The following is a 56,760-nucleotide window of genomic DNA, read 5'->3' as shown; positions in this document are numbered from 1 at the left end:
ACTGGTGGTCGGCGCGGACAGTGATGCGGCCGGCACCGAGGCGTTCGGCGTGCTGCTGCAGTACCCGGACACCTTCGGCAGCATCAACGATTACCAGGCGATCGCCGATGCCGTGCACGCACGCGGCGGCCTGGTCGCGGTGGCCACCGACCTGCTCGCGCTGACCCTGATCGCCGCCCCCGGCGAATGGGGCGCGGACATCGTGGTCGGCAACTCGCAGCGCTTCGGCGTGCCGTTCGGCTTCGGCGGCCCGCACGCCGCCTTCATGGCCTGCCGCGACGCGTACAAACGCTCGATGCCGGGCCGCCTGATCGGCGTGTCGATCGACACCGAAGGCAAGGCTGCCTACCGCCTCACCCTGCAGACGCGCGAGCAGCACATCCGCCGCGAGAAGGCCACCTCCAACATCTGCACCGCGCAGGTGCTGCTGGCGGTGATGGCGAGCATGTACGCGGTCTACCACGGCCCCAGCGGGCTCACCCGCATCGCGCGCCGCACGCATCGCCTGGCCGCGATCCTGACCGTCGCACTGCGTCGGGCCGGCGTGAAGGTGGGCGGCGATTTCTTCGACACGCTGCACGTCACCGGTATCGATGCCGCCACGGTCCATGCCAAGGCCCACGCGGCCGGCATCAACCTGCGCGAACTGGGCGCCGACAGCGTCGGCATCAGCCTGGACGAGAGCACCACCCGTGCCGACGTGGTCGCGCTGGCCGCGCTGTTCGGTGCCAAGGTCAGTGATGTCGACGCGCTCGACGCCGCCACCGCCGATGCCCTGCCCGCGGCCCTGCTGCGCCAGAGCGCCTTCCTCACCCATCCGGTGTTCAACACGCACCACAGCGAGCACGAACTGCTGCGCTACATGCGCGCGCTGGCCGACAAGGACCTGGCGATGGATCGCACGATGATCCCGCTGGGCTCGTGCACCATGAAACTCAATGCCACCGCCGAGATGATCCCGGTCACCTGGCCGGAATTCGCCAACATCCATCCGCTGGCGCCGGCCACGCAGGCGCAGGGCTACAAGGAACTGATCGACGGCCTGGAAGCGATGCTGGTCGAGTGCACCGGCTATGACGCGGTGAGCCTGCAGCCGAACTCCGGCGCGCAGGGCGAGTACGCCGGCCTGCTGGCGATCCGCGCCTACCACCGCTCGCGCGGCGACGCGCATCGCGACATCTGCCTGATCCCCGAATCCGCCCACGGCACCAACCCGGCCTCCGCCCACCTGTGCGGCATGAGCGTGGTGGTGACCAAGTGCGACAGCAACGGCAACGTCGACGTGGAGGACATCCGCCGCGCCGCGGAGAAGTATTCCGACCGCCTCGCCGCGCTGATGATCACCTACCCGTCCACGCACGGCGTGTTCGAGGAGGACATCGTGGCGATCTGCGAGATCGTGCACGCGCACGGCGGCCAGGTGTACACCGACGGCGCCAACATGAACGCACTGGTCGGCGTGGCCAAGCCCGGCAAGTGGGGCTCGGACGTGTCGCACCTGAACCTGCACAAGACCTTCTGCATCCCGCACGGCGGCGGTGGCCCCGGCGTGGGTCCGTGCGCGGTGAAGTCGCACCTTGCCCCGTTCCTGCCGAAGAAGTTCGGCGAGGGCCGCGCCGCGGGCATGGTCAGCGCGGCCAGCTTCGGCAGCGCCAGCATCCTGCCGATCAGCTGGATGTACATCGCCATGATGGGCCAGCAGGGCCTGCGCAAGGCCACCCAGGTCGCCCTGCTCAACGCCAACTACATCGCCAAGCGGCTGGCGGCGCACTACCCCACGCTGTACACCGGCCGCAACGGGCTGGTGGCGCACGAGTGCATCCTCGACCTGCGCCCGCTCAAGGACGCCACCGGCATCGGCGCCGAGGACGTAGCCAAACGGCTGATCGACTTCGGCTTCCACGCACCCACGCTGAGCTTCCCGGTGTCCGGCACCTTGATGGTGGAACCGACCGAAAGCGAGTCGCAAGTCGAGCTGGACCGCTTCATCGACGCGATGATCCAGATCCACGACGAGATCCGTGCGATCGAGGAAGGCAAGCTGGACCGCGAGGACAACCCACTGAAGAACGCCCCGCATACCGCCACCATGGTCAGCGCCAGCGAGTGGACCCACGCCTACCCGCGCGAACTGGCCGCCTTCCCGCTGGCCAGCCTGAAGCTGCAGAAGTACTGGCCGCCGGTGGCCCGCGTCGACAACGTCTACGGCGACAAGCACATCCAGTGCGCGTGCATCCCGGTGGATGCGTACAAGGAAGAAGCCGAGGCATAGCCAATCCGCGCTTCGGCGCGGCACGAAAAGGCCCCGCCTGCGGGGCCTTTTCGTTTTCCGCGGCGCGCAGGCGTCAGTCGCCCGCCGACATGCTCATCTCGAACGAGGTGTAGAACGGCGCCCGCGGCGGGACGAACAGCGAGAGCGTGCCCAGCTGCTTTTCGAAACAGACGGCGAAATCAGAGTTGCCCTCGCGCCATGTCGCGACGATCTTGCCGGCCGCGTCCAACTCCACCACGACCACGAACGGGGGCATGCCCGCCGGCCCCATGGCCCGTTCACACAGCGGGACGATCCGGTCGATGGCCGCCCCCTGCGATGCGAGAAGCACACCCGACTGGGCCTTCGACACGGATGCCTCGTCACGATCGGCCAACGCCTTGGCACCGGCGTAGGACTGGGCCGCTGCAAAAACCGGCAGCACCGAAACGGCGAGCGCCGCGAAAAAGATGATCCTGCGCATGTCGATCTCCATGGGCACGCCTTCGCGAGATGTCGGAACGCCCGGGGTTATCCTGCCACGATGCGGTTGCGGCCCTGCTGCTTGGCCTGGTACAGCCGCTTGTCCACCATGTCGATGAATGCCCGCAACTCGTCGTCGTGGCCCGGGATCGCGCTGCCCACGCCGACGCTGATCGTCAGTATGGGGCCGATCGGGGACCACTCGTGCGGGATCTGCTCGGCCAGGATCAGCTCGCGGCAGCGCTCGGCCAGCTTGCGCGCGGCGGCCTGGTCGGTTTCCGGCAGCACCAGCACGAACTCCTCGCCGCCGAAGCGGGCCGGCAGGTCGCGCGCGCGCGTGGCCGCCGACCCCAGCACCCGCGCCACGTGCTTCAGGCAGGCGTCGCCCTCCAGGTGGCCGTAGCGGTCGTTGTACTGCTTGAAATAGTCGATGTCGATCATCAGCAGCGACAGCGGCTGCCGGTTGCGCCGCGCGTTGCTCCACTCGAGCTCGATGACGGCGTCGAAACGCCGCCGGTTGGCCACACCGGTCAGGCCGTCGCGGAAGGAAAGCTCCTCCATCTCCTTCTGCAGGCTGACCAGTTGCTGCTCGGTGCGCTTGCGCTCGCTGATGTCGAACATGAAGCCGATCAGCGAATCGACCGTGCCGTCGGGCCGGCGCACCACGTGCACCACGTCGCGGATCCACACGTAGTGGCCGTCGCGGGTCAGTGCGCGGTAGTCGGCCTCGTGGTCCACCCCCGCCTGCGACTGCGCCACGCAGAAGTCCACCACCCAGTCGCGGTCCTCCGGATGCATGCGGCTGGCCCAGTCGCCCACGCTCTCCCAGCTCGACGGCGCCCAGCCCAGCAGCGCCTCGATCTGCGGCCCGATGTAGGCGAACTGCTTGCTGTCCCAGTCGATCTTCCACGGGATCGCCCGGGTCGATTCCAGCAGCGTCTTGTAGACGGCGCTGTCGGACTCCAGCCTGTTTTCGATAGCCACCATCTCGCCGCCCCCGGAAACTTGCGGCCTGCGCAACGCCTGGCCCGCGCCAAATATATATCAGGCCATCGGCGTGTCAGACGGGCGGCGCGGGCGGCGCCACCGGATACCGTGCGGCGACCTACTCTTCCGGCTCGGGCTGCATCTTCGCCAGCACTTCCTCTAGATCGGCGATCGTCTTTTCCAGCGCCTCGTGCAACTGCCCCTGGCGGTCCATCAGGTCGGCGAGCTTGTCCGCCTGCTTGAGTTTGGACAATTCGCCGTCGAACAGCAGCCACGCCGCGGTCAGCGCTTCCACGTTGTTCTTCGAGTAATGTCGCATCTCCTTGAGCTGCGCCACCGTGTCGACGACGTGGTCGGCCGGCTTCTTGGCATTTTCATCGGACATGGATGGTTCCTCCTGGCGAGACGGGGCGGCCATTCGATGGTTTTCGGCGACGCCGGCCAGCGCAGGGCGCAGCCCGACGTACCCGGCCGTTCGTCCCGACGGTAGCGGCGCGGCTGCGAAGTACGGGTCAACGTCCCGCTCATGACCCGTTGTCCGCCACGACGGCGGGAATGACGCGCGACGGCTGGCCGCCCTGCATGCGCGCCATGTCGCCACCGGGCCGCCACCACCGCACGGCCACCGCGGCCAGCGCGGCGCCCGGCACGAACCGGCGACATGAGACACGGCGGCGCGCGGCGTCCATGCGGCGCCGCCCGCAGGCATCGCCAGCGACATGACCGGCATGGCCGCAAGTCATGCCGAACCGACGCGCTGCCTGCGCTTCATGCGGCGTTTCCGCCGTTCCATGCCTTTCGCTTCCGCCTTTGTCGCACGGCCCGCAAAAGGCGCAGGACTGGCGGCTATGCTCGCTTCCCAACGCTCCACCATCGGGGACATCGACGTGATCAAGGGCTTCTTCTTCGTGGCGCGCCTGGTCGTCGCCTGGCTGCTGGCGCTGACCTTCGTTTTCACCCTGATGGCCAACAGCGGCCCGTTCCGCAGCATGCAACCGCTGCCGGAAATCATCGTCGCCGTGGTGCTGGCACTGGTGGTCACCGGTGCGTTCTCCCACCTGCGGCGCGTGCGCCTGATCGCCGGGCAGGTGAACCTGGACACGCTGGGCAACCGCCAGCGCCGCCAGATCGAGCTGCCGTTCGAGGCCGGCGAGGCGTTCGACATGCTGGACGCGGCGATCCGCGAACTGCCCCACACCGAGGAAATCGAGAGCGCCCGCGACAGCCTGCAGGTGCGCGCCAAGGTGCGCCGTCCCAGTCCCTACGGCCGCGCCGTGCTCGGCTGGCTCAACCCCTTCAGCTGGCTGGGCAGCCGGCGCAACCAGATCTTCGCCACGGTAACGTCCAGCGACGGCACCGGCAGCGTCACCCTGGTATGCGAACCGGAAAGCGGCGCATGGACCGACTGGTTCCGCGTGGACGACGGCACCAACCTGGTCAACGCCGAGGCGATCTCCCGCGCCCTCGCCCGCCGCGTGGCCGAACGTCGCCGCCGCGAACAGCATGCCGCCACCCAGGCCGCCACCGACAAGGAACTGGCGCAGGCCAGGCTCAACCTGCTGCACGCGCAGGTGGAGCCGCACTTCCTCTACAACACGCTGGCCAGCGCGCAGTACCTCACGCGCAGCGAGCCGGCGCAGGCCGACCGCATGCTCGGTCACCTCATCCAGTACCTGCGCCACTCGCTGCCCAGTGCGGAGGAAACGCTGTCCACGCTCGGCGAAGAGCTGGAGCGCGCCCGCACCTACCTCGAGATCCTGAAGATCCGCATGGGCGCACGACTGGAACTGAAGATCGAAGTGCCCGATACGCTGCGCGCCGTCACGCTACCGCCGATGATGCTGCAGACCCTGGTGGAGAACGCGATCAAGCACGGACTGGAACCCAAGCCCGGCGGCGGCACGGTGTGGATCCTCGCCCGCCGCGACGGCGACAGCGTGGCGGTCACGGTGGCCGACGACGGCCAGGGCTTCGGCGCGGCCGGCGGTGGCACCGGCATCGGCCTGAAGAACGTGCGCGAACGCCTGCAGCTCGTGTACGGCCCGCGCGCCTCGCTGGCCGTGGTGGCCAACGTGCCGGAAGGTGTGGCCGCCACGCTCACCGTGCCAGCGCAACAGATGGCACTGATCGCCGCGGAACCGCGCCCATGAGCCGGGCCGTGATCGCCGAGGACGAGCCGCTGCTGCGCGATGCACTGCGCCGCCTGCTCAGCGAGGTGTGGCCGGAGCTGGACGTGGTCGCCGACTGCGAGAACGGCGCCGACGCGCTCGACGCGATCGCCGCGCAGCAACCGGACGTGGCCTTCCTCGATATCCGCATGCCCGGTCTGAGCGGCCTGGAAGTGGCCGCGGCGGCGGCCGAAGCCAGCCCCGCCACGCAGGTGGTATTCACCACCGCCTACGATCAGTACGCCATCGACGCCTTCGAGCGCGGCGCGATCGACTACCTGCTCAAGCCCATCGCCGTCGAGCGCCTGGCCGCCACCGTCGAACGGCTGAAGCGCCGCGCCAACGCGGGCCAGACCGCGCGCGGCGACCTCGCCCTGCTGCTGCGCGAGCTGGCGCAAGGCGGCGCGCAGACCGGTGCCGCGCCGCCGCTAACCTGGATCACCGCAGGTACCGGCCGCGAGACGCGGCTCATCATGGTGGACGACGTCGCCTACTTCCGCGCCGACCACAAGTACACCGTGGCGATGACCGCCGACGGCGAAGCATTGCTGCGCAAGCCGATCCGCGAACTGCTGGAGCAGCTCGACCCGGCCGTGTTCAAGCAGATCCACCGCTCCACCATAGTCAACCTGAAAGCGATTGCCTCCATCGTCCGCGACGACAGCGGCAAGGGCACCGTGCGTCTCAGACAACGCCCCGAAACCCTCACCGTGAGCCAGCCCTTCATGGCGCTGTTCCGCAACATGTAAGCCCGCGTGCGGCTCGTCATGCACGAGCTGCGCGACCCCAAACCGACCACCCCGGAAAACCCATCATGCTGAAGCTGACGATTGCCGGCCTGGCCGGCCTGTGCCTTGCCGCCTGCGCCTCGCAACCCATCGACCGCGACGCGCAGCACCTGCATGCCGAGCGCAACTGCAGGGTCCGTGCCGCCGTTTCCCCGGCGTATGCGCTGGACAGCACCGGCATCGGCCTTCGCAACGTCGCGTTCGGCCGCTGCATGCGCGAGGCCGATTCCGTCAGAGGGCGTTGAGCCGCGACGCGTCGCCGCCACGGCAGCACGGGTGCGCCGCGATGCCCGCGCCTTAGCGCCAGCCTGCCGCGCGTGCCGCGCGCTCCTGCTGCGCGTCGAAGACATTGCCGCGCAAGCGGGCATCGACCGCGGCCTGCACCGCGGGCGGCAGGCTGCTCGCCGCCTGGCGCAACTCGCCGCCTTCGGCCGGAACCGACGGACCCAGCACGGGCAGCGCCCAGCCTGCCGTGGTGCGGCAGGCCAAGCCGGCGCGTGCCGGCGGCGTGCGGACGGTGAAGGTGCGGCAGACCTGTCCGTCGGCAGCGCGGAAACTCAGGCCGATCGCGACCGGGGCATGCGCATCCGGCTCGCTCGCCAGCGCCTGGTCGAGCGCCTGGCCGAGGACGCCGGCAGCATAGGGCTCCCCGTTCCGCATGCGTACCAGTTCATTGCCGGCGTGCCACCACCACAGGCCGACGGCAAGCAGGGTGATCGACGCCGCCAGCGCGGCACCCGGCATCAACCAGCGGCGAGGCGCACGGCGGCGGGTGGCATCCGCGCCACGGCCGCCCGCCAGCAGCGTGAGCGGAGCCGTCGGCGTGGCCTGCGGCTGCAGCCGGGCGGACAGGCGCGCGGGCACCGGTTCGTCCAGCACCAGATCGAACGCGGCATGCAGCTGCGCATTCAGCGCCTGCATCTGCCTGACGCGGCGGGCCAGCACATCGTCCTGCGCCAGCGCGGCCTTGACGCGCGCGACGCCGGCCGCGTCGAGTTCGCCGTCCACGTAAGCCTGCAAGGTGTCGTCGTCGATCGGGTTCATGCGTCTTTCCCAAGATGGGCCTGCAAGGCGGCGCGGGCGCGGGCCAGGCGGCTGGTGACGGTGCCCACCGGCACCTCCAGCAACTCCGCGGCCTCGCCGTAGGACATGCCCTCGACCAGCACCAGGGCCACCACTTCGCGATGGTCCGGCGGCAACGCCGTCAGCGCCATCGCCAGTTCCAGCTGCTGCGCGGGCTGTGCGCTGGCGCGGTCGGCGGCCATCTCGCCGGCCTCCTCGGGTGCGAACAGATGCTGCGCCCTGCCACGTGCGCGCAACTCGTCGCGCCAGGCATTGCGCGCGATCGCGAACACCCACTTGTCCAGCGCGGCATCCGGCCGCCACTGCGCGGCCCGGGCCAGCGCACGTTCCAGCACGATCTGCACCAGGTCGTCGGCGTCGGCGACCTGCCCGGCCAGCGCCCGCGCCAGGCGGCGCAGGCGCGGCAACAGCGGGATCAGTCCTTCGCGCACGGCGTCGCTCGAATTCACGCATCACCTTCCATTACGTCCGGAGGGGAGGATTCCTTCCCTCGCGCGCATCGGCGCGGTTCGAGGGCGTAAAGCGGGCCCATGCTAGCATCCGCCCCCGTTGCTCCCGAGGCCGTTGGCCATGCCCTTGCGCCGTCCATTCGCCACGCTCGTTCCGTTGCTGGCCATCGCGCTTGCCATGGTGAGCGCGACGCCGGCACAGGCACAGGTGCTCGGTCCGGTGCAGGGTCTGCCGAACGTACAGGTCCCTGGCGTGGGCCTGCCCGGCATGGTTCCCGCCTCGCCCCTGCGCAGCGTGGACGATCTGTTGCGCGGGCCACTGGCCCTCACGCGAAAACTGCAGATCGACGCGCTGCGACGCAGCGAGCCGCGGCGCGTCGACGTCGATCCCCACGGCGCACCGATCCTGCGCGGCGAATTTCTCGCGATGGGCCTGTCGACCGCGCAACGCGACGCTGTGCAGGCGAGCGGTTTCGTGGTGGATCGCGAGACGCCGGCGGACGCGACGCTGGGCCTGGACTTCGTGGTGCTGCACGACACCCACAACCGCAGTACGGCCAGAGCCAGGCGCGCCTTGCAGCGGGCCGCACCGGACGCGACCTTCACCTACCAGCACCTCTACCTGCCCGCGGGCCATGGCGACGTGGCTCGCGCGACCAACTCGGCGCCCCCGTCGTCCAGCGCACCGACGCGACGCGTGGGCCTGGTCGATGGCGGCGTCGACCCGCGCGATCCCGCGCTGGCACACGCACGCATCGAACCGCATGGCTGCCAGACGGCCACCGCATCGCGACACGGCACCGCGGTCGCCGCGCGCCTCGTCGCCGGCGACCCGGACACGCTGTACGCCGCCGACCTGTGGTGCGGCGACGCGGTCGGCGGCGCCACCTCGAACCTCGTCGACGCGCTGGCATGGATGGCGCGCGAGCACGTGGCGGTGATCAACATCAGCCTGGTCGGCCCCGACAACCCGGTGCTCGCGCGCGCGGTGCAGGCGATGATCGCGCGCGGCCACGTGCTGGTCAGCGCGGTCGGCAACGACGGTCCCGCGGCACCGCCGCTGTTTCCCGCGTCCTACCCCGGCGTGATCGGCGTCGGCGGTGTCGACGCGCACGACCGCGCGCTGCCCGAATCCGGCAGCGGCGACCAGGTGGATTTCTGCGCATCCGGCGTGCTCGGCAGCGGCCGCAACGCGCTGCGCGGCACCTCGTTCGCGGCGCCGATCGTGGCGCGAAAAGCCGCCCAGCTGCTGGACGCCCCCCACGCGGGCGCCGCGGCGCAGGTGCAGCAGCAACTGATCGGCGAGGCCCGCCCGCTGGGCGCCCCGGGCCACGACCCGCGCTACGGCTACGGCCTGTTGTCGCCCTGAACCTGAACAAAACCCGACCGCAACCCGCCGCGATGGAAGGATCGTCCTGGCACCGGCGTACAGGACCCCGGAAGCCGCGGATCGGCCGCAGGCAGGAGGTCCCACCATGCGCAACACGACCCTCAACCACAAAACCCTCAACACCGCCCTGTTCGCCGGCGCGCTTGCCTTGGCCGCGATGGTCCCGGCGCATGCCCAGGTGCTGGGCGGCGGCTCGCTCGGCGGCGGCATCGCCGGCGGCCTGAGCGGCCCGATCAACTCCACGATGGGCCAGGTGGGCGGCCGCATCGACGGCTCCGCGAGCGGCATGGGTGGCCTCCATGGCCCCGACATCAACACGCGCGCTGCCGAACGGCGCGCCGAGCGCCTGCGCCAGCGCGCCGCGGCGACCGCCGCTGCGGCGACGAACACCGCCGGCCAGACCGCCCGCCAGGTGAACGGCCCGGCGGCCGCCGACGCCGCCGCCGGCCTCACCGGTGCGGCCGGTGCCAACGCCGGCACCGCCGGCAACCAGGCTGCGCTGGGTGGCGCTGGCGACCTGGGCTCGTCCGCGACCGGCGCCGTCGACGCTTCGGGCACGCGCGACGCCGCGACCGGTGCCGCAGGCCAGGCCACCAGCCGGACGCGTTCAGCCGTCTCGACGGCCAAACGCGGAACCCAAGGCGCACTGAACCGCGTGCAGGACGCGGCCAGCAACGCCTCCGCGAATGCCGAGGGTGTGGCCGAAGGCTCGGCCGCTGCCGGCCTGAGTTCCGCCCACCAGGCCACCGCTACCGGCGACCGGTCGACGCAGACCGCCGGCTCGCTCGGCACGAACGCGGCCAGCCGCGCGTCGCAGGCAAGCTCGGCCGGCGCGAACACCGCACGCCAGCCGTCGGGTAACGCCGCGACCCCGCAACCGCGCCTGCTGTCGCCGACGTCCAACGCCGTGCGCGGCGCCGGGGACAAGACGATCGACGTGTCGGGCGCGGGCGCAGCCAATGGCAACGCAAACGCCGACGCCGGCTCGACCTCCGGCACCCGCGGCGCGGCCAACGCCAGCGGCCGGGCCGGCGGCCAGGCCAGCGCGCGTGGTTCGGCCCGCGATGGCATCTCCACCTCGGCGCAGGCCGATGGCGATGCCGGCGCCGGCGCGAATGCACAACAGCACTGAGCCAGCAGCACCGCAGAAACCAGGAGCCCCCGCAAGCGGGGGCTCCTTCGTTGACCCGGCAAATCCATCAGCTACGGCGCCATCGTCCCGCCTTGCGACTTGGCCCGCAGCGCCTCATACAACTGCGCCGGCCCCAGCAGAATGTCTTTCAGTCCATCACGTACGCGTTCGGAGCCAAGTGCCTGGGTGCTCATGCTGGAGTGTGCTTCCAGCGCATCCATGATGGCGTGCATCAGCGCGTGCTTGAGGTCGGGCGAGTTGGCGAATTGCTCCTTGCTGTTGCTGCCTGCCTGCTGCACGAGGGTAGGCGAGCTTGCGTTCGATCCAGTCGCGGCGTTTGGCCTCGGCGTCGGTGTGGCTGGCCTTGCCTTCGGCGGTGCCGTCGGTGCAGTCCTTGACGATGTTGGCGACGGCGTCGCCGAACTGCGCGCGGATGGTTGCTTCATGCTCGGCGCCGCCATCCTCGATGGTGTCGTGCAGCAGGCCGGCGATGACCTGGTCTTCGTTGCCGCCGAACTCGATCACCAGGCTGGCCACGCCGAGCAGGTGGTAGAGGTACGGGATGTTCGAACCCTTGCGGCATTGCGTGGCGTGGGCGATGCGGGCGTAGTCGACGGCGCGGCTGAAGCGGTCGGTGAGTGCGGTCATGGCGTTCCCCCTGATTGGTTCCATCGCGCGATGGTGGCCGCGGCGGGTCGCAGGGGGCGAGATCGGGGCTGGACGTGCCGAAGGTCAGGAACCTTACCTGCTGCCCTCCTGCAGGCAGCGGGAAGCATTCACTCGCCGACGTAGCTGCGCGGCACGCGCTTCAGGCCGCACAGCAGCTGGTAGGCGCTGCCTTCGCTGTGCGCAGCCAGTTCGCCGACCGGCACCTGCCCGCCCCACAGCTCGACGCGGCTGCCGAGGCCGGCGGCGGGGTGGTCGGTGAGGTCGACGGTGAGCATGTCCATCGACACGCGGCCGACCAGCTCGCCGGGCCGGCCGTCGATGCCGACCGGGGTGCCGTTGGGGGCGAACTGCGGGTAGCCGTCGGCGTAGCCCATCGCGACGACGCCGATGCGGCTGGGGCGCGAGGTGACGAAACGCGCGCCGTAGCCGATCGGTTCGCCTGCCGCCAGCTCGCGCACGCCGATCACCTTCGAGGTCACCGTCATCACCGGTTGCAGGCGGTCGGCGACCGGATGCGGGGCGGCGAACGGCGTGGCGCCGTACAGCATCAGGCCCGGCCGCGCCCATTCGCCCTGCGTGCTGGGCCAGCCGAGCAGCGCGGGGGAATTACTGAGGCTGGCGGGCAAGTGCAGCTCATCGCACACCTGGTGGAACAGCGCGCGTTGCTCGTCGGTGCGCTCGCAGTCCAGTTCGTCGGCGCGTGCGAAGTGGGTCATCGCCACCACCTCGCGCACCTGCGGCATGGCCTGCAGGCGCTGCAGGCTGGCGCGGTAGTCCGTCGCGCCCAGGCCGAGCCGGTGCATGCCCGAATCGAGCTTCAGCCAGAGCGTGAATGGTTTGCTCGGGCGTGCGCGTTCGATCGCGTCGATCTGCCACTCGGCCTGCACCACGCACCACAGGTCGTGGGCGTCGATCAGCGCCAGTTCGTCGGCTTCGAAGAACCCTTCCAGCAGCAGGATCGGGGCGCGAATGCCGGCCTCGCGCAGTTCCAGTGCCTCCTCGATGCAGGCCACCCCGAAACCGTCGGCTTCGCCTTCCAGTGTCTGCGCGCAGCGCACGGCACCATGGCCGTAGGCATCGGCCTTGACCACCGCCAGCGCCTTGCGCCCGCCCAGCTCGCGTGCGAGGCGGTAGTTGTGGCGCAGGGCGGCCAGGTCGATCAGGGCACGTGCCGGGCGCATCAGGCAGGGACTCCCGCGGTCGGGCGCGTACTGTAGCGCGAGATGTCCAGGCCTTCGCGGCTGATCTGCGGCTTGCGCCCCGCGATCAGGTCGGCCAGGTAGCGACCGGAACCGCAGGCCATGGTCCAGCCCAGGGTGCCGTGGCCGGTGTTGAGATAGAGGTTGTCCAGCCGGGTGGCGCCGACCACCGGCGTGCCGTCCGGGGTGGCCGGGCGCAGGCCGGTCCAGAACGTGGACTGGCTCAGGTCGCCACCGTGCGGGTACAGGTCGCCGACCACTTTTTCCAGGGTGGCGCGGCGGCGCGGCGACAGCGACAGGTCGAAGCCGGACACCTCGGCCATGCCGCCGACGCGGATGCGCTGGTCGAAGCGGGTCACCGCCACCTTGTAGGTTTCGTCGAGGATGGTCGAGGTGGGTGCCATCGCCGGGTCGGTGATCGGCAGGGTCAGCGAGTAACCCTTCAGCGGGTACACCGGCAGGCGGATGCCCAGCGGCGCCAGCAGTTGCGGGGTATAGCTGCCCAGCGCCAGCACGTAGCGGTCGGCGCGTTCGAGCTTGCCGTCGATACGCACGCCGGTGAGGCGACTGCCATCGTGTTCGAGTTTTTCCACGGTAGCGCCGAAGCGAAACTCGACGCCGGCCTCCTGTGCCCGCGCGGCAAGCCGGCGGGTGAACAGCTCGCAGTCGCCGGTCTGGTCGTTCGGCAGGCGCAGCGCGCCGCTGAGCTGATCGACCACCCCGGCCAGCGCCGGCTCCACCCGCACGATGCCGGCACGGTCGAGCAATTCGTACGGCACGCCGTACTGCTTGAGCACGGCGATGTCCTTGGCCGCGTCGTCCAACTGCGCCTGGGTGCGGAACAACTGCACCGTACCGAGCTGGCGGCCTTCGTAATCCAGCCCGGTTTCGGCGCGCAATTCGTCCATGCAGTCGCGGCTGTACTCGGACAGGCGCACCATGCGCGCCTTGTTGATCGCGTAGCGGCTGGCGGTGCAGTTGCGCAGCATCTGCAGCAGCCACAGGTATTGCTGCGGGTCGAGGCCGGGGCGGATCGCCAGTGGTGCGTGGCGCATGAACAGCCACTTCAAGGCCTTCAGCGGCACGCCCGGGGCGGCCCACGGCGAGGCGTAACCGGGCGAGATCTGGCCGGCATTGGCGAAGCTGGTCTCGCGGGCCGGCGCGCTTTCGCGATCGACCACGGTCACCTCGAAACCGGCGCGCGCCAAGTACCACGCACTGCACGTGCCGATCACGCCGCTGCCCAGAATCAGTACCCGCATCGCGCTCCCCCTTCCGCCGGTTGGCCTGCGGCAAGCCGCAGGAATGATCCCGACGAGTATAGGAACGATCGGCCAATCTTATTTTCTGTCTTTTGCGATGTTGATGGGTAAAATCACTGCCAGATTGGCAATCATTGGTGAACCCATGGCGGTGAAGCGGCGGGAATTCGACAAAATCGACCGGAAGATCCTCCGCGTGCTGCAGGACGAGGGGCGGATCTCGTTCACCGAGCTGGGCGAGCGGGTCGGCCTGTCCACCACGCCGTGCACCGAGCGCGTGCGCCGGCTGGAACGCGACGGCGTGATCACTGGCTATCACGCGCGGCTCGACCCGCACCTGGTCGGCGCCGGCCTGCTGGTATTCGTGGAGATCAGCCTGGCCTACAAGTCGGGCAACATCTTCGAGGAATTCCGCAACGCCGCGCTGCGCCTGCCCAACGTGCTGGAGTGCCACCTCGTCTCCGGCGCGTTCGATTACCTGATCAAGGCGCGCATCTCGGGCATGGCCTCGTACCGCAAGCTGCTCGGCAACACCTTGCTGACCCTGCCGAACGTGCGCGACTCGAAAAGCTACATCGTGATGGAAGAGGTCAAGGAAACGCTCAACCTGCCGGTGGGCGAGCGTGCGGAACCCACGAGATAGAAGGCGGAACCACCCGCGTAGGTTGGGGTGAGCGCCAGCGAACCCCAACGCCCACATCGCCAAGGACGACCCGATGCGTTATCGAAGAGCCCGCGCCACTGGCGGAACCTATTTCTTTACCGTCAATCTGGCCGACCGCTCCAGCCGCCTGCTGATCGAGCGTATCGACACGCTTCGTCAAGCAGTACTAACGGTAAAGCAGCGGCATCCGTTCGAGATCGTCGCGTGGGTGGTCTTGCCCGAGCACATGCATGCCGTATGGACATTGCCGCCGGGCGACGCCGACTTTTCTACCCGCTGGCTACTGATCAAGGCCGGTTTTTCCCGCACGATTGAACATGGCGAAACCATTCGTGGCTCCCGGCTGCGCAAGGGTGAACGCGGCATCTGGCAACGCCGCTTCTGGGAGCACCAGATCCGCAATGAGAGTGACCTTGCACGGCATGTCGATTATGTGCACATCAACCCGGTGAAGCACGGTCACGTCGCCAAGGCGAGGGATTGGCCGTATTCGTCCATCCACCGATATATCCGTGAGGGAACAGTCACGGCGGATTGGGGATGTGATCCGGATCGTGTTGGGATTGATGGCGAGCGTGGCGGGTGATGTTGGGGTTCGCTGGCGCTCACCCCAACCTACGCGAGTGCCGTAAATCCGTAGGTTGGGGTGAGCGCCAGCGAACCCCAACACCCGACCAAACGAAACAGGCTCCGACATGCGGGGCCTGTTTCACGAGACGACGATGCGGCAACGTTTACGCGAACGGGTCGTCCAGCACGATGGTGTCGTCGCGGTCGGCACCGGTGGCGACCAGGGCCAGGCGGCAGCCGGAGAGTTCCTCGACCGCACGCAGGTAGGCACGGGCGGCGGGCGGCAGCTGGTTCCAGTCGCGGATGCCGGCGGTGGATTCCTGCCAGCCGGGGAATTCCAGGTAGACCGGCTTGCACTCGTCCCAGCCGTCCGCATCGAGCGGGGCCAGTTCGCGGCGCTTGCCGCGGTATTCGTAGGCGATGCACACCTTGACCGTGTCCAGGCCATCGAGCACGTCGAGCTTGGTGATGGCCAGGCCGTTGATGCCGTTGATCTGGGTGGCGCGCTTGAGCGCGACCAGGTCGATCCAGCCGCAGCGGCGCGGGCGGCCGGTGCTGGCACCGAACTCGTTGCCCTTCTTGCGCAGCAGCTCGCCCATCTCGTCGTTGAGCTCGGTCGGGAACGGGCCGCTGCCGACGCGGGTGGCGTAGGCCTTGCAGATGCCCAGCACGTAGTCGATGTCGCCCACGCCGACGCCGGTACCGGCGAGTGCGCCGCCGATGGTGGTGTTGGACGAGGTGACGTACGGATAGGTGCCGTGGTCGATGTCGAGCAGAGCGCCCTGCGCGCCTTCGTACAGGATGTTGCCGCCGTCCTTGCGCACGTCGTGCAGGATGGTGGCGACGTCGTCGACCAGCGGGCGGATGTACTCGCCCCAGGCCAGCGCGTCCTTCAGCACAGCGTCGTAGTCGACCGGCTCGGCCTTCAGCCACTGGGTGAGAATGAAGTTGTGGTACTCGACGGCGGTCTTCAGCAGCGCCGGCAACTCGTGCGGGTACATCAGGTCGGCCACGCGCACGCTGCGGCGGGCGACCTTGTCCTCGTAGGCCGGGCCGATGCCGCGGCCGGTGGTGCCGATCGCCTTGCCGCCGGCGGCGATCTCGCGCGCCTTATCCACCGCGATGTGGTACGGCATGATCAGCGGCGTGGCCGGGCTGATCTTGACGCGCGAACGCACCTCGACGCCGTTCGCTTCGAGCTCGGCGATTTCGGTCATCAGCGCGGCCGGCGACAGCACCACGCCATTGCCGATCAGGCACAGCGCGTCGTCGCGCAGGATGCCCGAGGGAATCAGGTGCAGCACGGTCTTCTTGCCCTTGATCACCAGCGTGTGGCCGGCGTTGTGGCCGCCCTGGAAGCGCGCCACCGCGCTGACCCGCTCGGTCAGCAGGTCGACGATCTTGCCCTTGCCCTCGTCGCCCCACTGCGCACCCAGAATGACTACTGACTTGCCCATAATCTTCTCGCTCAGGTTGGTGGCGTCCCGTCGACGGGACCACGCGTATCAATGAAAAATTTGCAACAGCACCAGGCCGGTCACCATCGCACCGGCGCCGAACAGCCGCAAGGTGCGCGGCGGCAGTTTCAGCGCCTCGCGCACCATCGCCTGCCAGCCTTGCGGTGCCGCGAACAGCAGCAGGCCCTCGATCACCAGCATCAGGCACAACGCGGCAGCCAGCTGGTGCATCGGGGTCGACTCAGCGTTTCTGCGCGGGCTGTTCGAAGTAGCGCAGGAACTCGTCGTCGGGCTTCATGATCAGCACGCCCTTGCCATCCTCGAACGAGCTGCGGTACGCGGCCAGGCTGCGGTAGAAGGTGAAGAATTCCGGATCCTGGTTGTACGCCTGCGCGTAGATGGCAGCCGCTTCCGCGTCGCCCTCGCCCTTCACCTTGGCCGCGTCGCGCTGGGCATCGGCGCGCAGCACCTGGCCCTGGCGATCGGCGTCGGCCTGGATCGTCTCGGCCGATTCCTGGCCGGTGAAGCGCAGTTCGTTGGCCAGTTGCAGGCGCTCGGCGCGCATGCGCTTGTACACCGACTCGCTGACCTCGTTCGGCAGGTCGATGCGCTTGATGCGCACGTCGACCACGGCGATGCCGAGGTTCTTGCGCGCCGAGGCGTCGGTCTGCGCACGCACGCGTTCGGTGATGTCCTTGCGTCCGCCGGAGATCAGGTCGGGCAAGGTGCGCGCATTGAACTCGAAGCGCAGCGCGTCCTTCACGATCGGGGTCAGCCGCTGTGCCGCCTGCAGCTGGTCGCCGCCGGTGGCGCGGTAGTACGCGGCGTTGTCGGCGACGCGCCACTTCACGTAGAAGTCGACGTTGACGCTCTTCTTCTCGGAGGTGAAGTAGCGCTCCGGCGGCGCGTCCAGCGACAGGATGCGCTTGTCGAAGTGCATCACCTGCTGGATCACCGGCAGCTTGAAGTGCAGCCCCGGCTGGTAGTCGGTACGCACGATGCGGCCGAACTGCAGCAGCAGCGCGCTATGCCCTTCGCTGACCACGAACATGCTGTTGAGGCCGAGCAGGACGACGACGAGCGCGACGATGGCGGAACCGATCCTCATCATGGCTGCGTCCCCTTGCCGGCTGCATTGCCGGTCGGTGGCGACACCACCGTACCGACGGCGCCCGCTTCAGGCTGCGCCGCCGGCGAACCCTGCAGCGTCGGCAGGCTGATGATGTTGCGGCCGTTGGAGCCGTCGATCACCTTGGGGTTCTTCGCCATCACCTGTTCCATCGTTTCCAGCCACAGCCGCTTGCGGGTCACTTCCGGCGCCGCCTTGTACTGCTTCAGCAGCAAGTCGAAACGGGCGGCGTCACCGGTGGCCCGGGCCACGCGCTCGGCCTTGTAGCCGGCAGCCTCGGCGGCGATGCGCGCGGCATCGCCGCGCGCCACCGGCACCACCTTGCTGGCGTAGGCCAGGGCGGCGTTCTCGATGCTCTGCTTGTCCTCGCGGGCGTTGTTGACGTCGTCGAACGCGTCCTTCACCTCGTTCGGCGGTGCCACGTTCTGGAAGCTGACCTCGGTGACGCGCAGGCCGGAGTCGTAGGTATCCAAGGTTTTCTGCAGGGTCTCCTGCGCCTGGGTGACCAGGCTGGCGCCGGCGGCGGACAGGATCTGGTCCATGTCGCTGCTGCCGATCACCGAGCGCACCGCGGCCTCGGCGGCGGCGCCGATGGTGCCGTCCGGGTCGTTCAGCGAGAACAGGTACTTGCGCGAATCGTCCACCTGATACTGCACGGTGAAGTCGATCGTGATGATGTTTTCGTCCTTGGTCAACATCGCCACCTTGTCGGTGACCGAGCGGATCCGCGTGGCCTCGACCTTGGTGACCGACTCGATCGGCTGCGGCAGCTTCAGGTGGAAGCCCGGCGGCAAGGTGCGCGAATACTCGCCGAAGCGCAGCACTACGCCGGCCTGGCGCGCGCCGATGATGGTGTAGCTGCTGAACAGCAGGCCGACGATGAGCAGCACCAGCACGCCGGTGAGCAGGCTGCCGGGACCCTGTCCCATTTTGCCCAGGCGCTTCCTGGCGTTGTTGAGCAGATCGTCCAGCGGCGACTTGCCGCCCGGGCGATTCCTGTTCCACGGATCACGTTGCCCGTTGTTGCCGGGTTCATTCCATGCCACGAGTCAGTCTCCTAGGGGCCGTCGGGAGGCCGGCAACCACGGCCGGAACACGCCTTGCACCGGGTTGTACACGAGATTCAGCCAAGGCTGTCGGAATGCTGCGCCGGCCGTCTTTCGGGGCCGCGCAAACAGCGGGGATTCTAGCAGAGCGCGGCAGGCGCCGCGCGCGGTGCACTGGCGTCATTCCGCCACGGCCAGCAACTGGCGCAGCAACCGGGTCTCGGTGGGGTCGCCGCCGCTGAGCGGGGCGATCACGCTGCGCGGTGCGTCGATGTGCAGCTGCCAGCCGTGCTCGTCCACCGTCTCGCCGCTGATCGCGCCGGCGGCCTTGAGCCGCGCGTGCAGGCGCCCAGCCGACAGCGGCAGCTGCAGCGCCGACTGCACACGCTCGCCGCCAAGCAGTTCACCCAGCGCCTGCCGCAGCAGGTCCAGCCCGGCACCGCTGGCGGCGGACAGCCAGACCCGCACCGGCTTGCCGGTGCCGTCGCGCTCGATCCGCGGCTCGGCGCCGGCCAGGTCGATCTTGTTCATCACCTGCAGCTGCGGCACGTCGCCGGCGTCGATTTCCTCCAGCACCTTGTCGACCACGTGATGCAGGCGATCGCGTTCCTCGTCGGCGGCGTCGCTGACGTGCAGCAAGAGGTCGGCGTCGCGCGCCTCGGCCAGGGTGGCGCGGAACGCGGCGACCAGGTCATGCGGCAGCTCGCGGATGAAGCCGACGGTATCGGCCAGCACGGCCGGACCGCAGCTGAGACCCTCCAGCTTGCGCACGGTGGGATCCAGCGTGGCGAACAGCAGGTTGGCGGCGTAGACGTCGCCGGTGGTCAGCGCATTGAACAGGGTCGACTTGCCGGCGTTGGTGTAGCCGACCAGGGCCACGCGCGGCACCGTGTTGCGCAGCCGCGCGCGGCGTTGCTGGCCGCGCTGGGTCTGCACCTTTTCCAGCCGCTTGGTGAGCATCTTGACCCGCTCGCCGAGCAGGCGACGGTCGGTTTCCAGCTGGGTTTCGCCGGGACCGCGGTTGCCGATGGCACCGCCGCGCTGGGTATCCAGATGGGTCCAGCCGCGCACCAGCCGGGTGGCCAGGTGCTTCAACTGGGCCAGTTCCACTTCCAGCTTGCCTTCGTGCGAACGGGCGCGCTGGGCGAAGATGTCGAGGATCAGGCCGGCGCGGTCGACCACGCGGATGCCCAGGTGCTTTTCGAGGTTGCGTTCCTGCACCGGGGTCAGCACGTGGTCGACCAGCACCAGGTCGGCCTCCAGCGCACGCGCCGCCTCGGCCACCTCGTCCGCCTTGCCGGTGCCGATGTAGTAGCGCGGGTTGGGATCTTCGACGCGAGCGCTGATCACGCCCAGCACTTCTGCCCCGGCGGACTTCACCAGCTCGGCGAATTCCTCGGCACGACGCGCGGCATCGCCCTCACCGCGCGAATGCGGCAGGACCAGGACGGCGCGATCGCCTTTCTTCTGTCTATCGAACACTAGTGGGTGTGATCCTTCAGGAGCAGACCCACTTCATGCGGGCGGGCTGCCCTTCTATCAAGCGTCCGCGTCGGCGGAAGCGACCGACGTGTCGGACGGATGCTCGTGGCCCTCATGGCCGTCGTGGCCATTGCCGATGCGAACGTTGCGGCTCGGCACCACGGTGGAGATGGCGTGCTTGTACACCATCTGGCTCACCTGGTTGCGCAGCAACACCACGAACTGGTCGAACGACTCGACCGTCCCCTGCAGCTTGATGCCGTTGACCAGATAGATGGCCACCGGCACGCGTTCGCGCCGCAACGCATTCAGAAACGGATCCTGCAACGACTGCCCCTTGGACATTTCTTGTTCTCCCCTTGCCACGGACAGACCGGAGAAAAAACGCCGGTGGCGCCCCGGTCCAACATGACCGGGATGTTAGCTGCTTTCAAATACTTGATGAAAGAAGATTTTTGCGCGGCGCAAGTGCACTGGGTCACGCTGGCGACGCCAGACCGCCCGGCCCGTCCAGAAACAGCCGTACGGCCGCCGCGGCGCGGGTGGCCAGGCCGGGCTGGTCCGGGTCGAACAGGCGGGCGCCATAGTCGCTGCGCAGCCAGGTGATCTGCCGCTTGGCCAGCTGGCGGGTGGCGTAGATGGCGCGCTCGCGGAATTCGGCCGGATCGGTCAGGCCGTCCAGGTGTTCCCACGCCTGGCGGTAGCCGACCGCGCGGATCGCCGGCAGGTCGGCGTGCAGGTCGCCGCGCGCGCGCAGCGCACGCACCTCGTCCAGGAAACCTTCCGCCAGCATCGCGTCGAAACGCCGGGCGATGCGCTCATGCAGCACGCGCCGGTCGGCCGGCAGCAGCGCCAGCTTGAGCACGCGCCACGGAAAGCGTGCCGCCGTCCCGCCGCGCTGCAATTCGGAAAGCGGCCGGCCGGTCAGTTCGATCACTTCCAGTGCGCGCTGCAGGCGCTGCACGTCATTGCAGCCGATTCGGCCGGCGGCGGCCGGATCGAGGATCGCCAGCCGCGCATGCATGGCCGGCCAGCCGAGTTGCCGCGCTTCGGCGGCCAGTCGCGCGCGGGTCACCGGGTCGGCTTCCGGCAAATCGGACAGCCCCTGCTGCAACGCGCGGAAGTACAGCCCGGTACCGCCGACCAGCAGCGGCACCCTGCCCTGCGCGCTGATCCGCTGCATCGCTGGCAGCGCGTCGGCGCAGAAATCCGCCGCCGAATACGGCTGGCCGGGATCGCGGATGTCGACCAGCGCATGCGGATGGCGCGCCAGCGTCGCCGGGTCGGGTTTCGCCGTGCCGATGTCCATGCCGCGGTAGACCAGCGCCGAATCGACGCTGACCAGGCCCAGCGGAAACCGCTCGCTCAGCTCGCAGGCCAGCGCGGTCTTGCCGGAGGCGGTGGGGCCCATCAGGAAGATGGCGAGGGGGCGGGTGTCGAGCGGCATCGCGACAGTTTAAGGGTTGCCGCAACGCAAGAGGCCCGCGTCGTCGACGCGGGTCCCGGTGCTGGCGCGAACGAGCGGCTTACTTCGCCGGCACGCCCATTTCCTTCAGCAGGTTGTCGGCGTGGTCGAGGTGGTGCATGACCCACAGCATGTAGCGCACGTCGACCTGGATCGAGCGGTTGAGCTGCGGATTGAACAGCCAGTCGCCGCTGACCGACTCCCAGTTGCCGTCGAACGCCAGGCCGACCAGTTGGCCGTTCGCGTCCATCGCCGGCGAGCCGGAGTTGCCGCCGGTAATGTCCAGGTCGGCGAGGAAGTTGACCGGCAACGTGCCCAGTTTCGGCGAGGCATAGCTGTCGAACGCCTTCGCCTTGATCGCGGCCAGCTCGGCCTTGGGCGAGTTGAACGGCTCGATGCCGGTGTCCTTCTCGACGATGCCCTGCGCGGTGGTGAACGGCGCGTAGCTGACGCCGTCGCGCGGCGCCACGCCCTGCACATTGCCGAAGGTGACGCGCAGCGAGCTGTTCGCGTCCGGATAGACCGGCAGCTTCTGCGAGTTCTTCCACGCGATCATCGCCTGCATGTAGCGCGGACGCAGCTTGCTCATCTCGCCGGCGCGGGCATCGCCTTCGTCTTCCAGCGTCTTCAGCTGCGGCTGCACCGCGCGGGCCAGCCTGAGCATGCTGTCGCCACTGGCGTCGATCGCCTTGCTTTCGGCGCCGAACCACTTCATGCGCTCGTCGGCGTTGCCGAGCTTGCTGCCGGCATACAGCGCCGCGACCTTTGCCTTGATCGCCGCCTCGGTGTTCGCCTCGCCCAGCCACGCGTCCAGCGCGGGCAGGCGCTGCGCCGGCGGCAACGCCACGTAGCGCGTGAGGCCGTAGACCATGAACTGCTGATCGACGCCCGGGTCGTAGCGGCGGTCCATCTGCTTCAAGCCACCCTCGATGCGCACCCAGTCGCGCTGCTGGTAGCCGGCATCGCGCTCGAGGTCGGCCTTCGGGCGCTCCTTCGCCAGGTGCGTCAGGCGCACCGCGGTACTGAACAGCGAGGCGCGGCTGACCAGACCAATGGCCAGGTCGCGTTCGCGATTGGCCCGGTCGGCGGCGATCTGCTGGCGCAACTTGCCGATGTCGGCCGCCAGTGCGGCGTTCCCAGCGCCGCCCTGCTGCTTCAGCCAGGCCTCCAGCTGCGCTTCCTGCGCGCGCTTCACCGCCACCGCGTCGGCGCGGCGCAGGCCTTCGAGCTGGCCGCCGAAGTTCTTCAGGTAGTTGTTGAGGCCGGCGACCATGCTGGCATACTTCACCGCCACCTTGGGATCGGCCTTGCCGGCGGTGTTGATTATGTTCAGCGTGTGCTCGTACACCTTGATCTGGGTCGGGTAGACCCAGTCGATCGAGCTCTGCACCTCGTCGGCGAGGCGGTAGCGGTTGGTGCGGCCCGGGTAGCCGACCACCATCACGTAGTCGCCTGCTTCCACGCCCTGCGGGTTCACCTTCAGTACGTGCTTCGGCCGGTACGGCACGTTGTCCTTCGAGAAGGCGGCCGACTTGCCGTCCTTCGAGACGTAGGCGCGCAGGTAGCCGAAGTCACCGGTGTGGCGCGGCCACATCCAGTTGTCGACGTCGCCGCCGAATTTGCCGATCGATTCCGGCGGCGCGTAGACCAGGCGCACGTCCTTGATTTCCAGCTGCTTGATCAGCTGGTAGCTGTAGCCGCCATGGAAGGTGTAGACGTCGCAGCGGTAGCCTTCGCTCTCGCACGCCTTGACCTGTTCCTTGGTCGCCTGCTCGATCGCCTTGTAGCGCTCGGCGCCGCTCATGCCGTCATTGAGCTTGGCGGTGATCGCCGTGGTGACGTCACGGATTTCCTCGGTGACGAAGATGCGCGCGGACGGGCCCGCGGAGAGTTCGTCGGCCTTCGTCTTCGCCAGGAAGCCCTGCTCGATCAGGTTGTTTTCCGGCGTGGAGTTCAGCTGCAGCGCGCCGTAGACGCAGTGGTGATTGCTCACCACCAGGCCTTGGGGCGAGACGAAGGAGGCGGTGCAGCCGCCCAGGCTCACGATCGCGCCCATCGGGTAGGCGGTGAGGTCGGTCAGCGTCTTCGGGTCCAGCTTCAGGCCGTGCTGCTGCAGCGTGGCGGCGATGCCCGGTAGTTGGGCGGGCTGCCACATGCCTTCGACGGCATGGGCGGACGAGATGAGGCCGACGGATACGGCGGCAGCGAGCAATAGACGACGCACGGGAATCTCCTGATGAAAGCCGGCTCCGGGAAGCCGGCAACAGTGACGCAATAACTTGCGACTTATGCCCGAGCCGGCTGACCGCGGCATATGCCGCAAGTCATGCCTGCGACATTCAGCCGGCCGGCACGCCCAGTTCCTGCAGCAGCCAGTGCGCCGGATAGACCTTGTCCATCAGCCAGCGCATGTAGCGCAGGTCGACGTGGATCGCGCGCTTGTAGCGCGGGTCGAACATCCAGCTGGCGCTGACCGCCTCCCAGTTGCTGTCGAAGTTGAGTCCGACCAGCTCGCCCTTCGCGTTCAGCACCGGCGAGCCGGAGTTGCCGCCGGTGGTGTCGAGGTTGCTGAGGAAGTTCACCGGCATGCTGCCGGACTTCGGGTCCAGATAGCCGGCGTAGTCACCCCTGGTGATCGCGTCCAGCAGCGGCTTCGGTGCATCGAACGGCGCCACGCCGGTGTTCTTCTCGACGATGCCGGCGGTACTGGTCAGCGGCGCGTAGCCCACCGCGTCGCGCGCCTTCAGCGCCGTGACCTTGCCGTAACTCACGCGCAGGGTGGCGTTCGCATCCGGATACACCGCGCGGCCCTGCTGCTCGCGATAGGCGATCAGCGCCTGCATGTAGGCCGGGCGCAGCCGCAGCAAGTCGCCTTCGCGCGCCTTGCGTTCGTCGTCGATGCGCAGCAGCGCGGGCTGCAGTTTCGCCGCCAGTTGCAGCAGGCTGTCGTCGGCCGTGGCCAGCGCCGCGGCGTCGGCGTCCATCCAGCGCAGGCGCTGCGCTTCGTCGCCCAGTGCCGTGGCGGCGTAGACCCGATCCAGCGTGGTCGCCAGCTCGGTCGGGGTGCGGCCGAACGCGGCATCGAATTCCGCCACGTGCTGCGCGGCGGGCAGTTGCTGATAGCGGGTCAGCAGCGCCGTCAGCAGGCGCTTCTCGACCGCCGGATCGTAGCGGCGCTGCACCTGGCGCAGGCCGCTGGCGATCAGCTCCTCGTCGCGCTGCTGGTAGCCGTTCTCGCGTTCGGCGTCGGGCTTGCCGCGCTCATGCGCCAGCCGTTGCAGGCGCAGCGCCGAGCGCAGCAGCTGGGTCTGCGACTGGAGCAGGCCGAGCAACAGATCGCGCTCGCGGCTGGCGTTGCCCGCGTCGATCGCCGCCATCGCCGCGTCGATCTGCGGGCGCAGTGCCTTCGCCGTGCCCTGCTTGTCCAGCCAGGCCAGCATCGCCGCCTCGTCTTGCTGTCGCACCGCCACCGCGTCGCTGCGCTTGAGGCCTTCCAGCTCGCCGCTGAAGCGCTTGATGTTGTTCTTCAGCGACTGCAGCTGCGAGGCGTAGCGGATTTTTGCCTGCGCATCCTTCTCGCCGGCGTCCTCGATCACCTCCTGCAACTGCTTCATCGCCGCCACCGATGCGGGCAGGCGCCACTGCACCTGGTCGGCGAACTCGGCGGCGCTGCGATGGCGGTAGGTGATGCCGGGATAACCGGCCAGCATCACGAAGTCGCCCTCGTTGACGCCTTCGCGGGCGATCTTGAGATGCGCGGGCGGCGTGTACGGCCGATTGTCCTTCGAGTAATCCGCCGGCTTGCCGTCGGGGCCGACGTAGGCGCGCAGCACGGTGAAGTCGCCGCTGTGGCGTGGCCACACGAAGTTGTCCACCTCGTCGCCGTAGTTGCCGATCGCGCGCGGCGGCGCATAGACCAGCCGCACGTCGCGCAGCTCCAGCTGCTTCACCAGGTAGAAGTCGCGGCCGTAGAACATGGTGGCGATGCTGCAGCGCATGCCGTCCTCGCGCTCGCAGGCGGCGACCAGCGCCTTGCCCGCCGCATCCACCGCGTCGTAGTAGGCGCGGCCGGTCTTGCCGCGGGCGTGGGCCAGCACCCGGTCGGTGACCTGCTCGAAGCCGACCGTGACGCGCAGGCGGAAGTCGGGATTGGCCGGCAGCTCCTCGCTGCGGTCGGTCGCCACGTAGCCCTGCTCGATCAGGTTGCGCTGCGCGTTGCTGTTGTACTGGATCACCCCGAACGCCACGTGGTGGTTGGTCAGCACCAAGCCCTGCTCGCTGACGAAGGCGCCGGTGGCGCCGCCGACCTTGACCACCGCGCTGAGCGGCGGTCGGGTCAGGTCAGCCAATGCGGCAGGATCGCCTCGATAGCCGGCCGCCTTCAACGGCTGGCCGATCGACGGCAGCTGCGACGGCATCCACATGCCCTCGTCCGCCTGCGCCAGCGGGCTCAGCGACATCGCCACCGCAGTGGACCACAGCATCCTCTTCAATCGCATCGAACCCGCCCTCGTGAGCAATCGCATAAACTTGCGACCATAGTTTGCCCAGGTGCCGCCGGCAAGATCCCGGTCCGGCAGCGGTCGCCCACGGCCGCGCTCTATAATTGCTGTTTCCCCGCCCGCATCGCGGGCCAACCGATGGATTCCCCATGCCGCAGACGATGAAAGCCCTGGTCAAGCGCAAGCCCGAGCAGGGCATCTGGATGGAAGAAGTGCCGCTGCCCGAGGTCGGCCCGAACGAGGTGCTGATCAAGATCGAGAAGACCGCGATCTGCGGTACCGACCTGCACATCTACAAGTGGGACGAGTGGAGCCAGCGCACGATCAAGCCGGGCCTGACCATCGGCCACGAGTTCGTCGGCCGCATCGTGGAGGTCGGCCCGGGCGTCACCGGCTACAAGGTCGGCGACCGCGTCTCCGCCGAGGGCCACATCGTCTGCGGCCACTGCCGCAACTGCCGGGCGGGCCGCCAGCACCTGTGCCCGAACACGGTCGGCATCGGCGTGAACCGCAACGGCGCGTTCGCCGAGTACATGACCATGCCCGCCTCCAATCTGTGGCCGATCCCGGACCAGATCCCGTCCGAACTGGCCGCGTTCTTCGACCCCTACGGCAATGCCGCGCACTGCGCGCTGGAGTTCGACCTGATCGGCGAGGACGTGCTGATCACCGGCGCCGGCCCGATCGGCATCATCGCCGCCGGTATCGCCAAGCACGTGGGTGCGCGCAACGTGGTGGTCACCGACGTCAACGACTACCGCCTGAAGCTGGCCGCCGACATGGGCGCCACCCGCGTGGTCAACGTGGCCAACCAGTCGCTCAAGGACGTGATGAAGGACCTGCACATGGAAGGCTTCGACGTGGGCCTGGAAATGAGCGGCAACCCGCGCGCGTTCAACGACATGCTCGACTGCATGTACCACGGCGGCAAGATCGCCCTGCTCGGCATCCAGCCCAAGGGCGCCGGCATCGACTGGGACAAGGTGATCTTCAAAGGCCTCACTTTGCAGGGCATCTACGGCCGCAAGATGTACGAGACCTGGTACAAGATGACCCAGATGGTGCTCACCGGCTTCCCGCTGCAAAAGGTGCTCACCCACCAGATCCACATCGACGACTTCCAGAAGGGCTTCGACCTGATGGACGCGGGCAAGTGCGGCAAGGTGGTCTGCTCCTGGAGCTGAACGAGCGCGGACGATTGCGGCCGCCTGCCGTCGCCAGTTTCACGGCATCTGCGTAAACTTCCTGCGGCCGGTCGCTGCCGGCTGCAGGAAGTGCCCGGCGGGTGCCGCCGGTCCATGACGCCACCGGAAAGTCCGCATGAACGCCCTTCGCTCCATGGCAGGTGCCCGCCTGGCGGCGGCCCGCGACAAGGCCCGGCAGCTGTACCGCTCGCAGCGTGCACGCAAGGCCGCGCTGATCGCCGCCATCGTGCTGGTGGTGTTCGGGTTGCTCGGCTTCTTCGCCGCCCCGCCGATCATCCGCGCCCAGATCGAGAAGCGCGCCAGCGCGGCCCTGTCACGGCCGGTGACGCTGGGCGGGGTGCACTTCAACCCCTACACCCTGCGCCTGCAGTTGGACCGCCTGCACATCGCCGACCGCGACGGCCGCTCGCCGTTCATAGACGTCGACCAGGCGGTGATCAACGCCTCGTGGACCTCGCTGCTGCGCCGGGCGCCGGTGCTGGACGAACTGCGCCTGCAGCACCCGCAGATCCGTATCGTGCGCACGGCGGACGGGCGCTTCAACTTCACCGATCTGCTGGAACGCTACGCCTCGAAACCCGCGGACCCGGAGGCGCCGCCGGCGCGCTTCTCGCTGTCCAACATCGCCGTGCACGCGGGCGACCTCCGGTTCGACGACCAGTTGGGCAAGGCCAGCCACCACGTCGAGCAACTGGAACTGGGCATCCCCTTCATCGCCAACCTGCCCAGCGACACCGACGTGTTCGTGCAGCCGCTGCTGGCCATGAAGGTGGACGGCAGCCCGCTGCACATCGACGGCCAGACCAGGCCGTTCGCCGATACCCGCGAAGCGGTCGTGCATTTCCAGTTCGAGCAGCTGGACCTGCCGCGCTACCTGGCCTACGCCCCTGCACCGCTGCCGCTGGCCATCAGCAAGGGGCGGCTCGGCGGCAAGCTGGACCTGCACTTCGTGCAGACCCAACCCACGCCGCAATTGCAGCTGACCGGCCATCTGCAGCTGGATGACTTCGCACTGGCCAGCAACCACGGCGATCCGATTTTCGAACTCGGCAATGGCAGTGCCGAGCTGGCCGACGTGCAGCCGCTGCTCTCACGCTACCGGCTGGGCGCGCTGCGGCTGGACCAGGCCCGGCTGCACTACACCCGGGGCGCCGGCGGCCACAGCAACTTCGACAGCCTCACCGTCGGCCCGGCACCGGCCGCCTTCGCCGCCAAGGCGACGCCGACCGACCTGCGCATCGCCTCGCTGGCGCTGACGAACAGCGCCATCCGCTACACCGACGCCACGCAGCACGAACTGGCCATCGACAATCTGCACGGCAGCCTGCAGGGCCTGAGCCTGCAACCGGCACCGGTCGGCCGGATCGACCTGGCTGCCCGGCTCGGCGGCGGCGTGCTGTCGGCCAAGGGCACACTGGATCTGGCCGCCGGCCGGCTGGCGGCCCATCTCGCCATCAGCCAAGTGGACGTGGCCCCGCTGCAGGCGGCGGCGCCGCCGATGGCCGCACGAGTGACCCAGGGCAAGCTCGACGCCGATGGCCAGCTGCGGCTCGACTGGGGCAAGGCCGTCAACGTGCAGCTGACCGATGCGCGCACCACGGTGAGCAACTTCGTGCTCGAGGCAGCCTCGAAGGAGTACGGCGCCCCGCTGGCCTGGCACCAGCTGCAGGCGGAGATCCGCCTGGTCGACCTGGCCGACCGCCAGGCGCAGCTGGGCACGGTCACCGCCAACAAGCTCGACCTGAAGGTACGGCGCCAGCGCAACGGCGCGATCAGCCTGCTGGGACTGCTGGCGGCACCGGGCAGCCAGCGCAAGGCCGCAGCGGATCCCGGACCGCCCTGGCACTGGAACATCGCCCACCTCGGCCTGGACGATGCTGCGCTCGACTTCACTGACCTAGCCGCCGGCGCCAAACCCGTCGCCGTGCAGCTGAAATCGCTCAAGGGCGGCATCGACAATCTCGGCGACAAGCTGGGCGAGGCCCGCCCGTTCAAGCTGGAAGGCGCCATCGACCGCGGCACGTTCGCCGCCGCCGGCACGCTGCGCCCCTCGCCATTGGGCGCCGACCTGCAGCTGGACACCCGGCGGCTGGACATCGCCCGCTTCGAGCCGTACATCAGCGTGCCGCTGAATGTCAGCGTGGCCGACGCCAGGCTCACCAGCAACGGCAAGCTGCACTACGACGGCCGTGGCGACACGCCGACGCTGCGCTACCGCGGCAACGCCGCGCTGGAACGCGTGCGCGTGCAGGACAAGCTCAGCGGCGACGACTTCCTGCGCTGGCGCACGCTCAGCGCCTCCAGCCTCGACGCCGAGATCGGCCATGGCGCGCCGCGCGTGCACGTCGGCACGCTGACGCTCACCTCGTTCTACGCGCGCATGATCATCAACGCGGACGGCAAGCTGAACCTGTCCGACGTGGTCGCCTCGCCCGAGGCCGCGCCGGTGTCGGTGACCCGCGCCGCCGCCACGCCGACCGCGCCACCGCCGAAGCCCGCGACGCCCGCACCGGCGGCGGCCACCGGTACGTCGCTCACGGCAGCCGCGGCACCGGCGGCGTCCCCGGCCGACATCCATATCGGCGGCATCACCCTGGTCAACGGCCAGCTCAACTACACCGACAACTTCATCAAGCCCAACTACTCCGCCAACCTCACCAAGCTCACCGGCCGGATCGACGCGTTCGGCACCACCCCGGGCGATCCGCCGGCCGAGCTGTCGGTGCAGGCGGCGCTGGACGATGACTCGCCGGTGGACATCGACGGCAGCATCAACCCGCTGCAGCCGGTGGCGTTCCTGGACATCAAGGGCAAGGCCAACGAGGTGGAGCTCACCCACCTTGCCGCCTACTCCACCAAGTACACCGGCTACCCGATCACCGCCGGCAAGCTCAACATGGACGTCCACTACGTGCTGGATCAGCGCAAGCTCGATGCGGACAACCACATCTTCATCACCCAGCTCACCTTCGGTGCGCGCAACGAGAGCCCGGGCATCAAGCACCTGCCGGTGAAGCTGGCGGTGGCGCTGCTCAAGGACACCCAGGGCAACATCGACGTGAACCTGCCGGTGTCCGGCTCGCTGGACGACCCGCAGTTCAGCCTGGGCGGGCTGATCTGGCGCGCCATCGGCAACCTGATCGCCAAGGCCGCCACCGCGCCGTTCCGCCTGCTGGCCGGCGCCTTCGGCGGCAGCCATGAAGACCTCGGCTACGTCGAGTTCGCGCCGGGCTCGGCGGTGCTCGACGCGAAGGCGCAGGAGCGCCTGGGCAAGGTCGTGGCGCTGCTGCAGCAAAAGCCCTCGCTGAAGCTCGGCATCATCGGCCGGGTCGACCCGGGCAAGGATCAGGACGGCCTGCGCAAGGTCACGGTGGACAACCTGGTGCGCCGCGAGAAGGCGCTGGACACTGCGGGCAAGAACGCCGACACCTCGGATGCGGCGCTGGCCGCGGTCAACGTCACCCCGGACGAATACGAGAAGTACCTCCGGCGCGCCTATCGCCACGACGACATCCAGGACAAGCCGCGCAACTTCCTCGGCCTGAAGAAGTCGCTCGAACCGGACGAGATGCGCAGCCTGATGGAAACCAACGTGCCGGTGGATGCCAAGGCCATGCGCACGCTGGCCGAGCGCCGCGCCGCCGCGGTGCAGGCCTGGTTGGCGGGCAAGCTGGACGACACGCGCGTGTCGCTGCAGGAACCGAAGCTCGACGCCCAGGGCATCGACGACAAGGGCAAGACCACGCGCGTGGATTTCAGCCTGAAGCAGTAGCGCGCGCAGGCGCCGGCGCCGTGGCTTCCTTCCCAGCACGGCGCCAAACGGTCAAAATAGCGCTTTGCCCACCGGCCGGAATCCCCCATGAGCTACTCAGCCAAGGCGCGCTACGCCAGCGAACTCGACGCCATCCGCGACCAGGGCCTGTTCAAGGCCGAGCGCATCATCGTCTCGCCGCAATCCGCCGAGATCGAGCTGGAAGGCGGCCGCAAGGTGTTGAACTTCTGCGCCAACAACTACCTCGGCCTGGCCGACCATCCTGCGGTAATCCAGGCCGCCAAGGATGCGCTGGACAGCCACGGTTTCGGCATGGCCAGCGTGCGCTTCATCTGCGGCACGCAGGACCTGCACAAGCAGCTGGAAGCGAAGATCGCCGCGTTCTTCGGTACCGAGGACACCATCCTCTACGCCGCCTGCTTCGACGCCAACGGCGGCCTGTTCGAGCCGCTGCTGGGCGAGCAGGACGCGGTGATCTCCGACGCGTTGAATCATGCCTCGATCATCGACGGCATCCGTCTGTGCAAGGCCAAACGCTACCGCTACGCCAACAGCGACATGGCCGACCTGGAGCAGCAGCTGCAGGCGGCCGACGCGGCCGGCGCGCGCACCAAGCTGATCTCGACCGACGGCGCGTTCTCGATGGACGGCTTCATCGCCAAGCTCGACCAGATCACCGCGCTGGCGGCGAAATACGACGCCATGGTGCACATCGACGAATGCCACTGCACCGGCTTCCTCGGCGACAGCGGCCGCGGCTCGGCCGAGGTCAACGGCGTGATGGACAAGATCGACATCTTCACCGGCACGCTGGGCAAGGCGCTCGGCGGGGCGCTGGGCGGCTTCACCACCGGCCGCAAGGAAGTGATCGAGCTGCTGCGCCAGCGCTCGCGCCCCTACCTGTTCTCCAACTCGCTGCCGCCGCACGTGGTGGCTGCCGCGATCAAGGTGTTCGACATGCTTTCCAGCGCCGGCGAGCTGCGCGAGAAGCTCAAGGAAAACACGCGCTACTTCCGCGAACGGATGACTGCCGCCGGATTCGACATCAAGCCGGGCGTGCATCCGATCGTGCCGGTGATGATCTACGACGCGCCGAAGGCGCAGGCGATGGCCACTGCACTGCTGGAGGAAGGCATCTACGTCACCGGCTTCTTCTACCCGGTGGTGCCGCAGGGTCAGGCGCGCATCCGCACGCAGATGAGCGCGGCGCATACCCGCGAGCATCTCGACCGCGCGATCGCCGCCTTCACCACGGTGGCCCGGAAGCTGGGCGTGATCGGCGGCTGACGATTGCATCATTTCGCAACGGCACGGCCCGCCGGCTTTTGACAGCAAGAGCGACGGGCGATGCCTGCGCTACAGGGACGGCACTCGGCCTTTGCGGGCGTCGAGTGCGCCCACTTCGTCGGCACCCAGCCGGCGCCACTGGCCCTTCACCAGTTCGCCCAGGACCAGCGGCCCGATCGCCACCCGGATCAGCCGCAGCACATCGAAGCCCAGCGCCGCCAGCAACCGGCGGATATGCCGGTTGCGACCTTCGTCGAGTACCACCTCCAGCCAGGCATTCTTCTCGCCCGCGCGCAGCAACGTGACCCGGCGCGCCTTCAGCAGGTCGCCACCCTCGTGGATACCCGTCAGCATCGCCGCCAGCACCGCGGCATCCGGCTGGCCGGCCACCTGCACGTGGTAGGTCTTGTCCAGGTGCGTGGCCGGATCGGTGATGCCGGCCGCCCAAGTGGTGTCATTGCTCAGCAGCAGCAGGCCTTCGCTGGCCTTGTCCAACCGCCCCACCGGCCCCAGCCACGGCAGGCCGGCGGCCGCCAGCGCGGTGTACACGGTAGCGCGGCCATGCTCGTCGGCCGCACTGACCACGAGTCCGCGCGGCTTGTTGAAGGCGACATAGACGTATTCGGCCGACTTCACCGGCTGGCCATCGACGGCAACCTGCTGCCGATCGATCAAGGTCGGCTGGTACGGATCGCGCACCACCCGCCCGTCCACGCTGACGCGACCGGCACGGATCCACTGTTCGGCTTGGCTGCGCGAGCAGGCACCCAGCTTGGACAGCACGCGGGCCAACCCATGCCGTGGTGGCTGCACGGACGCAGCAGAAGGCACAGCGCGAGAAGGAGGCGGACGGGGCATCGCGCTAGCGTATCGGTCACGACCACGGCACGACAAGGATGCGCACCATGCATCGATGGCTGACGAGTAAAAAAAACCCGGCCGAAGCCGGGTTTTTTCATTGCGTGTTGCCGCGATCCGATTACTGCTGAACCTGCAGCTCCGTGCGACGATTCTGCGCACGACCGGCATCGGTGGCGTTGTCACCGATCGGGTTGCTCTCGCCATGGCCGATCGGGCCTTCCAGACGGCTGGCAGCGATGCCGTGGCTGGTCAGGTAGTTGTAGACGATCGAGGCGCGACGCTCGGACAGGGCCTGGTTGTACTCGTCGGTGCCCTTCGAGTCGGTGTAGCCGGCAACCGTCACCTTCACCTGCGGGTAGCGCTGCAGGGTGTCGATGGCCTGGTTCAGCACGGCGATCGAATCGGCGCTCGGCTCGGCCAGCGACTTCGAGATGTCGGTCTCGCCCTTCTTCGGGCGGTCGTACTTGAAGTTCACGCCACGCAGGTCGATCACGACCTTCTGCGGGCAGCCATCCGGACCGACGATCGTGCCGGCAGCCGTGCCCGGGCACTTGTCTTCGCAATCATTGACGCCGTCGCCGTCGCTGTCCTTCGTGGAGCAGTCGGCCGGCGGCGGGGTTGCCGCAACCGGAGCCGGGGCGGCGGCAGCCGGAGCGCCGAAGCGCGACACGATGCTGAAGCCGAGGAACCAGTCGCCATAGCCGTCCTGCGCCGGCTGGGTCTTGTTGTCCCAGTCGTAGCGGTAGCCGGCTTCGATGCGCACGTCGGAGCTGTCGGTGATCGTCTTGGACACACCGCCGCCCAGTTCGGCCGCCGGGGACCAGCCGCTGTCACCGCGCGAATGATGGTTGCTGCCCATCACGCCGGCCAGCAGGTACGGACGCCAGGCGTTCCAGTCGCCCGCATAGAAACGCACGGCGGCGCCAACGGCATTATTGGACCAATTGCCGCCGCCGACCTGGGAATCGCGATCGCGCTTGGTGCGGTCCGCGAAAAGATCAATCGACGCATTCGGCGAAATGAACCGACCCACGCCCAAGCCATAATAGAACTGGCGGCTATTGGTATTGCGGTCGGTATCGTTGTAATAACCGCCCACGGTCGGTGCGATATACCAGCGCCCGTCATAGGAGGACGAGGTAGCCGATTCGGTAGCGGCGGGAGCAGCCGTGTCCTGCGCATGAACGGCACCTACGCCGCCCAGGGCCAGCGCAATCAGAAAATACAAGCCCTTACGTTTCATCAGGTGTCTCCTCATTTATTAGGTTTCGCGTCCGTTCAACCCTAACCGGAAGTCGCGCGTCAGAACTGAACTACGTCACTCAGAGCTTTCGATAGCCCCTGCTTGGCGTTTATGCGGCAAGCGGCGGGGATTGTAGCAAAATCGTTAAGCAGGAAATGCTTCAACCGCTAATGAACCCTTTGCCGGTGAAGCTCCGTTCAGGAAAGCTCATTGGCTTGCGCACGCCCGAATCCTTCGGAAAAACCCGTGCCGGCCGGGTGTATGCAGTCGTCGCGTTCGTACATCGCCGGAATGGCAGACGGGTGGCAGGGACACAGCCTCCAAATCGACTCCGTCCCCGCCTTAATCTTCCACTCACGTCGTCTTTACAATGTGAAGAGTCCCAGGAAATGATGCAGCGGCATTGCATCCAGTCGTGCCGGATTCTCCGCGGCCGCCATGATTGCCTGGACCTGATGCGCCGGCAAATGGCCACGCATGGCCGCCTCGAACTTGCGCAGCAATACCGGAATGCCCTCGGCGCGGCGCGTGCGATGGCCGATCGGATAATCGATCGAGACCTTTTCCGTGCTGCTGCCATCCTTGAAGAACACCTGCACCGAATTGCCGATATAGCGCCTGGCGGGATCGAAGTAGTCGCGCGTGAACTGCGGGTTCTCGACCACCGTCATCCGGTCGCGCAGTGCGTCGATGCGGGGATCGGCAGCTACCTCGTCGTTGTAGTCGCTGGCCACCAGCCGACCGAAGATCAGCGGCACCGCCACCATGTACTGGATGCAGTGGTCGCGGTCGGCGTAGTTCGCCAGCGGTCCGGTCTTGTCGATGATCCGGCAACCGGCTTCCTGCGTCTCGATGACGATCTTCGCGACCTGGTCGAGTCGGCCGGCGACTTCGTCGTGCAGCTTCATCGCGCATTCCACCGCAGTCTGCGCGTGGAATTCGGCCGGGTAGCTGATCTTGAACAGCACGTTCTCCATCACGTAGCTGCCGAACGGGCGCTCGAATTCGAACGGCTTGCCCTTGAACGCCACGTCGTAGAAGCCCCAGGTCTTCGCCGACAGCGCCGACGGATAGCCGACCACGCCGCGATATACCGCGTTGATCGCATGGGTCACCGCGCGGCGGCAGGCGTCGCCGGCGGCCCAGCTCTTGCGCGGGCCGGTGTTCGGTGCATGGCGATAGGTGCGCAACGCACCGTTGTCGATCCAGCTGTGCGACACCGCGGTGGTGATCTGCTCCTTGTCGCCGCCGAGCATGGCGGTGGCCACCGCAGTGGAGGCCAGCCGCACCAGGATCACGTGGTCCTGGCCGACCCGGTTGAAGCTGTTCAGCAGCGCGTAGCAGCCCTGGATCTCGTGCGCCTTGATGGCGTAACCCAGTACGTCGCGTACGGTCAGCGGCCGGCTGCCTTCGCGCTCCGCCTTGCGGCTGAGGTAGTCGCCCACCGCCAGGATGCTGCCGAGGTTGTCAGACGGATGGCCCCACTCGGCCGCCAGCCAGGTGTCGTTGAAATCGAGCCAGCGGATCTGCGTGCCGATCGCGAACGCGGCCTGCACCGGATCCAGCTCGTGGCTGGTGCCCGGCACGCGTGCACCGCCCGGCAGCGTGGCGCCCGGCACCAGCGGGCCGAGGTGCTTCACGCATTCGGGAAACTTCATCGCCAGCATCGCGGTGCCCAGCGAGTCCAGCAGCATGTAGCGCGCGGTGTCGTAGGCCTCCTTGGAGTCGATCTGGTAGTTGACCACGTAATCGGCGATGTCGACCAGCGGCTGGTCGGGATCGGGACGGACGGCGGAACGGATGTCGTGCGCACTCATGATGAAATCTCGCGGCGGGAAAACTGCCATTTTAGCCGACTACGGGAGCGAGGATCTCCCGTGCGTCGCTTGACCGCGACCATGCCGCGCCCCGACAATTCCCGCTCGCCCAAAAGGGAGTAGTTCCCGCGGCAGGCTTGTCCGCCGCGGTGCAGTGATCGTCAACACGAGCGAAGCATCGCTCCGGTCACCCGGCAGTTGTCCTGCGAACGAGACTTTTGCGGTGGCCACGGGCCGCGCGCGCCCGTGGCCACTGCATCGTCCGACGCGCACGGAAACATCCATGAACTTCACTGCTCCCGACTTCTTCTCCGGCCTGCTAGCCATCGTCCTGCTCGACCTCGTGCTGGCCGGCGACAACGCCATCGTCATCGCCATGGCCGCCAGTCGCCTGCCCCGGGAACTACAGAAGAAGGCAGTGTTCTGGGGCACGTTCGGTGCTGTCGCGGTCCGTTTCGCGCTGACCGCCGTGGTGGTCTACCTGCTGAAGCTGCCGGGACTGATGCTGGCCGGCGGCGTGCTGCTGCTGCCGATCGCCTGGAAGCTGCTGAACCACGGCGACGAGCACGGCCCGGACATCAAGGCCGGCAACACGTTCTGGAGTGCGTTGCGCACGATCATCGCCGCCGACGCGCTGATGGGCCTGGACAATGTGCTGGCGATCGCCGGCGCCTCGAAGGGGCACCTGCTGCTGGTCATCCTCGGCTTGCTGATCAGCGTGCCGCTGGTGGTCTGGGGCTCGACCCTGATCCTGAAGCTGATCGACCGCTTCCCCATCATCATGTACATCGGCGCCGCGGCGATCGCGATCACGGCCGGGCGCATGATCGCCCACGACCATCTGCTCAGCGGCTGGTTCGATGCGCACGCCTGGGCGAAGTACGCGCTGGACGCGCTGGCGGTGATCGGCATCTGCGGCGGTGGCTGGCTGGTGCAGCGGCGACGGCAGCGCCTGAAACTTTCGGTCAGCTGAGGCATCACGGGGCGCATCGACGCACGCACGCCGAAGACCCCTGCGGCGCGCTCAGTACATCATCGCCACCCTGACCGTCACGGTGGCGTCGGGCGTATCGCGGGTCACGCCGACACCGAGCGTGAAGTTCATGCTGCGCCTGTCGCTGAAGCGATAGGAGCCGCCGATCAGCAAGGTGCCCAGCACGCTCTTGGCCGAACCGGGCACGGTCTTGCCGTTCTGTTTGGTGATGCCGATGAAGCTCTGGTCGTAGCCGATGCTGATTGATGCCTTGTCGTTCAAGGCCAGGCCCATGCCGACGCTGACATCGACAATGTCGCCCACCCGCACCGTGCCCAGCGGCTCCTTGCCGCCCAGCAGTACGGTACGGCTGACGTTGTGGCGCGGGAAGTTGTGCAGGTAACTGAGGTTGCCGAAGAACACCACCGGGTCGGACGGGAACAGCCAGGTCACTCCCGGCTGCAGCGCGTAGAAGCCAGAGCCGGTCGGCAACTGCAGCGGCAGCCCCCTGTTTCTTGCCTGCTTTGCAGCAAACACCTCGACGCAAATCCCGGGCCACTCGGAAAGCCCCGTCTGCGTCGGCGCGAACCGTAGAAAAATCAGCCCACTGGGCGACAAGTCGACCAACGGACGATAGTCCGGTTCATTCTCATGAACCCGGGAGCTGACTCACCGCTGCAACATGGTTCCCTGTCGCCATGCCCGCCAACCGCGCGGCGGCTTCGCCCGGCGACATCGGACGACCCGGCAACACGATGCTTACACCCTGTAACCGGAGTGATACGGCACGAGAACCCTGCGCTCCGCGTGGCCGAAAGTGGCCATGCGCCGAGTCAGTTTCGGTTCAAGAATTTTTTCGTCCCCGATACGGAAAGGGAGCCTTGCGGCTCCCGTTCGCGTATCAGGAAAGTCCCTGCTCAGCGCTTGTCGATCGGCACGTAGGCCTGGTCTTCCGGGCCGGTGTAGTTCGCGCTGGGGCGGATGATCTTGCCGTCCTGGCGCTGTTCGATCACGTGCGCGCTCCAGCCGGAGGTGCGCGCGATCACGAACAGCGGCGTGAACATCGCGGTGGGCACGCCCATCATGTGGTACGCGCTGGCCGAGAACCAGTCGAGGTTCGGGAACATCTTCTTGAGCTCGCCCATCACCTTCTCGATCCGTTCGGAAACGTCGAACAGGGTCGGGTTGCCGCCGTCGGTGCACAGCTTGCGCGAGACTTCCTTGATGATCTCGTTGCGCGGGTCGGACACGGTATACACCGGGTGGCCGAAGCCGATGATGATCTCCTTGCGCTCGACGCGGGCACGGATGTCGGCCTCCGCGTCATTGGCGTTGCGGTAGCGCGCGATGATCTCCATCGCCACCTCGTTCGCGCCGCCGTGCTTCGGGCCGCGCAGCGCGCCGATCGCGCCGGTGATCGCCGAGTAGATGTCCGAACCGGTGCCGGCGATGACGCGGGCGGCGAAGGTCGAGGCATTGAACTCGTGCTCGGCGTACAGCACCAGCGACTTGTCCAGCGACTGCGCGTGCAGGTCGCTCGGCTTGCGCCCGTGCAGCAGATGCAGGAAGTGCGCGGCGATCGAGTCGTCGTCGGTCTCGGCCTCGATGCGCTTGCCGTTGTGGCTGAAGTGGTACCAGTACAGCAGCATCGAGCCGAAGCTGGCCATCAGGCGATCGGCGATGTCGCGTGCGCCGGTGACGTTGTGGTCGTCCTTCTCCGGCAGCACGGTGCCGAGCACCGAGCAGCCGGTGCGCAACACGTCCATCGGGTGGGTGGCGGCCGGCAGCAGCTCCATCGCGGCCTTCACCGGCGCCGGCAGGCCGCGCAGGCGCTTCAACTTGGCCTTGTAGTTCTGCAGCTCGGTCCAGTTCGGCAGCACGCCGTGCACCAGCAGGTAGGCCACTTCCTCGAAGCAGCCCCTGGCCGCGAGGTCGTGGATGTCGTAGCCGCGGTAATGCAGGTCGTTGCCGCTGCGGCCGACCGTACACAGCGCGGTGTTACCCGCGGCCACGCCGGACAGGGCGACGGATTTCTTGGCCTTGGGCAGGACTTGTTCGCTCATCGGAAATCTCCAGGGTGCAGGTTTGTTCTTTCGATTTCGGTAGGAGCCCGCTTGCGGGCGATGCTCCTGCTCTGGTGCACCCCGAAGGCAGAGCATCGCCCGCAAGCGGGCTCCTACCGCAATGGTGGTCAGCCCTTCTGCGAGAACAGCGAGTCGAGCTTGTCCTCGTAGGCGTGGTAGCCGAGGAAGTCGTACAGCTGCTCGCGCGTCTGCAGGGTGTCGATGATGTTCTTCTGGGTGCCTTCGCGGCGCACGGTCTCGTAGAAGTTCAGCGCGGCCTTGTTCATCGCGCGGTAGGCGCCGCAGCAGTACAGCGCGATGTCCACGCCGGCTTCGCGCAATTCGTCGGTGGTGAAGAACGGAGTGGAGCCGAACTCGGTGAGGTTGGCCAGGATCGGCACCTTCACCGCGGCCTTGAACTTGCGGTAGTCGTCCAGCGTCCTCATCGCCTCGGGGAAGATCATGTCGGCGCCGGCCTCGACGTAGGCCACCGCGCGCTCGATCGCCGCGTCGATGCCCTCCTTTGCCGCCGCGTCGGTGCGCGCCATGATCACGAAGCCCGGCTCGGTGCGCGCATCCACCGCCGCCTTCACGCGATCGACCATCTCCTCCTTCGGCACCACTTCCTTGCCCGGACGATGGCCGCAACGCTTCTGGCCGACCTGGTCCTCGATGTGCACCGCGGCCACGCCGACGTTGATGAAGGAACGGATCGCGCGCGCGATGTTGAAGGCGCCGCCCCAGCCGGTGTCGATGTCGACCAGCAGCGGCAGCTGCGTGGCATCGACGATGCGCCGCGCGTCGGTGAGCACGTCTTCCATCGTGCTGATGCCCAGGTCGGGCATGCCCAGCGAATTGGCGGCCACGCCGCCGCCGGACAGGTACAACGCCTTGTAGCCGACCCGCTTGGCCATCAGGCCGGCGTAGGCGGTGATCGCGCCCATCACCTGCAGGGGCTGTTCGGCGGCGACGGCGGCGCGAAAACGTGCGCCGGGAGATGCTGGCTGTGTCATGTGGCCTCCATCAAAGCGGTCATTTTAGCCCATGCCAGTCCGTGGCCGGGATTGGACCTTCCGCCATGCGCGACGAGCCGCCACGGCACCGGTCCGGCTGAGCCCATGCCGCGACGCAAGTTCCTGCGTGACGAATCCGCCGCCACCCCGTACATTCAGCCGGATGAGCACATCGACTCCTCTCGCAAAACGCATCCTTTGGGGCCTGGTGATCGGCGTGCTGGCCGCCGTGGTCACGCTGGGCATCGGCCAACTGCACCCGCCCACGCTGGCACTGATGCAGAAGGTGTCCGGCGCGGTGTTCGACCCGTTCGGGCAGATCTTCCTGCGCATGCTGTTCTTCGTGGTGATCCCGCTGGTGTTCACCTCGCTGGCCTCCGGCGTGGCCCAGCTCGGCCGGCTGGACCGGCTCGGCCCGCTGGCTGGCCGGACCTTCCTGCTGTTCTTCCTCAATATGGGCATCGCCGTGGCGATCGGCTTGGCGATGATGAACACGGTGCAGCCGGGCCACCACCTGGACGAGCAGGCGCGCATCCAGCTGATGCAGGAATATGGCGGCAGCGCGCAGCAGTCGATCGACAGGAAGGCGGCCCAGCCCGGCATGAGTTTCGGCACGCTGGTGGAGATGTTCATGCCGCGCAACCTGCTCGGCGCGGTGGCCGGCCCCAGCCGCGACGCGCTGGGCGACGTGCTGCCGCTGATCGTGTTCGCGATCTTGGTCGGCGCGGCCGCCACCCAGTTGCGCGAGAAGGAGCGCAAGCGCGTGCAGGTCGCGCTGGATACCATCACCGACCTGATGACGAAGATCGTCGGCTTCGCGCTGGAACTGGCGCCGTACGCGGTGCCGGCGATGATCTACAGCGTGATCGTCAAGGTTGGCGTGGACGTGCTGCTGGCGCTTTCGGTGTTCGTGGTCGGTTGCGCCGTGGCGCTGGCGCTGCACCTGTTCGGCACCATGTCGCTGTGGCTGCGCTTCCTGGCCGGGCGCTCGCCACCGGAGTATTTCCGGCAGATCCGGCCGCTGCTGATCACCGCGTTCTCGACCAGCTCCAGCAACGCCTGCCTGCCCGCCTCGCTGGCGGTGGCGCACGACGAGCTGAAGCTGGCGCCTAGCACGGCCGGCTTCGTGCTGCCACTGGGCGCCACCATGAACATGAGCGGCACCGCGTTGTTCGAGGGCTGCGTGGTGCTGTTCGTGGCCCAGGCGTTCGGCGTGGAACTCACCCTGAGCCACCAGGCCATCCTGATGCTGCTGTCGGTGCTCAGCGCGGTGGCCGTGGCCGGCATCCCGGGCGGTTCGCTGCCGATGATCGCCGGCCTGCTGGCCACGTTCGGCATTCCGCCGGAGGGCATCGGCATCATCATCGGCGTCGATCGCATCCTCGACATGATGCGCACCACGGTGAACGTGGGCAGCGACATCGTCACCGCCACGGTGGTCGACCACCAACTGCGCGAGCGGCTCGCGGCCGCGCCGTAACTCCTCGCACGTGGCGCGGCCGGGCGGCGGGGCCTTGAAGCTGCCCCGCCCGGCCTCACCATCATGGATGGCCGAACGATAGCTACGGCCAATCGCAACCATGTCGACAATCAATTAGATTTATGAAATCGCAGGCCGTAGCATTCCTCCATCCTCCAACCACCACGGGAAGCAAGCAACGATGTCCCTGATCAACACCGAAGTGAAACCGTTCAAGGCCCAGGCCCTCAAGGCCGGCCAGTTCATTGAAGTCACCGACGCCAACCTGAAGGGCAAGTGGTCGGTCGTGTTCTTCTACCCGGCCGACTTCACCTTCGTCTGCCCGACCGAACTGGAAGACCTGGCCGACAACTACGCCGAGTTCCAGCAGTTGGGCGTGGAGATCTACTCGGTGTCCACCGACACCCACTTCGCGCACAAGGCCTGGCACGACACCTCCGACGCGGTGAAGAAGATCCAGTACACCATGGTCGGCGACCCCACCGGCACGATCAGTCGCAACTTCGAAGTGATGATCGAGGAAGCCGGCCTGGCCGATCGCGGCACTTTCGTGATCGACCCGTCGGGCAAGATCCAGATCGTCGAGATCACCGCCGGCGGCATCGGCCGCGACGCCAAGGAACTGCTGCGCAAGGTCAAGGCCGCGCAGTACGTCGCCAGCCACCCGGGCGAAGTGTGCCCGGCCAAGTGGAAGGAAGGCGAGAAGACCCTGGCGCCGTCGCTGGACCTGGTCGGCAAGATCTAAGCATCACCGCGCCATGCGCCGCGGGCCCGGAGTTCTTCCGGGCCCGCACTACCGGAACACAAGCATGAAGCGACGCCCGGGTCCGCCCGGGTGCTCGCCACGCACACCCCGAAGAAACCCACGGAGCCCGCCATGTTGGATGCCAACCTCAAGACCCAGTTGAAGGCCTATCTGGAAAAGGTCACGCAGCCGATCGAGATCGTTGCGTCCCTGGACGACAGCGCCAAGTCCGCCGAACTGAACGAATTGCTCGAGGGAATCGCCGCGCTGTCCGACCGGATCAGCCTGGTCCGCCGCGACGACGACCAGCGCAAGCCCTCGTTCGCGATCAACCGCGTCGGCACCGACATCGGCGTGCGCTTCGCCGGCATTCCGCTGGGCCACGAATTCACCTCGCTCGTGCTGGCCCTGCTGCAGGTCGGCGGCCATCCGTCCAAGGTCGCGGCCGACGTGATCGAGCAGGTGAAGAATCTCGACGGCCCGGCCCCTGATGGCGTATTCCGCTTCGAGACCTATTTCTCGCTGTCCTGCCAGAACTGCCCGGACGTGGTGCAGGCGCTGAACCTGATGAGCGTGCTGAATCCAAAGATCCGGCACGTCGCCATCGACGGCGCGCTGTACCAGGACGAGGTCGAAGCGCGCCAGATCATGTCGGTGCCAACCGTTTATCTCAACGGCGAGGTGTTCGGCCAGGGCCGCATGAGCCTGGAACAGATCGTGGCGAAACTCGACACCGGCGCCAGTGCCCGCGAGGCCGGGAAGATCGCGGCCAAGGACGCGTTCGACGTGCTCGTCGTCGGCGGCGGCCCGGCCGGCGCCGCGGCGGCGATCTACGCCGCACGCAAGGGCATCCGCACCGGCGTGGCGGCCGAGCGCTTCGGTGGCCAGGTGCTGGACACCATGGCGATCGAGAACTTCGTCTCGGTCGACTACACCGAAGGCCCGAAGCTGGGCACAGCGCTGGAGCAGCACGTCAAGAACTACGACGTGGACATCATGAACCTGCAGCGCGCCGAGAAGCTGGTGCCCCCGGGCGAACCCGGCGGCCTGATCGAGGTGCAACTGGCCAACGGCGCCGCGCTGAAGTCGAAGACGGTGATCCTCTCCACCGGCGCGCGCTGGCGGCAGATGGACGTACCCGGCGAAGAGGAATACCTCAACAAGGGCGTGGCCTACTGCCCGCACTGCGACGGCCCGCTGTTCAAGGGCAAGCGCGTGGCGGTGATCGGCGGCGGCAACTCCGGCGTGGAGGCGGCGATCGACCTGGCCGGCATCGTGGCCCACGTCACCCTGCTCGAGTTCGACGGCAAGCTGCGTGCGGACGAGGTGCTGCAGCGCAAGCTGCGCAGCCTGCCCAACGTCGACGTGATCGTCAGTGCGCAGAGCACCGAAGTGCTGGGCGACGGGCAGAAGGTCACCGGCCTGGTCTACAAGGACCGCACCGACGGCGTGATGCACAGCCTCGCGCTGGAAGGCATCTTCGTGCAGATCGGCCTGCTGCCGAACACCGAGTGGCTGAAAGGCACGCTGGAACTCAGCCCGCGCGGCGAGATCGTGATCGACGCGCGCGGCCAGACCTCGCTGCCCGGCGTGTTCGCCGCCGGCGACGCCACCACGGTGCCGTACAAGCAGATCGTGATCGCGATGGGTGCCGGTTCCACCGCTGCGCTGAGTGCGTTCGACCACCTGATCCGCAGCCCGCTGGCCACCACGGAAAACAGGAAGGAAGCGGTCGCCGCCTGATCAGGCAATATCCGCAGGAGCACACCCCGTGCGCGATCGCCCTTTGTCACGTGACGAAAAGCATCGCGCACGGGGTACGCTCGTGCACGAAGCCATCAGCCCTGATCGGGGCCACGCTCCAGCGCACGACGGATATCGTCGAGCGCACCCGGATCGTCCAGCGTGGACAAATCACCCGGGTCGCGCTGCTCCGCCAGTGCCTGCAGCGAGCGGCGCAACAGCTTGCCGGAACGGGTCTTCGGCAGCGCGTTCACCACGTAGACGCGTGACGGTTTCGCCACGCCGCCGAGCTGGTCGACCACGCGCTGCTGCATCGCCTGCGCCACCGCATGGGCACCGTCGCCGGCGTCCTGCTTGAGCGTGGCGAACACGATCGGCACCTGCCCCTTCAGCTCGTCCTTCACGCCGATCACCGCCGCCTCGGCCACCGCCGGGTGGCTGGCCACCGACTCCTCGATCTCGCGCGTGCCCAGGCGGTGCCCGGCCACGTTGATCACGTCGTCGGTGCGGCCGAGCACGAAGGTGTAGCCGTCCTCGTCGCGAACGGCCCAGTCCAGCGAGCTGTACAACAGCTCGCGGAAGTGGCTGAAGTAGCTGTGGACGTAGCGGTCGTCGTCGCGCCACACGGTGGTCAGGCAGCCGGGCGGCAACGGCAGCTGGAACACCAGCACGCCCTTGCTGCCGGCCGGCACTTCCTTGCCGGTGTTCTCGTCGATCACCTTCATCCGGTAGCCCGGCGCCGGCAGGCCGGGCGAGCCGAACTTCACCGTCTTCAGCTCCAGCCCCGGCATCAGGGTGATCGCCGGCCAGCCGGTTTCGGTCTGCCAGTAGTTGTCGATCACCGGCACGCCGAGCGCGGTGGTGATCCACTGCGCGGTCGGCTCGTCCAGCGGTTCGCCAGCGAGGAACAGCCACTTCAGCTTCGACAGGTCGTACTTCTTCAGCCAGCTCTCGTCCTGCTTCTTCAGCACGCGGATCGCGGTGGGCGAGGAGAACATGGTGCGCACCTTGTAGCGCTCGCACAGCTGCCACCAGATGCCTGCATCCGGTCGCGTGGGCAGGCCCTCGTACAGCAGCGAGGTGGCGCCGCCGATCAGCGGACCGTAGACGTTGTAGGAATGCCCCACCGCCCAGCCCACGTCCGAGGTGGCGAACATCACCTGTCCCGGCGCGATGTCGAACACGGTGCGGATCGACAGTGCCATCGCCACCGCGTACCCACCCACGTCGCGCTGCACGCCCTTCGGCTTGCCGGTGGTGCCGGAGGTGTATAGCAGGTAGCTCGGCTCGTTCGATTCCAGCCACACCACCGGCACCTCGGCATCCTCGTGCTGCGCGCGCAGCTCGGCGTAGTCGAGGTCGCGCCCGGCCACCCGGGTCATCTGCGGGTCCAGCTTGCGATCGACGATCAGCACATGCGGCGGCGGTGCCGAGGCCTCGTCAAGCGCCGCGTCGACCAGCGGCTTGTACGGAATCACCTTGCCCGCGCGCATGCCGGCGTCGGCGCAGACCAGCAGCTTCGGCTGCGCATCGTCGATGCGCAGCGCCAGGTTGTGCGCGGCGAAACCGCCGAACACCACCGAGTGGATCGCGCCGATGCGCGCGCAGGCCAGCATCGCGAACACCGCCTCGGCGATGTTCGGCAGGTAGATCACCACGCGGTCGCCCTTGCCCACGCCCAGCGACTGCAGCACCGCGGCAAACGTGTTCACCTCGCGATGCAGCTGGCGGTAGGTGAACTCGCGGGTGATCCCGGTTTCGCTGGAAATCGCCACCAGCGCCAGCTGTTCCGGCCGCTCGGCCAGGTGCCGGTCGATCGCGTTGTAGCAGAGGTTGGTGGTGCCGCCGACGAACCAGCGCCGGAACGGCGGGTTCGACTGGTCAAGGATCTGCCGCGGCGGCACATGCCAGTGGATCAGCCGCGCCTGCTCGGCCCAGAACTGCTCCGGCTCGTCGATCGACTGCCGGTAGAAATCCTCGTAGCGCATGGGCGGACTCCAGGTCTTGGTTGCCGCAAGCCTAGACCAGCCCGGCGACGGCATCATCGCGACGATGGTCGTAGTCACCGAGGACCCCAGGCAGAAACAAGGAGGGCGGCCCATGGCCGCCCTCCTTCGTCTGCAATGAACTTGCGCGCTTACTTCTTCGCGAACAGGTGCTCGACGCCGGCGCGCTCCTCGCGCAGTTCCTTGTCGGTGGCGTCCATGCGGGCGCGCGAGAACGCGTTGATCTCCAGGCCCTGCACGATGGCGTACTGGCCGTTCTTCACGGTCACCGGGTAGCCGTAGATCACGCCCGGGGCGATGCCGTAGGAACCGTCCGACGGGATGCCCATCGAGACCCAGTCGCCCTCTGCCGTGCCCAGCGCCCAGGTGCGCATGTGGTCGATCGCGGCCGAAGCGGCCGAGGCGGCGGAGGAAGCGCCGCGCGCCTTGATGATCGCCGCGCCGCGCTGCTGCACGGTGGGGATGAAATCACTCTCGTACCAGGCCTGGTCGACCAGCGACAGCGCGCTCTTGCCGTCGACGGAGGCGTGGTGCAGGTCCGGGTACTGGGTGGAGCTATGGTTGCCCCAGATCGTCATCTTCTTCACGTCGGTGTTGTGCTTGCCGGTCTTCTCGGCGAGCTGGCTCTTGGCGCGGTTGTGGTCGAGGCGGACCATCGCGGTGAAGCACTTCGGATCCAGGTCGGGTGCGTTCTGCTGGGCGATCAGAGCGTTGGTGTTGGCCGGGTTGCCCACCACCAGCACCCGCACGCCGCGCTTGGCGTGCGCGTTCAGCGCCCTGCCCTGCGGGCCGAAGATCGCGCCGTTCGCCTCCAGCAGATCCTTGCGCTCCATGCCGGGGCCGCGCGGACGGGCGCCGACCAGCAGTGCGTAGTCGACGTCCTTGAACGCGACATTGGCGTCGTCGGTGGCGACCACGCCGGCCAGGGTCGGGAACGCGCAGTCGTTCAGCTCCATCACCACGCCCTGCAGCGACGGCAGCGCCGGGGTGATTTCCAGCAGGTGCAGGATCACCGGCTGGTCGGGGCCGAGCATGTCGCCGGCGGCGATGCGGAACAGCAAGGCGTAGCCGATCTGGCCAGCGGCACCGGTGACGGCAACTCGAACGGGGGCTTTCATCTGTAATCTCCGGGAAGGGGGAATCGGGAAGAGGGAATCGGAAGAGCCACGTGATGGCGGTTTCCCGCCCCGGCTTCCGATCCGGTGGTTTTCAAGTCAACTCGGCAAAGAACTGCTGGATGCGTTGCAGGCCCGGCTGCAACTGCGCCGCCGGGCAGGTGTAGGAAATGCGCATCGCGCGCGGCTCGCCGAAGGCGGAGCCGGGCACGCAGGCGACACCCTTCGCTTCCAGCAGCGCGGCGCAGAACTCCACGTCGTTGGTGATCCTGGTGCCGCCATGGCTCTTGCCGAACGCCGAGGAAATGTCGGGAAACGCGTAGAACGCACCCTGCGGCCGCGGGCAGACCACGCCGGGGATGGCGCTGAGTGCGGCGAACACGGTATCGCGCCGGTCGGCGAACTCGGCGCATTTCGCCCGCGGAATGTCCTGCGGGCCGGAAAGCGCCGCCACCGCCGCCGCGGTAATCACTTCCGGCAGGCTGGTGATGTGGTTGGAGTTGAGCGTGGTGACCGCCTTGGCCACCGACTCCGGCCCGGCCAGCAGGCCCACGCGCCAGCCCGGCATGCCGTAGGTCTTGGAGACCGAGTCGACGAAGATCACCCGCTCGCGCAACGCCGGCTGCGCGTGCACGAAGTTGTGGTAGCCCAGCCCATCGAACACCATCGCGTTGTAGATGTCGTCGGTGATCACCCAGGTATCCGGGTGCTTCGCCAGCACGTCGGCCAGCGCGGCGATTTCCGCGGCGGTGTAGACCATGCCGGTCGGGTTGGACGGGTTGTTGAACAGGAACACCTTCGGCTTGCGCGCCAGCGCGGCGTCGAGCTGGGCCGGGGTGAGCTTGTAGTTCTGCTCCGACCCGCAGTGCATCACGTGGACCTTCGCGCCCACGATGTCGGCGATGTCGCGGTAGGTGGTCCAGTACGGCGCGGCGAAGCAGATCTCGTCGCCCTCGTCCAGCAGCGCCTCGGCCAGGTTGTACAGCACCTGCTTGGCGCCGATGCCGATAGACAGGTTCATCCGCGTGTAGCCGCTGAAGCCGAGCGCCTCGATGTGCCTGAGGAACGCGTCCAGCAACGCCTCGGCGCCGCGGTTGCTGCCGTACTGGCCGGAATCGCGCGAGAGCGACTCGCGCGCGGCGGCGTAGACGTGCTCGCCGGGCAGGAAGTTCGGCACGCCGATGGAGAAGCTGATGATGTCGCGGCCGGCAGCCTTGAGCTGCTTCGCCTTCTCGGCGATCACCATGATCGCGCTGGGTTTGGCGCGGCCGACACGCTGGGCGAGCTGGGGCATGGGTTTCTCACGCAGGGAGGAAACAAAGGCGCGCATTTTATCACGCCGCCCGAACCCGGCGCTGGCCGCCGCCCGTACACACCAGGACGACACGGCCACGGCATGATGGGCGCGCCCGTCCCAAGGGCACCGTGACCTCATCGCAAAGGAGATCCGCATGCACTGGCTTTGGGTATTCGTGATTGGACTGGTCGTCGGCCTGGTGGCCAAGCTGCTGACGCCGGGCAAGGACCCGGGCGGCTTCATCATCACCGCCATCATCGGCATCGCCGGTTCGCTGCTGGCGACCTGGGTCGGCCAGAACGTGTTCGGCTGGTACCAGGCAGGGCAGTCCGCCGGCTTCATCGCCTCGGTGGTCGGCGCCATCGTGCTGCTGCTGTTGTATCACCTGGTCAAGCGAAAGTCGGCCTGAGCGCTGCCCCGGTGGATTCCGGCTCCACCGGGGCATTTTTCAGCCGAGCAGCTTGCCGGCCAGCCCTTCGAGCATGCCCAGGTCGAAGCCGCCGCCCTGTCCCTGCGCCGGCACCTTGCCGTCCGGCGTCAGGTGGTCGACCGCATGCGGCAACACTTGCGACAACCCGCCCAGCAAGACATTCGGATCCACACCCAGCTTGCCCGCGGCCTCTTGTACCAGCGACCCCAGGCCGCCGTTTTGCAGCGCTTGGCCCAGCTGCTCGCCCGACACCGGCTGGTTCGCGCCGGTGCCGACCCACGACTGCACCGCACTGCCCAGCCCGTGCTGCTGCAGCATGCCGACCAGGCCCTGCACGCCGCCTGCCTTCTCGATCAATTGCCCCGCGACGGCAATCAGTGAACCGGCGCCGGCCTGCCCTCCCTGTTGTCCCTGGCCACCGAGCAAATCATTGAGGAATGACATCGTCGTTCTCCCTGGATGGTGATGGATCGGATGCGCAGCCCGCCGATCATAAGCGGCCCGGAAATCCGCCATGACAACGCCACGTGAAGACCCGCCGGGAACGGCCACAAAAAAACCACCGGCGGGCGGCCGGCGGTTTCCTGTGATCCGGGGGTTCCCGGCTCAACCGCGCTGGTCGAGCACCGCGTTCCATTCCGCCACGCGGTCGGCCTGCGCCGCCAGCAGCGCGTCGACGTCGCCGTCCACGCTGACCTTCTCGATCGTGTCGCCCTGCCGGATCGTGTTGACCACGTCCATGTCCGCCGCGTCGACCACCTCGCCGAACACGCTGTGCTTGCCGTCCAGCCACGGCGTCGGACCGTGGGTGATGAAGAACTGGCTGCCGTTGGTGCGCGGGCCGGCATTCGCCATCGACAGCACGCCCGGCTTGTCGTGGCGCAGCGACGGATTGAACTCGTCCTCGAACTTGTAGCCCGGGCCGCCGCGACCGCTGCCCTCGGGGCAACCGCCCTGGATCATGAAATCGGCGATCACGCGGTGGAACGACAGGCCGTCGTAATAGCCGCGGCGGGCCAGATTGACGAAGCTGGCGACGGTAACCGGCGCCTTGTCTTCGTGCAGGCGCAGATGGATCGGGCCGCGGTTGGTGGTGAAGGTGACATTGATGGTCATCGCGAATCCTTGGGTTTGAAGGCGGCTGCGCGCCGGAGCGCCAGCACGCGGACGGTCAAGGATAACCCAGCAATATCTACAGACCCAGCGCGGCGCGCTCCAGCAGGCCGGGCCCACGCGGCTGTGCGACCGGTACCGGCGCGTCGAGCGGCCACGTCGCACCTTCATACAGGTACGCCCACAGCCGATCCAGCGCGGTGTAGCCATACGGCAGCAGCGGCACGTAGTGCTCGCCGAAACCGGGCAGCACGAGGAAGGCGTCGAAGTGCTGCGCGTGCGGCACCTTCCAGTAGATCGGCCGGCGCCCTTCGTCGCGCAGCCATGCCACATAGGGCTCGGAGCTGAACGCAGTGGGCAGCAGGCCGTCGCCGGCGCCGTGCAGCACCCACAGCGGCAGATCCTTGCGCGGCAGCCGCGCCGCGGTGGCCGCGACCGAGGCATGCAGCATCTGCGCTTGGTGGTCGTCGCCGGTCCACAGCGCGCGCAGGCATTCGCTGCCGATCAGGGTGGGGTCGGTCGAGACGTTCATGCCGCCGAACAGGCCGATGCCGTTGCCCGGCGGAATGCCCGAACCATCCGCCCACCAGGTCGCTCGCGTGACGGGATCGGCGATGCCCGGCAACCCGCCCACACCGAGCGCCGCGTAGTGAAAGCCGCACGGCATGTCGCTGGCGCCGCGACGCAGGTAGGCCGAGGCATAACCCGCCGCGATCACCCGCCACAGGTCGAAGGCAGTGGTGCTGGCCGCCGTCTGCATCGCCTCGTCGGTCCAGCCGCGCGCGCGCAGGTACTGCCGCGCCTGCTCCGCCTGCGCCATAACGGTGTTGCCACCGAGCTTGCCCTGTGCGCGCAGGCTGGCGCAGCGGATCGGCCAGGCCGGCAACGGCACGCCGCGCGGCCCGCGCGCCAGCGGCACCGCCGCGAAATCCTCCGCGCTCAGCGCGCACGGCAGCCAGATCGCCGCCTCGGTGGCGTAGTCGTACAGCGCGCGGCCGCGGTCCTGCACGTGCACGTTTGGTTCCAGCGCCACCACGCCGGCGAAAAAATGTTCCTGGTCCAGCCCCGCCGCCTGCAGCACGGCGCCGCCGCCGTTGGAGATGCCGACGGCGATGATCTTCGTGTTCTGCGGGGTGAACGGCGCCTCGGCAGGGAACGCGCGATCGAGCATGGCCAGGGCGAACTGCGCCGCCTGGATCACGTGGCGGCCCCAGTCGCCCTCCGGGTTGTCGCCCGAATGCGCATGCTTGATCGCAATGCCTGCAGCAGGCGACGCCGGCGGCGGCTGGAATTCCAGCTCCGCCTCGCCGCGTTTGGCGCGGCGGCCGTCCAGCGCCACGCCGCTGTCGTCGGCATAATCGAAGTAGCCCGCGCCGGTGCCCTTGTCGGTATAGGCCACCGCGCAGCCATGCGGCAGGCCCCAGGCGCCGGCCAGCGCGATCGCGCCGTAGATGCCGCGCGAACCGGACGAGGCGGTCACCACCAGGCAACGCTTGTGCCGGTCGAAGCCGTCCGGCAACTGCAGCAGCACGCGATGCGGCGAGCGCGCGCCGGGGATGCGCGCGAACGCCTGGTATTCGCGCCCCGGCACGTCCGGCACGCCGCCGTACACGCTGCCGTAGCCGCCCAGCGGGCCGAGGTCGGCGATGCCCTTCCAGCTGGTCTGGATCGCGCGTCGGCGCAGCTCTTCCGCGGCGGGATCCAGCGGGTTGGCGAATGGTGACAGCGGCCCGGCCAGCCCGGCCAGGCCCAGGCCGGCGCTCAACAGGTCGTCGTGGCTACGGTGCTCGGTCACCCGCACCTGGCCGTAATCAACTTCATGCATGGTGGATACCTTCCTCGTCCCGTGGCTGGCACAAGCCGACAGCATGACGGATGCCAGCGCGAACAAGAACAGCAGCGGCGAATGGCGGGTGGATGTCTTCATGCAGCCACCATAGCAAGCGCGGCGGCGGCTGCCATCGTACGAAAGTCCGTGCGGCGAACTCGACGCGGCGCGCGCCGCCGGCTAACTTCAGCTGCATGACGAATCTGCTGATTGCCGACGACCACCCGCTGTTCCGCGCCGCGCTGCGTCTGGCGGCGAGCGAGAACCTCGGCAACTGCAGCGTGCGCGAAGCGGCCGACCTGCCCGCGGTACTCGCCGCGCTGGCCGCCGAGCCGGACACCGATCTGGTCCTGCTCGACCTGCACATGCCGGGCAGCCGCGGCCTGTCCGGGCTGGCCACGCTGCGCGGCCAGCATCCCGGCGTGGCGGTGCTGGTGGTCTCCGCCCACGACGACCCGCGCATCGTGCGCCGCGTGCTCGACCACGGCGCCGCCGGCTTCATCCCCAAGAGCGCCAGCCCCGCCGAGATCGGCGCGGCGATCTGCAGCGTGCTCGACTGCGGCCGCTGGCTGCCGCCCGCGCTGGCCGAGGCCGTGGCCGCCCTGCCCGCCGATCCGGCCGACGCCGACCTCGCCGGCCGCCTCGCCCGCCTCACCGAGCAGCAGTCCCGCGTGCTCGCCCTGCTCGCCGAGGGCCTGCTCAACAAGCAGATCGCCGACCGACTGGGCATCCAGGAACGCACCGTGAAGGCGCACGTCACGGCGATCTTCGAGAAGCTGCGGGTAAGGAACCGCACGCAGGCCGGGATGCTGCTGAAGTCGCTGGAGCTGGGCGAGCCGGGGCGGGCACTGTAGGCGCCTCAATCGACTGCGGACCCCGTCCTTCACCAACACGCTACGCGTTCGCCACGCCGGCCGCCACCCGCTGCAGCACCTGCCGCAGCGCCAGCGGTTTCAGCGGCTTGTACAGCACGCCGATGCCCGCTTCCAGAAGGCGCTGGCGCAGTTCGCCGTCACGATCCGCCGTCAGCATCACGGTCGGCACGCCGGCGTGCCGCAGGTTCAGCTGTTGCCATACTTCCAGCCCGGTCTGGCCGCCGTCGAGGTGGAAATCGAGGATGTGCAGGTCCGGCCGCCACGGCGCCGCCAGCGCCTGGGCAGAATTTCGTGCCGCGTGCACGTGCCAGCCCCAACTGGTCAGCAGGCTGCCGAGCGCCGCGAGCGCGGCCGGCTCGTTGTCCAGCACCAGCGCACGACCAGCCGGCAGCGAGCGCGCCGTGTCGGCGATCGGCGGCAGTCGAATGGCGGCGCGCGCCATCGGCACGTCGAGATAAAACACGCTGCCGCGGCCGGGCCACGACTGCAGCCCCAGCGGATGGCCGAGCAGATCGGCCATCCGCTGCGCGATCGACAGGCCCAGCCCGAGTCCCTGCCCGCCGGCGGCGCTGCCGCGGCGGAATTCCTGGAAGATCAGCTGCTGTTCCTCCACCGCGATGCCGGGGCCGCTGTCCCACACTTCGACACGCAACTGCGTGCCATGCCGGCGCACGCCGAGCAGCACGCGGCCGTGCTCGGCGTAACGCAAGGCGTTGGAGAGGAAGTTCTGCAGCACCCGGCGCAGCAGCTGCGGATCGGAACGCACCCAGCCGCGCGTACCAACCACGTCCAGCCGCACGCCCCGATCCAGCGCGATCGCACGGAACTCGGCGGCCAGCGGGTCGAGCACCTCGGCCAGCGCGAACGCGCGCGGCTGCGGATGCAGGCGGCCGCCTTCAAGCCGGGCCACGTCGAGCAGCCCGGTGAGGAGGCCCTCGGTGGCGGCCAGCGCGCCGTTGAGGTGCTGCGCGGTGGCCGCATCGCCGCCGCGCTCGGTCAGTGCATGGGCGAACAGCTGCGCGGCATGCAGCGGTTGCATGAGGTCGTGGGTGACCGCGGCGAGGAAGCGGCTCTTCGCCTCGTTCGCGGCCTGCGCTTCGGCCGAGGCCGCAGCGAGTTCGCGGGTGCGTTCTTCCACGCGAAGTTCCAGCGTCTCGTTGACACGCTTCAGCGCCGCCTCGGCCTGGCGGAACGCGGTGACGTCGGTGAAGGTGGCCACGAAGCCGCCGCCGGGCATCGGGTTGCCGCGGATCTCGACGATGGTGCCGTCGGGGAAGCGCCGCTCGGACAGGTGCCGGGTACCTTCGCGCATGTGCGCCAGCCGGCGCTGCACGCGCACCTCCACCTCGCCCGGACCGAGCATGCCGGCAGCGATGTTGTGACGGGTCAGCTCGGCCACCGGACGGCCCACCTGCAGCAGCTCCGGCGGATAGTCGAACAGCCGCGCGTACGGCGTGTTCCACGCCACCAGATGCAGCTCGGCGTCGACCACGCAGATGCCCTGGCTCATGTTCTCCAGCGCCGCCTCCAGCACGCGCTGGTTGAAGCGCAGGTCCTGCGCCGCCTCGCCGACGATGGCGACCACCGTGTCCAGATCGTCGCGGCCCTGCCGGTGCACCACTTCCAGCAGCAGGCGCGCGGAGGCGGCACCGATCACCGCGGCCAGTTCGTGCTCGACCTGGGCGGCCCGCACGCTGCCGGCGGGCCCCACCGCCGGCGCGCTGGCGAACAGGTGCTCGACCCGCTCGGGCGGCAGGAAACGCATCGCCAGCGCACGCAATTCGACCAGGCCCACGTCGCCCACGCTGACCGCGCGCGCCACGCGGCCGAAGCGCGAGCCGGCCACTGCCAGCATCACCACGATGTTGACCAGCAGACTCGCCGCCACCGCGCGGCCCAGCCGGTTCCAGTTGCCCAGCCCGAGCAGGCCGTCCGGCGCCAGCCAATGCAGGCCGAGCGGGCCGTCGTGCAGCCATGCCGGTGCGCCGGGCAACAGGGTCGGCAGCGCCGCGTAGACCCAGGCCAGCGTGCCGGCGGCCAGCCCCGCCATCACCGCGCGCGGCCCGAGCTGCGGGCGGTACATCGCCACCAGCATCGCCGGAGTGAGTCCGGCCAGTGCGGAGAAGGAGATCGCGCCGATGTCGGCCAGCGCCTCGTTGCGCGCCAGCAGGCGGCTGTACGCCCACGCCAGCAGGATCAGCACCAGGATCGCCACGCGCCGGTAGTTCAACAGCTCGCCGCGCAGGTCGCCATGCTCGTCGCGACCCCAGCCGGCGCGCACCCGCAGCGGCGCGATGAAATGGTTGACCACCATCAGGCTCAGCGTGAGCGTGGCGATCACCACCATGCTGGTGGCCGCGCTCAGGCCGCCGAGGAAGGCGACCAGCGCCAGGCCATGCTCGCCGCGTGCCAGCGGCAGCGCCAGCACGTACATGTCCGAGGACACTCCGCTGGCGCCCAGCCACGCATCGCCCAGCCGCGCCAACGGCAGGATCGGCAGCGAGATCAGCAGCAGGTACAGCGGGAACAGCCAGCGCGCGGTGCGCAGCTGGCCGTCCTCGCGGCATTCGACGATGCCGGCGTAGAACTGGTGCGGCATGGTGAACATCGCCAGCGCGCCGAGCAAGATCAGCGCGGGGAAGCCGCCGCTGTCCGGCGGCGGCGGCACGCTCGCCGGCAGTCCCGACGGCAGCGCGGCGAACAGCAGCGAGCCCAGCGCCAGCATCGCGCCCAGCTTGAACAGCGACTCGAACGCCATCGCCAGCACCAGCCCGCGGTTGTGCGCCATGGTCGAGGCGCGGCGGGTGCCGAACAGCATCGCGAACAGCGCCATCAACAGCGCCACGTACAGCGCACTGTCCTGCCACGGACTGGATTCGGCCAGCTGGCCCTGGCTGAGGATGCCGTAGCTCATCGCCACCGCCTTCAGCTGCAGCGCGATGTACGGCACGATGCCGATCACCACCACCGCGGTAACCAGCGCCGCCAGCCCGGAATGCCGCCCCAGCCGCACCGCGATCAGGTCGGCCAGCGAGCCGGCGTTGTATTCGCGCACCAGTCGCACCATGCGGCGCAGGAAGCCCAGCGCGAACAGGTACATCAGGATCGCCCCGACGAAGGTCGGCGGCAGCCACCAGCCCGAACGGCTGGCCTGGGTTACGGTGCCGTAGAACGTCCACGAGGTGCAATGGATCGCCAGCGACAGCGCGTACACGATCGCCCAGCGCTTCTCGAAGATGCGCGGCCGGCGCTCGCCGAGCAGGGCCACGCCGAACAGCAGGCCCAGCCAGCACAGCGCGGCGATGGCGATGAGGGTGGTGCTCAGCATGGTGCCAGCGTCGGTGAGGGCGACTTCAGTCGCGACGCTCTGACCTGATTCTTTCGAGCGAAGAGCTTTCGCCCTCCTTCGGAGGCCGAATCACTTTCTCTCGCTTGCCCGAGAGAAAGTAACCAAAGAGAGGGGCACCCCGCTTGGCGCTTGCCGGGCTCCTGCCCGGCAAGTCCGTGAGCCGGGGCCGGGCTTTTCGAACGGGCATCCTGCCTGTGCGAAAAGGAGTCGACCTCCCTGTCGACTCCCGCTGCGCGGCCTGTCGTCCCCGTCTCACCGCCGCACAGGGGCCCCGGGTAGAGCGGCGGGCCATCCTGGCCCGCACCCGGTGAAAAGCTGAAAAGCCAAAGCCGAAGCAGCCCGCTGCTCTGCTGTTGCTGTTGACCTGGC

The 56,760-nt window shown here is 68.3% G+C and carries 47 protein-coding genes and 1 pseudogene (1 of these 48 only partly in view); 17 read left to right on the top strand and 31 right to left on the bottom strand.

From position 1 onward, the window contains the following. Positions 1-2,272 carry the 3' portion of an aminomethyl-transferring glycine dehydrogenase gene (gene gcvP / locus RHOOR92_RS0109970; RefSeq protein WP_027490167.1) on the top strand. It extends 599 nt beyond the left edge of the window, so the window shows 2,272 of its 2,871 coding nt (coding positions 600-2,871); its start codon lies off the left edge, out of view; the stop codon is at positions 2,270-2,272. Positions 2,273-2,345: 73 nt separating this feature from the next. Here the strand turns inward: gcvP and RHOOR92_RS0109965 are convergent, their stop codons facing one another. The 4 genes from RHOOR92_RS0109965 to RHOOR92_RS19610 all read right to left on the bottom strand — a co-directional run bounded on the left by RHOOR92_RS0109965 (position 2,346) and on the right by RHOOR92_RS19610 (position 4,410). Further along, positions 2,346-2,747, bottom strand: coding sequence for a hypothetical protein (locus RHOOR92_RS0109965; RefSeq protein ID WP_155950224.1), 402 nt, complete (start codon positions 2,745-2,747; stop codon positions 2,346-2,348). A 35-nt stretch (positions 2,748-2,782) separates the two neighbouring features. Then, a complete protein-coding gene (locus RHOOR92_RS0109960; protein ID WP_015447499.1) occupies positions 2,783-3,721 on the bottom strand; it encodes a sensor domain-containing diguanylate cyclase in 939 nt (312 codons plus the stop codon). A 118-nt stretch (positions 3,722-3,839) separates the two neighbouring features. Beyond that, positions 3,840-4,106 (bottom strand): hypothetical protein, encoded by a 267-nt coding sequence (locus RHOOR92_RS0109955; protein ID WP_027490166.1) that lies wholly within the window; start codon positions 4,104-4,106, stop codon positions 3,840-3,842. A gap of 139 nt (positions 4,107-4,245) precedes the next feature. Next, on the bottom strand, positions 4,246-4,410 hold the full coding sequence (locus RHOOR92_RS19610) for a hypothetical protein (protein WP_155950223.1): 165 nt from the start codon (positions 4,408-4,410) through the stop codon (positions 4,246-4,248). Between the two features lie 159 nt (positions 4,411-4,569). Between RHOOR92_RS19610 and RHOOR92_RS0109945 the strand changes: the two genes are divergently transcribed. The 3 genes from RHOOR92_RS0109945 (at position 4,570) to RHOOR92_RS0109935 (ending at position 6,922) form a co-directional block, all read left to right on the top strand. After that, positions 4,570-5,871, top strand: coding sequence for a histidine kinase (locus RHOOR92_RS0109945; protein WP_027490165.1), 1,302 nt, complete (start codon positions 4,570-4,572; stop codon positions 5,869-5,871). Next, the gene (locus RHOOR92_RS0109940) at positions 5,868-6,638 is read left to right on the top strand and encodes a LytTR family DNA-binding domain-containing protein (protein WP_027490164.1); all 771 of its coding nucleotides are present in this window, start codon (positions 5,868-5,870) and stop codon (positions 6,636-6,638) included. The genes RHOOR92_RS0109945 and RHOOR92_RS0109940 overlap by 4 nt, the downstream gene beginning before the upstream one ends. Positions 6,639-6,703: 65 nt before the next feature. Next, positions 6,704-6,922 carry a hypothetical protein gene (locus RHOOR92_RS0109935; protein ID WP_027490163.1) on the top strand — a complete coding sequence of 73 codons (219 nt, stop codon included), beginning with the start codon at positions 6,704-6,706 and terminating at the stop codon, positions 6,920-6,922. 52 nt (positions 6,923-6,974) lie between these two features. On the opposite strand, the gene RHOOR92_RS0109930 is transcribed toward RHOOR92_RS0109935, so the two are convergent. After that, the gene (locus RHOOR92_RS0109930; protein ID WP_027490162.1) at positions 6,975-7,721 is read right to left on the bottom strand and encodes a hypothetical protein; all 747 of its coding nucleotides are present in this window, start codon (positions 7,719-7,721) and stop codon (positions 6,975-6,977) included. Continuing rightward, positions 7,718-8,209 carry an RNA polymerase sigma factor gene (locus RHOOR92_RS0109925; RefSeq protein ID WP_027490161.1) on the bottom strand — a complete coding sequence of 164 codons (492 nt, stop codon included), beginning with the start codon at positions 8,207-8,209 and terminating at the stop codon, positions 7,718-7,720. Before RHOOR92_RS0109925 ends, RHOOR92_RS0109930 begins: the two co-directional genes overlap by 4 nt. Before the next feature lie 121 nt (positions 8,210-8,330). Between RHOOR92_RS0109925 and RHOOR92_RS0109920 the strand changes: the two genes are divergently transcribed. Together RHOOR92_RS0109920 and RHOOR92_RS0109915 are read left to right on the top strand one after the other, a co-directional pair. Next, positions 8,331-9,578, top strand: coding sequence for a S8 family serine peptidase (locus RHOOR92_RS0109920; protein WP_027483975.1), 1,248 nt, complete (start codon positions 8,331-8,333; stop codon positions 9,576-9,578). A gap of 106 nt (positions 9,579-9,684) precedes the next feature. Continuing rightward, entirely contained in the window at positions 9,685-10,731 is a 1,047-nt protein-coding gene (locus tag RHOOR92_RS0109915; protein WP_027483976.1) for a hypothetical protein, read from the top strand. Positions 10,732-11,034: 303 nt separating this feature from the next. Here the strand turns inward: RHOOR92_RS0109915 and RHOOR92_RS18660 are convergent. The 3 genes and pseudogenes from RHOOR92_RS18660 to RHOOR92_RS0109900 form a co-directional block, all read right to left on the bottom strand. Beyond that, positions 11,035-11,379: pseudogene (locus tag RHOOR92_RS18660) on the bottom strand (HD domain-containing protein); the annotation flags it as partial. 128 nt (positions 11,380-11,507) lie between these two features. Further along, a complete protein-coding gene (gene alr / locus RHOOR92_RS0109905) occupies positions 11,508-12,581 on the bottom strand; it encodes an alanine racemase (RefSeq protein ID WP_007509837.1) in 1,074 nt (357 codons plus the stop codon). Further along, positions 12,581-13,861, bottom strand: coding sequence for a D-amino acid dehydrogenase (locus tag RHOOR92_RS0109900; RefSeq protein WP_007509840.1), 1,281 nt, complete (start codon positions 13,859-13,861; stop codon positions 12,581-12,583). The genes alr and RHOOR92_RS0109900 overlap by 1 nt, the downstream gene beginning before the upstream one ends. Positions 13,862-14,006: 145 nt before the next feature. On the opposite strand from RHOOR92_RS0109900, the gene RHOOR92_RS0109895 reads away from it, so the two are divergent. Further along, the gene (locus tag RHOOR92_RS0109895; protein ID WP_007509842.1) at positions 14,007-14,504 is read left to right on the top strand and encodes a winged helix-turn-helix transcriptional regulator; all 498 of its coding nucleotides are present in this window, start codon (positions 14,007-14,009) and stop codon (positions 14,502-14,504) included. A 73-nt stretch (positions 14,505-14,577) separates the two neighbouring features. Further along, entirely contained in the window at positions 14,578-15,111 is a 534-nt protein-coding gene (locus RHOOR92_RS19265; protein WP_007509844.1) for a transposase, read from the top strand. 148 nt (positions 15,112-15,259) lie between these two features. Here the strand turns inward: RHOOR92_RS19265 and RHOOR92_RS0109890 are convergent, their stop codons facing one another. From RHOOR92_RS0109890 to RHOOR92_RS0109850, 9 genes are all read right to left on the bottom strand, one after another. Then, the gene (locus RHOOR92_RS0109890; RefSeq protein ID WP_007509846.1) at positions 15,260-16,552 is read right to left on the bottom strand and encodes an adenylosuccinate synthase; all 1,293 of its coding nucleotides are present in this window, start codon (positions 16,550-16,552) and stop codon (positions 15,260-15,262) included. A 48-nt stretch (positions 16,553-16,600) separates the two neighbouring features. Then, entirely contained in the window at positions 16,601-16,783 is a 183-nt protein-coding gene (locus RHOOR92_RS0109885; protein ID WP_007509848.1) for a DUF2065 domain-containing protein, read from the bottom strand. A 10-nt stretch (positions 16,784-16,793) separates the two neighbouring features. After that, positions 16,794-17,663 carry a protease modulator HflC gene (gene hflC / locus RHOOR92_RS0109880; RefSeq protein ID WP_027483981.1) on the bottom strand — a complete coding sequence of 290 codons (870 nt, stop codon included), beginning with the start codon at positions 17,661-17,663 and terminating at the stop codon, positions 16,794-16,796. After that, entirely contained in the window at positions 17,660-18,727 is a 1,068-nt protein-coding gene (hflK, locus tag RHOOR92_RS0109875) for an FtsH protease activity modulator HflK (RefSeq protein WP_007509851.1), read from the bottom strand. Before hflK ends, hflC begins: the two co-directional genes overlap by 4 nt. Before the next feature lie 180 nt (positions 18,728-18,907). Beyond that, the gene (gene hflX / locus RHOOR92_RS0109870) at positions 18,908-20,209 is read right to left on the bottom strand and encodes a ribosome rescue GTPase HflX (protein WP_027483983.1); all 1,302 of its coding nucleotides are present in this window, start codon (positions 20,207-20,209) and stop codon (positions 18,908-18,910) included. A gap of 57 nt (positions 20,210-20,266) precedes the next feature. Further along, positions 20,267-20,554, bottom strand: coding sequence for an RNA chaperone Hfq (gene hfq, locus RHOOR92_RS0109865; RefSeq protein WP_007509855.1), 288 nt, complete (start codon positions 20,552-20,554; stop codon positions 20,267-20,269). 133 nt (positions 20,555-20,687) lie between these two features. Continuing rightward, positions 20,688-21,656, bottom strand: a complete 969-nt coding sequence (gene miaA / locus RHOOR92_RS0109860; protein WP_007509858.1) for a tRNA (adenosine(37)-N6)-dimethylallyltransferase MiaA — start codon at positions 21,654-21,656, stop codon at positions 20,688-20,690. Between the two features lie 79 nt (positions 21,657-21,735). Further along, complete coding sequence (locus tag RHOOR92_RS0109855) at positions 21,736-23,898, bottom strand: S46 family peptidase (RefSeq protein ID WP_027490160.1); 2,163 nt, start codon at positions 23,896-23,898, stop codon at positions 21,736-21,738. 115 nt (positions 23,899-24,013) lie between these two features. After that, a complete protein-coding gene (locus tag RHOOR92_RS0109850) occupies positions 24,014-26,173 on the bottom strand; it encodes a S46 family peptidase (RefSeq protein WP_027490159.1) in 2,160 nt (719 codons plus the stop codon). A 152-nt stretch (positions 26,174-26,325) separates the two neighbouring features. Here RHOOR92_RS0109850 and tdh point away from each other — a divergent pair, with 152 nt between their 5' ends. The 3 genes from tdh (at position 26,326) to kbl (ending at position 32,440) form a co-directional block, all read left to right on the top strand. Continuing rightward, complete coding sequence (gene tdh, locus RHOOR92_RS0109845; RefSeq protein ID WP_015447474.1) at positions 26,326-27,360, top strand: L-threonine 3-dehydrogenase; 1,035 nt, start codon at positions 26,326-26,328, stop codon at positions 27,358-27,360. 136 nt (positions 27,361-27,496) lie between these two features. Beyond that, positions 27,497-31,153, top strand: a complete 3,657-nt coding sequence (locus tag RHOOR92_RS0109840; RefSeq protein ID WP_027490158.1) for a DUF748 domain-containing protein — start codon at positions 27,497-27,499, stop codon at positions 31,151-31,153. A gap of 87 nt (positions 31,154-31,240) precedes the next feature. Next, entirely contained in the window at positions 31,241-32,440 is a 1,200-nt protein-coding gene (gene kbl / locus RHOOR92_RS0109835) for a glycine C-acetyltransferase (protein ID WP_007509868.1), read from the top strand. 69 nt (positions 32,441-32,509) lie between these two features. On the opposite strand, the gene RHOOR92_RS0109830 is transcribed toward kbl, so the two are convergent. The 3 genes from RHOOR92_RS0109830 to RHOOR92_RS0109820 all read right to left on the bottom strand — a co-directional run bounded on the left by RHOOR92_RS0109830 (position 32,510) and on the right by RHOOR92_RS0109820 (position 36,361). After that, positions 32,510-33,298 carry a pseudouridine synthase gene (locus RHOOR92_RS0109830; RefSeq protein WP_051281181.1) on the bottom strand — a complete coding sequence of 263 codons (789 nt, stop codon included), beginning with the start codon at positions 33,296-33,298 and terminating at the stop codon, positions 32,510-32,512. Positions 33,299-33,419: 121 nt separating this feature from the next. Next, entirely contained in the window at positions 33,420-34,544 is a 1,125-nt protein-coding gene (locus tag RHOOR92_RS0109825; RefSeq protein ID WP_007509871.1) for an OmpA family protein, read from the bottom strand. Between the two features lie 365 nt (positions 34,545-34,909). After that, a complete protein-coding gene (locus RHOOR92_RS0109820) occupies positions 34,910-36,361 on the bottom strand; it encodes a bifunctional 2-methylcitrate dehydratase/aconitate hydratase (RefSeq protein WP_007509873.1) in 1,452 nt (483 codons plus the stop codon). A 283-nt stretch (positions 36,362-36,644) separates the two neighbouring features. On the opposite strand from RHOOR92_RS0109820, the gene RHOOR92_RS0109815 reads away from it, so the two are divergent. After that, complete coding sequence (locus RHOOR92_RS0109815) at positions 36,645-37,334, top strand: TerC family protein (RefSeq protein WP_027490156.1); 690 nt, start codon at positions 36,645-36,647, stop codon at positions 37,332-37,334. Between the two features lie 51 nt (positions 37,335-37,385). On the opposite strand, the gene RHOOR92_RS0109810 is transcribed toward RHOOR92_RS0109815, so the two are convergent. From RHOOR92_RS0109810 to prpB, 3 genes are all read right to left on the bottom strand, one after another. Beyond that, positions 37,386-37,871, bottom strand: a complete 486-nt coding sequence (locus RHOOR92_RS0109810; protein ID WP_231378362.1) for a hypothetical protein — start codon at positions 37,869-37,871, stop codon at positions 37,386-37,388. A gap of 380 nt (positions 37,872-38,251) precedes the next feature. Then, positions 38,252-39,397: a 2-methylcitrate synthase gene (gene prpC, locus RHOOR92_RS0109805; protein WP_027490154.1), complete on the bottom strand. Its 1,146-nt coding sequence runs from the start codon at positions 39,395-39,397 to the stop codon at positions 38,252-38,254. A gap of 128 nt (positions 39,398-39,525) precedes the next feature. Next, complete coding sequence (gene prpB, locus RHOOR92_RS0109800) at positions 39,526-40,410, bottom strand: methylisocitrate lyase (protein WP_007509881.1); 885 nt, start codon at positions 40,408-40,410, stop codon at positions 39,526-39,528. Between the two features lie 163 nt (positions 40,411-40,573). Between prpB and RHOOR92_RS0109795 the strand changes: the two genes are divergently transcribed. The 3 genes from RHOOR92_RS0109795 to ahpF all read left to right on the top strand — a co-directional run bounded on the left by RHOOR92_RS0109795 (position 40,574) and on the right by ahpF (position 44,378). Then, a complete protein-coding gene (locus tag RHOOR92_RS0109795; RefSeq protein ID WP_015447468.1) occupies positions 40,574-41,890 on the top strand; it encodes a dicarboxylate/amino acid:cation symporter in 1,317 nt (438 codons plus the stop codon). Positions 41,891-42,071: 181 nt separating this feature from the next. Then, positions 42,072-42,635, top strand: coding sequence for an alkyl hydroperoxide reductase subunit C (ahpC, locus tag RHOOR92_RS0109790; RefSeq protein WP_007509885.1), 564 nt, complete (start codon positions 42,072-42,074; stop codon positions 42,633-42,635). Positions 42,636-42,767: 132 nt separating this feature from the next. Then, positions 42,768-44,378 (top strand): alkyl hydroperoxide reductase subunit F, encoded by a 1,611-nt coding sequence (gene ahpF / locus RHOOR92_RS0109785; RefSeq protein ID WP_015447467.1) that lies wholly within the window; start codon positions 42,768-42,770, stop codon positions 44,376-44,378. Positions 44,379-44,473: 95 nt separating this feature from the next. Here ahpF and prpE read toward each other — a convergent pair whose 3' ends face one another. From prpE to RHOOR92_RS0109765, 3 genes are all read right to left on the bottom strand, one after another. Next, positions 44,474-46,420 carry a propionate--CoA ligase gene (prpE, locus tag RHOOR92_RS0109780; RefSeq protein ID WP_255326666.1) on the bottom strand — a complete coding sequence of 649 codons (1,947 nt, stop codon included), beginning with the start codon at positions 46,418-46,420 and terminating at the stop codon, positions 44,474-44,476. 95 nt (positions 46,421-46,515) lie between these two features. Then, positions 46,516-47,502: a malate dehydrogenase gene (locus tag RHOOR92_RS0109770; RefSeq protein WP_027490152.1), complete on the bottom strand. Its 987-nt coding sequence runs from the start codon at positions 47,500-47,502 to the stop codon at positions 46,516-46,518. Positions 47,503-47,593: 91 nt separating this feature from the next. Then, a complete protein-coding gene (locus tag RHOOR92_RS0109765; RefSeq protein ID WP_015447464.1) occupies positions 47,594-48,793 on the bottom strand; it encodes a pyridoxal phosphate-dependent aminotransferase in 1,200 nt (399 codons plus the stop codon). Positions 48,794-48,950: 157 nt separating this feature from the next. Here RHOOR92_RS0109765 and RHOOR92_RS0109760 point away from each other — a divergent pair, with 157 nt between their 5' ends. Further along, on the top strand, positions 48,951-49,205 hold the full coding sequence (locus tag RHOOR92_RS0109760) for a GlsB/YeaQ/YmgE family stress response membrane protein (RefSeq protein WP_007509895.1): 255 nt from the start codon (positions 48,951-48,953) through the stop codon (positions 49,203-49,205). Positions 49,206-49,244: 39 nt separating this feature from the next. On the opposite strand, the gene RHOOR92_RS0109755 is transcribed toward RHOOR92_RS0109760, so the two are convergent. The 3 genes from RHOOR92_RS0109755 to RHOOR92_RS0109745 all read right to left on the bottom strand — a co-directional run bounded on the left by RHOOR92_RS0109755 (position 49,245) and on the right by RHOOR92_RS0109745 (position 52,209). Beyond that, on the bottom strand, positions 49,245-49,670 hold the full coding sequence (locus tag RHOOR92_RS0109755; protein WP_007509897.1) for a YidB family protein: 426 nt from the start codon (positions 49,668-49,670) through the stop codon (positions 49,245-49,247). A 162-nt stretch (positions 49,671-49,832) separates the two neighbouring features. After that, positions 49,833-50,342 carry a peptidylprolyl isomerase gene (locus tag RHOOR92_RS0109750; RefSeq protein WP_027483996.1) on the bottom strand — a complete coding sequence of 170 codons (510 nt, stop codon included), beginning with the start codon at positions 50,340-50,342 and terminating at the stop codon, positions 49,833-49,835. Positions 50,343-50,418: 76 nt separating this feature from the next. Continuing rightward, positions 50,419-52,209 carry a 3-hydroxybutyrate oligomer hydrolase family protein gene (locus RHOOR92_RS0109745; protein ID WP_081660228.1) on the bottom strand — a complete coding sequence of 597 codons (1,791 nt, stop codon included), beginning with the start codon at positions 52,207-52,209 and terminating at the stop codon, positions 50,419-50,421. Positions 52,210-52,361: 152 nt separating this feature from the next. On the opposite strand from RHOOR92_RS0109745, the gene RHOOR92_RS0109735 reads away from it, so the two are divergent. Then, positions 52,362-53,021, top strand: a complete 660-nt coding sequence (locus RHOOR92_RS0109735; RefSeq protein WP_007509904.1) for a response regulator transcription factor — start codon at positions 52,362-52,364, stop codon at positions 53,019-53,021. Positions 53,022-53,061: 40 nt separating this feature from the next. Here the strand turns inward: RHOOR92_RS0109735 and RHOOR92_RS0109730 are convergent, their stop codons facing one another. Further along, positions 53,062-56,370: a PAS-domain containing protein gene (locus tag RHOOR92_RS0109730; RefSeq protein WP_027490151.1), complete on the bottom strand. Its 3,309-nt coding sequence runs from the start codon at positions 56,368-56,370 to the stop codon at positions 53,062-53,064. Between the last annotated feature and the right edge of the window lie 390 nt (positions 56,371-56,760).

This window comes from Rhodanobacter sp. OR92 (genome assembly GCF_000427545.1).
GTDB lineage: Bacteria > Pseudomonadota > Gammaproteobacteria > Xanthomonadales > Rhodanobacteraceae > Rhodanobacter > Rhodanobacter denitrificans.
Note: the sequence above shows the minus strand (reverse complement) of the source record. Positions and strands in the feature narration are given on the sequence as shown.

Bases quoted from the DNA above. Each gene is read 5' to 3' on its own strand.
- RHOOR92_RS0109755 (WP_007509897.1), bottom strand. From the start codon at position 49,670: ATGTCATTCCTCAATGATTTGCTCGGTGGCCAGGGACAACAGGGAGGG.
- RHOOR92_RS0109955 (WP_027490166.1), bottom strand. From the start codon at position 4,106: ATGTCCGATGAAAATGCCAAGAAGCCGGCCGACCACGTCGTCGACACG.
- RHOOR92_RS0109830 (WP_051281181.1), bottom strand. From the start codon at position 33,298: ATGCCCCGTCCGCCTCCTTCTCGCGCTGTGCCTTCTGCTGCGTCCGTG.
- RHOOR92_RS0109760 (WP_007509895.1), top strand. From the start codon at position 48,951: ATGCACTGGCTTTGGGTATTCGTGATTGGACTGGTCGTCGGCCTGGTG.
- RHOOR92_RS0109940 (WP_027490164.1), top strand. From the start codon at position 5,868: ATGAGCCGGGCCGTGATCGCCGAGGACGAGCCGCTGCTGCGCGATGCA.
- RHOOR92_RS0109730 (WP_027490151.1), bottom strand. From the start codon at position 56,370: ATGCTGAGCACCACCCTCATCGCCATCGCCGCGCTGTGCTGGCTGGGC.
- RHOOR92_RS0109935 (WP_027490163.1), top strand. From the start codon at position 6,704: ATGCTGAAGCTGACGATTGCCGGCCTGGCCGGCCTGTGCCTTGCCGCC.
- RHOOR92_RS0109885 (WP_007509848.1), bottom strand. From the start codon at position 16,783: ATGCACCAGCTGGCTGCCGCGTTGTGCCTGATGCTGGTGATCGAGGGC.
- RHOOR92_RS0109825 (WP_007509871.1), bottom strand. From the start codon at position 34,544: ATGAAACGTAAGGGCTTGTATTTTCTGATTGCGCTGGCCCTGGGCGGC.
- RHOOR92_RS0109840 (WP_027490158.1), top strand. From the start codon at position 27,497: ATGAACGCCCTTCGCTCCATGGCAGGTGCCCGCCTGGCGGCGGCCCGC.
- RHOOR92_RS0109930 (WP_027490162.1), bottom strand. From the start codon at position 7,721: ATGAACCCGATCGACGACGACACCTTGCAGGCTTACGTGGACGGCGAA.
- ahpC (WP_007509885.1), top strand. From the start codon at position 42,072: ATGTCCCTGATCAACACCGAAGTGAAACCGTTCAAGGCCCAGGCCCTC.
- ahpF (WP_015447467.1), top strand. From the start codon at position 42,768: ATGTTGGATGCCAACCTCAAGACCCAGTTGAAGGCCTATCTGGAAAAG.
- RHOOR92_RS0109750 (WP_027483996.1), bottom strand. From the start codon at position 50,342: ATGACCATCAATGTCACCTTCACCACCAACCGCGGCCCGATCCATCTG.
- prpB (WP_007509881.1), bottom strand. From the start codon at position 40,410: ATGACACAGCCAGCATCTCCCGGCGCACGTTTTCGCGCCGCCGTCGCC.
- RHOOR92_RS0109900 (WP_007509840.1), bottom strand. From the start codon at position 13,861: ATGCGGGTACTGATTCTGGGCAGCGGCGTGATCGGCACGTGCAGTGCG.
- prpE (WP_255326666.1), bottom strand. From the start codon at position 46,420: ATGCCGTCGCCGGGCTGGTCTAGGCTTGCGGCAACCAAGACCTGGAGT.
- hfq (WP_007509855.1), bottom strand. From the start codon at position 20,554: ATGTCCAAGGGGCAGTCGTTGCAGGATCCGTTTCTGAATGCGTTGCGG.
- RHOOR92_RS19265 (WP_007509844.1), top strand. From the start codon at position 14,578: ATGCGTTATCGAAGAGCCCGCGCCACTGGCGGAACCTATTTCTTTACC.
- RHOOR92_RS0109895 (WP_007509842.1), top strand. From the start codon at position 14,007: ATGGCGGTGAAGCGGCGGGAATTCGACAAAATCGACCGGAAGATCCTC.
- RHOOR92_RS0109815 (WP_027490156.1), top strand. From the start codon at position 36,645: ATGAACTTCACTGCTCCCGACTTCTTCTCCGGCCTGCTAGCCATCGTC.
- RHOOR92_RS0109795 (WP_015447468.1), top strand. From the start codon at position 40,574: ATGAGCACATCGACTCCTCTCGCAAAACGCATCCTTTGGGGCCTGGTG.
- RHOOR92_RS0109890 (WP_007509846.1), bottom strand. From the start codon at position 16,552: ATGGGCAAGTCAGTAGTCATTCTGGGTGCGCAGTGGGGCGACGAGGGC.
- RHOOR92_RS0109745 (WP_081660228.1), bottom strand. From the start codon at position 52,209: ATGCTGTCGGCTTGTGCCAGCCACGGGACGAGGAAGGTATCCACCATG.
- RHOOR92_RS0109920 (WP_027483975.1), top strand. From the start codon at position 8,331: ATGCCCTTGCGCCGTCCATTCGCCACGCTCGTTCCGTTGCTGGCCATC.
- hflC (WP_027483981.1), bottom strand. From the start codon at position 17,663: ATGATGAGGATCGGTTCCGCCATCGTCGCGCTCGTCGTCGTCCTGCTC.
- RHOOR92_RS0109960 (WP_015447499.1), bottom strand. From the start codon at position 3,721: ATGGTGGCTATCGAAAACAGGCTGGAGTCCGACAGCGCCGTCTACAAG.
- RHOOR92_RS0109735 (WP_007509904.1), top strand. From the start codon at position 52,362: ATGACGAATCTGCTGATTGCCGACGACCACCCGCTGTTCCGCGCCGCG.
- RHOOR92_RS0109770 (WP_027490152.1), bottom strand. From the start codon at position 47,502: ATGAAAGCCCCCGTTCGAGTTGCCGTCACCGGTGCCGCTGGCCAGATC.
- RHOOR92_RS0109945 (WP_027490165.1), top strand. From the start codon at position 4,570: ATGCTCGCTTCCCAACGCTCCACCATCGGGGACATCGACGTGATCAAG.
- tdh (WP_015447474.1), top strand. From the start codon at position 26,326: ATGCCGCAGACGATGAAAGCCCTGGTCAAGCGCAAGCCCGAGCAGGGC.
- kbl (WP_007509868.1), top strand. From the start codon at position 31,241: ATGAGCTACTCAGCCAAGGCGCGCTACGCCAGCGAACTCGACGCCATC.
- miaA (WP_007509858.1), bottom strand. From the start codon at position 21,656: ATGCCGCTCGACACCCGCCCCCTCGCCATCTTCCTGATGGGCCCCACC.
- RHOOR92_RS0109765 (WP_015447464.1), bottom strand. From the start codon at position 48,793: ATGCCCCAGCTCGCCCAGCGTGTCGGCCGCGCCAAACCCAGCGCGATC.
- alr (WP_007509837.1), bottom strand. From the start codon at position 12,581: ATGCGCCCGGCACGTGCCCTGATCGACCTGGCCGCCCTGCGCCACAAC.
- RHOOR92_RS0109915 (WP_027483976.1), top strand. From the start codon at position 9,685: ATGCGCAACACGACCCTCAACCACAAAACCCTCAACACCGCCCTGTTC.
- prpC (WP_027490154.1), bottom strand. From the start codon at position 39,397: ATGAGCGAACAAGTCCTGCCCAAGGCCAAGAAATCCGTCGCCCTGTCC.
- RHOOR92_RS0109850 (WP_027490159.1), bottom strand. From the start codon at position 26,173: ATGCGATTGAAGAGGATGCTGTGGTCCACTGCGGTGGCGATGTCGCTG.
- RHOOR92_RS0109965 (WP_155950224.1), bottom strand. From the start codon at position 2,747: ATGGAGATCGACATGCGCAGGATCATCTTTTTCGCGGCGCTCGCCGTT.
- RHOOR92_RS0109820 (WP_007509873.1), bottom strand. From the start codon at position 36,361: ATGAGTGCGCACGACATCCGTTCCGCCGTCCGTCCCGATCCCGACCAG.
- RHOOR92_RS19610 (WP_155950223.1), bottom strand. From the start codon at position 4,410: ATGGACGCCGCGCGCCGCCGTGTCTCATGTCGCCGGTTCGTGCCGGGC.